This window comes from Curtobacterium sp. MCBA15_009 (genome assembly GCF_001864895.1).
Classification (GTDB): Bacteria; Actinomycetota; Actinomycetes; order Actinomycetales; family Microbacteriaceae; genus Curtobacterium.
On record NZ_MJGO01000041.1, the window covers coordinates 64401 to 122071 of the forward strand.

At 72.5% G+C, this 57671-nt stretch carries 45 protein-coding genes and 2 tRNA genes (1 of these 47 only partly in view); 26 read left to right on the forward strand and 21 right to left on the reverse strand.

Going from position 1 to position 57671, the window contains the following annotated elements; translation table 11 throughout:
* Nucleotides 1-31: 31 nt before the first annotated feature.
* From BIU97_RS16080 to BIU97_RS16095, 4 genes are all read right to left on the reverse strand, one after another.
* On the reverse strand, nucleotides 32-1336 hold the full coding sequence (locus tag BIU97_RS16080; protein WP_071298161.1) for a carbohydrate-binding protein: 1305 nt from the start codon (nucleotides 1334-1336) through the stop codon (nucleotides 32-34).
* A 201-nt stretch (nucleotides 1337-1537) separates the two neighbouring features.
* A complete protein-coding gene (locus tag BIU97_RS16085) occupies nucleotides 1538-2698 on the reverse strand; it encodes a P-loop NTPase (protein WP_071298162.1) in 1161 nt (386 codons plus the stop codon).
* The gene (locus tag BIU97_RS16090) at nucleotides 2691-3185 is read right to left on the reverse strand and encodes a DUF1003 domain-containing protein (protein ID WP_071263355.1); all 495 of its coding nucleotides are present in this window, start codon (nucleotides 3183-3185) and stop codon (nucleotides 2691-2693) included. The genes BIU97_RS16085 and BIU97_RS16090 overlap by 8 nt, the downstream gene beginning before the upstream one ends.
* A 52-nt stretch (nucleotides 3186-3237) precedes the next feature.
* Nucleotides 3238-4557, reverse strand: a complete 1320-nt coding sequence (locus BIU97_RS16095) for a magnesium transporter MgtE N-terminal domain-containing protein (protein ID WP_071263352.1) — start codon at nucleotides 4555-4557, stop codon at nucleotides 3238-3240.
* Between the two features lie 90 nt (nucleotides 4558-4647).
* Here BIU97_RS16095 and BIU97_RS16100 point away from each other — a divergent pair, with 90 nt between their 5' ends.
* The gene (locus BIU97_RS16100) at nucleotides 4648-5568 is read left to right on the forward strand and encodes a general stress protein (protein ID WP_071263350.1); all 921 of its coding nucleotides are present in this window, start codon (nucleotides 4648-4650) and stop codon (nucleotides 5566-5568) included.
* A 125-nt stretch (nucleotides 5569-5693) separates the two neighbouring features.
* Here BIU97_RS16100 and BIU97_RS16105 read toward each other — a convergent pair whose 3' ends face one another.
* A complete protein-coding gene (locus BIU97_RS16105; protein WP_083404940.1) occupies nucleotides 5694-6209 on the reverse strand; it encodes a GNAT family N-acetyltransferase in 516 nt (171 codons plus the stop codon).
* Between the two features lie 15 nt (nucleotides 6210-6224).
* Nucleotides 6225-7709, reverse strand: coding sequence for an aminopeptidase P family protein (locus tag BIU97_RS16110; RefSeq protein WP_071263347.1), 1485 nt, complete (start codon nucleotides 7707-7709; stop codon nucleotides 6225-6227).
* A gap of 60 nt (nucleotides 7710-7769) precedes the next feature.
* Here BIU97_RS16110 and BIU97_RS16115 point away from each other — a divergent pair, with 60 nt between their 5' ends.
* Nucleotides 7770-8651 (forward strand): PHP domain-containing protein, encoded by an 882-nt coding sequence (locus BIU97_RS16115; RefSeq protein ID WP_071298163.1) that lies wholly within the window; start codon nucleotides 7770-7772, stop codon nucleotides 8649-8651.
* A 191-nt stretch (nucleotides 8652-8842) separates the two neighbouring features.
* Here BIU97_RS16115 and BIU97_RS16120 read toward each other — a convergent pair whose 3' ends face one another.
* Nucleotides 8843-10342 carry a DEAD/DEAH box helicase gene (locus tag BIU97_RS16120; RefSeq protein ID WP_071263341.1) on the reverse strand — a complete coding sequence of 500 codons (1500 nt, stop codon included), beginning with the start codon at nucleotides 10340-10342 and terminating at the stop codon, nucleotides 8843-8845.
* 82 nt (nucleotides 10343-10424) lie between these two features.
* On the opposite strand from BIU97_RS16120, the gene BIU97_RS16125 reads away from it, so the two are divergent.
* On the forward strand, nucleotides 10425-11138 hold the full coding sequence (locus BIU97_RS16125; RefSeq protein ID WP_071263337.1) for a ferritin-like fold-containing protein: 714 nt from the start codon (nucleotides 10425-10427) through the stop codon (nucleotides 11136-11138).
* Between the two features lie 41 nt (nucleotides 11139-11179).
* Here the strand turns inward: BIU97_RS16125 and BIU97_RS16130 are convergent, their stop codons facing one another.
* Together BIU97_RS16130 and BIU97_RS16135 are read right to left on the reverse strand one after the other, a co-directional pair.
* Nucleotides 11180-11476, reverse strand: a complete 297-nt coding sequence (locus BIU97_RS16130; RefSeq protein WP_071263331.1) for a hypothetical protein — start codon at nucleotides 11474-11476, stop codon at nucleotides 11180-11182.
* 4 nt (nucleotides 11477-11480) lie between these two features.
* Nucleotides 11481-11705 (reverse strand): DUF3107 domain-containing protein, encoded by a 225-nt coding sequence (locus BIU97_RS16135; protein WP_071263329.1) that lies wholly within the window; start codon nucleotides 11703-11705, stop codon nucleotides 11481-11483.
* Between the two features lie 127 nt (nucleotides 11706-11832).
* Here BIU97_RS16135 and BIU97_RS16140 point away from each other — a divergent pair, with 127 nt between their 5' ends.
* Entirely contained in the window at nucleotides 11833-14991 is a 3159-nt protein-coding gene (locus tag BIU97_RS16140) for a UrvD/REP family ATP-dependent DNA helicase (RefSeq protein ID WP_175472469.1), read from the forward strand.
* Nucleotides 14992-15068: 77 nt separating this feature from the next.
* Nucleotides 15069-18266 (forward strand): UvrD-helicase domain-containing protein, encoded by a 3198-nt coding sequence (locus tag BIU97_RS16145; protein WP_441294402.1) that lies wholly within the window; start codon nucleotides 15069-15071, stop codon nucleotides 18264-18266.
* Nucleotides 18267-18593: 327 nt separating this feature from the next.
* On the opposite strand, the gene BIU97_RS16150 is transcribed toward BIU97_RS16145, so the two are convergent.
* Nucleotides 18594-19592: a phosphotransferase gene (locus BIU97_RS16150; protein ID WP_071263618.1), complete on the reverse strand. Its 999-nt coding sequence runs from the start codon at nucleotides 19590-19592 to the stop codon at nucleotides 18594-18596.
* Nucleotides 19593-19687: 95 nt separating this feature from the next.
* Here BIU97_RS16150 and nudC point away from each other — a divergent pair, with 95 nt between their 5' ends.
* Entirely contained in the window at nucleotides 19688-20623 is a 936-nt protein-coding gene (gene nudC / locus BIU97_RS16155; protein ID WP_071298164.1) for an NAD(+) diphosphatase, read from the forward strand.
* Nucleotides 20620-22473: an ATP-dependent helicase gene (locus BIU97_RS16160; protein WP_254783022.1), complete on the forward strand. Its 1854-nt coding sequence runs from the start codon at nucleotides 20620-20622 to the stop codon at nucleotides 22471-22473. Before nudC ends, BIU97_RS16160 begins: the two co-directional genes overlap by 4 nt.
* Here BIU97_RS16160 and BIU97_RS17410 read toward each other — a convergent pair.
* A complete protein-coding gene (locus BIU97_RS17410; RefSeq protein ID WP_071263325.1) occupies nucleotides 22364-23221 on the reverse strand; it encodes a TOMM precursor leader peptide-binding protein in 858 nt (285 codons plus the stop codon). The two genes, BIU97_RS16160 and BIU97_RS17410, sit on opposite strands and share 110 nt — an antisense overlap.
* Before the next feature lie 60 nt (nucleotides 23222-23281).
* Nucleotides 23282-24685, reverse strand: a complete 1404-nt coding sequence (locus tag BIU97_RS16170; protein ID WP_071263322.1) for a zinc-dependent metalloprotease — start codon at nucleotides 24683-24685, stop codon at nucleotides 23282-23284.
* Nucleotides 24686-24791: 106 nt separating this feature from the next.
* Between BIU97_RS16170 and BIU97_RS16175 the strand changes: the two genes are divergently transcribed.
* From BIU97_RS16175 to BIU97_RS16190, 4 genes are all read left to right on the forward strand, one after another.
* The gene (locus tag BIU97_RS16175; protein WP_071263319.1) at nucleotides 24792-25901 is read left to right on the forward strand and encodes a YlbL family protein; all 1110 of its coding nucleotides are present in this window, start codon (nucleotides 24792-24794) and stop codon (nucleotides 25899-25901) included.
* Nucleotides 25902-26067: 166 nt separating this feature from the next.
* Nucleotides 26068-29067: a UPF0182 family membrane protein gene (locus BIU97_RS16180; protein ID WP_175472153.1), complete on the forward strand. Its 3000-nt coding sequence runs from the start codon at nucleotides 26068-26070 to the stop codon at nucleotides 29065-29067.
* A 63-nt stretch (nucleotides 29068-29130) separates the two neighbouring features.
* Nucleotides 29131-29207, forward strand: a tRNA-Met gene (locus tag BIU97_RS16185).
* 125 nt (nucleotides 29208-29332) lie between these two features.
* Nucleotides 29333-30172 carry a carbon-nitrogen hydrolase family protein gene (locus tag BIU97_RS16190; protein ID WP_071263317.1) on the forward strand — a complete coding sequence of 280 codons (840 nt, stop codon included), beginning with the start codon at nucleotides 29333-29335 and terminating at the stop codon, nucleotides 30170-30172.
* A 628-nt stretch (nucleotides 30173-30800) separates the two neighbouring features.
* Here the strand turns inward: BIU97_RS16190 and BIU97_RS16195 are convergent.
* Nucleotides 30801-32003, reverse strand: a complete 1203-nt coding sequence (locus BIU97_RS16195) for an aminotransferase class I/II-fold pyridoxal phosphate-dependent enzyme (protein WP_071263315.1) — start codon at nucleotides 32001-32003, stop codon at nucleotides 30801-30803.
* Nucleotides 32004-32194: 191 nt separating this feature from the next.
* On the opposite strand from BIU97_RS16195, the gene BIU97_RS16200 reads away from it, so the two are divergent.
* From BIU97_RS16200 to BIU97_RS16220, 5 genes are all read left to right on the forward strand, one after another.
* Nucleotides 32195-34222, forward strand: a complete 2028-nt coding sequence (locus BIU97_RS16200; protein WP_071298165.1) for a S1C family serine protease — start codon at nucleotides 32195-32197, stop codon at nucleotides 34220-34222.
* A gap of 186 nt (nucleotides 34223-34408) precedes the next feature.
* Nucleotides 34409-35452 (forward strand): glycosyltransferase family 2 protein, encoded by a 1044-nt coding sequence (locus BIU97_RS16205; RefSeq protein ID WP_071263313.1) that lies wholly within the window; start codon nucleotides 34409-34411, stop codon nucleotides 35450-35452.
* 4 nt (nucleotides 35453-35456) lie between these two features.
* Complete coding sequence (locus BIU97_RS16210; RefSeq protein ID WP_071263311.1) at nucleotides 35457-36278, forward strand: CDP-alcohol phosphatidyltransferase family protein; 822 nt, start codon at nucleotides 35457-35459, stop codon at nucleotides 36276-36278.
* Nucleotides 36275-37183, forward strand: coding sequence for a glycosyltransferase family 2 protein (locus tag BIU97_RS16215; RefSeq protein WP_175472154.1), 909 nt, complete (start codon nucleotides 36275-36277; stop codon nucleotides 37181-37183). Before BIU97_RS16210 ends, BIU97_RS16215 begins: the two co-directional genes overlap by 4 nt.
* A gap of 42 nt (nucleotides 37184-37225) precedes the next feature.
* A complete protein-coding gene (locus BIU97_RS16220; RefSeq protein ID WP_071263609.1) occupies nucleotides 37226-38476 on the forward strand; it encodes a hypothetical protein in 1251 nt (416 codons plus the stop codon).
* A 35-nt stretch (nucleotides 38477-38511) separates the two neighbouring features.
* Here BIU97_RS16220 and BIU97_RS16225 read toward each other — a convergent pair whose 3' ends face one another.
* The 4 genes from BIU97_RS16225 to BIU97_RS16240 form a co-directional block, all read right to left on the reverse strand.
* Nucleotides 38512-38814 carry a hypothetical protein gene (locus BIU97_RS16225; protein WP_071263309.1) on the reverse strand — a complete coding sequence of 101 codons (303 nt, stop codon included), beginning with the start codon at nucleotides 38812-38814 and terminating at the stop codon, nucleotides 38512-38514.
* A 116-nt stretch (nucleotides 38815-38930) separates the two neighbouring features.
* Nucleotides 38931-39701 (reverse strand): ABC transporter ATP-binding protein, encoded by a 771-nt coding sequence (locus tag BIU97_RS16230; RefSeq protein ID WP_071263307.1) that lies wholly within the window; start codon nucleotides 39699-39701, stop codon nucleotides 38931-38933.
* The gene (locus tag BIU97_RS16235; protein ID WP_083404925.1) at nucleotides 39701-40525 is read right to left on the reverse strand and encodes an ABC transporter permease; all 825 of its coding nucleotides are present in this window, start codon (nucleotides 40523-40525) and stop codon (nucleotides 39701-39703) included. The genes BIU97_RS16230 and BIU97_RS16235 overlap by 1 nt, the downstream gene beginning before the upstream one ends.
* A gap of 44 nt (nucleotides 40526-40569) precedes the next feature.
* Nucleotides 40570-41265, reverse strand: coding sequence for a phosphocholine cytidylyltransferase family protein (locus tag BIU97_RS16240; protein WP_071263305.1), 696 nt, complete (start codon nucleotides 41263-41265; stop codon nucleotides 40570-40572).
* Nucleotides 41266-41565: 300 nt separating this feature from the next.
* Here BIU97_RS16240 and BIU97_RS16245 point away from each other — a divergent pair, with 300 nt between their 5' ends.
* Genes BIU97_RS16245 through BIU97_RS16255 form a run of 3 tightly spaced genes read left to right on the forward strand, consistent with a single transcriptional unit; the run spans nucleotide 41566 to nucleotide 44718 of the window.
* Nucleotides 41566-42864, forward strand: coding sequence for an ABC transporter ATP-binding protein (locus BIU97_RS16245; RefSeq protein WP_254783023.1), 1299 nt, complete (start codon nucleotides 41566-41568; stop codon nucleotides 42862-42864).
* The gene (locus BIU97_RS16250) at nucleotides 42840-44411 is read left to right on the forward strand and encodes a hypothetical protein (RefSeq protein ID WP_071263303.1); all 1572 of its coding nucleotides are present in this window, start codon (nucleotides 42840-42842) and stop codon (nucleotides 44409-44411) included. The genes BIU97_RS16245 and BIU97_RS16250 overlap by 25 nt, the downstream gene beginning before the upstream one ends.
* A 46-nt stretch (nucleotides 44412-44457) precedes the next feature.
* Complete coding sequence (locus BIU97_RS16255) at nucleotides 44458-44718, forward strand: DUF3039 domain-containing protein (protein WP_099051947.1); 261 nt, start codon at nucleotides 44458-44460, stop codon at nucleotides 44716-44718.
* Nucleotides 44719-44999: 281 nt separating this feature from the next.
* On the opposite strand, the gene BIU97_RS16260 is transcribed toward BIU97_RS16255, so the two are convergent.
* Nucleotides 45000-46250 carry a nicotinate phosphoribosyltransferase gene (locus tag BIU97_RS16260; protein ID WP_071263600.1) on the reverse strand — a complete coding sequence of 417 codons (1251 nt, stop codon included), beginning with the start codon at nucleotides 46248-46250 and terminating at the stop codon, nucleotides 45000-45002.
* 154 nt (nucleotides 46251-46404) lie between these two features.
* Between BIU97_RS16260 and murI the strand changes: the two genes are divergently transcribed.
* The 3 genes from murI (at nucleotide 46405) to rdgB (ending at nucleotide 48641) form a co-directional block, all read left to right on the forward strand.
* On the forward strand, nucleotides 46405-47244 hold the full coding sequence (gene murI, locus BIU97_RS16265) for a glutamate racemase (protein WP_071263301.1): 840 nt from the start codon (nucleotides 46405-46407) through the stop codon (nucleotides 47242-47244).
* 75 nt (nucleotides 47245-47319) lie between these two features.
* Nucleotides 47320-48051 carry a ribonuclease PH gene (gene rph / locus BIU97_RS16270; protein WP_071263298.1) on the forward strand — a complete coding sequence of 244 codons (732 nt, stop codon included), beginning with the start codon at nucleotides 47320-47322 and terminating at the stop codon, nucleotides 48049-48051.
* On the forward strand, nucleotides 48048-48641 hold the full coding sequence (gene rdgB / locus BIU97_RS16275) for an RdgB/HAM1 family non-canonical purine NTP pyrophosphatase (RefSeq protein ID WP_071263296.1): 594 nt from the start codon (nucleotides 48048-48050) through the stop codon (nucleotides 48639-48641). The genes rph and rdgB overlap by 4 nt, the downstream gene beginning before the upstream one ends.
* A 187-nt stretch (nucleotides 48642-48828) precedes the next feature.
* On the opposite strand, the gene BIU97_RS16280 is transcribed toward rdgB, so the two are convergent.
* The 3 genes from BIU97_RS16280 to BIU97_RS16290 all read right to left on the reverse strand — a co-directional run bounded on the left by BIU97_RS16280 (nucleotide 48829) and on the right by BIU97_RS16290 (nucleotide 51085).
* Entirely contained in the window at nucleotides 48829-49545 is a 717-nt protein-coding gene (locus BIU97_RS16280) for a DedA family protein (protein ID WP_071263294.1), read from the reverse strand.
* Between the two features lie 136 nt (nucleotides 49546-49681).
* A tRNA-Leu gene (locus BIU97_RS16285) sits at nucleotides 49682-49762 on the reverse strand.
* A 42-nt stretch (nucleotides 49763-49804) separates the two neighbouring features.
* A complete protein-coding gene (locus BIU97_RS16290) occupies nucleotides 49805-51085 on the reverse strand; it encodes an MFS transporter (RefSeq protein WP_071298166.1) in 1281 nt (426 codons plus the stop codon).
* A 56-nt stretch (nucleotides 51086-51141) separates the two neighbouring features.
* Here BIU97_RS16290 and mnmA point away from each other — a divergent pair, with 56 nt between their 5' ends.
* The 4 genes from mnmA to BIU97_RS16310 form a co-directional block, all read left to right on the forward strand.
* Nucleotides 51142-52248 (forward strand): tRNA 2-thiouridine(34) synthase MnmA, encoded by a 1107-nt coding sequence (gene mnmA, locus BIU97_RS16295; protein ID WP_083404923.1) that lies wholly within the window; start codon nucleotides 51142-51144, stop codon nucleotides 52246-52248.
* A gap of 66 nt (nucleotides 52249-52314) precedes the next feature.
* The gene (gene ligA / locus BIU97_RS16300) at nucleotides 52315-54693 is read left to right on the forward strand and encodes an NAD-dependent DNA ligase LigA (protein ID WP_083420993.1); all 2379 of its coding nucleotides are present in this window, start codon (nucleotides 52315-52317) and stop codon (nucleotides 54691-54693) included.
* A 149-nt stretch (nucleotides 54694-54842) separates the two neighbouring features.
* Entirely contained in the window at nucleotides 54843-56168 is a 1326-nt protein-coding gene (locus BIU97_RS16305; RefSeq protein WP_071298167.1) for an alpha/beta hydrolase, read from the forward strand.
* A gap of 232 nt (nucleotides 56169-56400) precedes the next feature.
* Nucleotides 56401-57671: the 5' portion of a transglycosylase domain-containing protein gene (locus BIU97_RS16310; RefSeq protein ID WP_071298168.1), read on the forward strand. 1072 nt of this gene lie beyond the right edge of the window; the window shows 1271 of its 2343 coding nt (coding positions 1-1271); the start codon lies at nucleotides 56401-56403; its stop codon lies off the right edge, out of view.

Sequence of the window (57671 nt, forward strand, 5' to 3'; positions counted from 1 at the left end):
GCACCGGGCCTCCTGTCCGAAGGGGGTCGCGCTACTTCAGCGCGGCCAGGAAGCGGTCCGTCCAGGCGAGCGCCGTCGACCCGGTGACCGAGTTGCAGGTCGGCGACGCCGTGCTCTGCGCCGAGGGGCACGGGGTGTCGCGGTCGAGCGACCAGGTGTGCACGCCGGCCAGGCCGTGCGACTTCGCGTACGCCGCGACGGTGTCGACGTCGGCGAGGGTGAAGACCTCGTCCTGGGTGTCGTTCACGCCGATCATCGGGGTGACCTCGATCTTCGACGACGCGATGCCGTAGGTGTGCTGCAGGTTGGTGACGGCCTGGATGGTCGACTGGCCCATCTGGCAGGTCGACCCGGAGAGCACGCAGTTCGCGGCGCTCGCCCGGCCGAAGTCCATCGTCATGAGGTTGATCGTGTAGTTCGTCAGGTTCGACGCCTTGATCGCCTTCACGGTGGCGTCACCGGTGCTGTTCAGCCCGCCGAACGAGCCGTCCGACGCGGCCAGGGTCGCGAGGGTGAACGAGAAGCGCAGGCCCGGGTACTTCGCCTGGGCGAGCGCTGCCGCGCTGACGAGGTTCTGCACGTCCGCGGCGGACTGCCCGCTCTCGATGTCGAAGTCGACGCCGATCATGTGCGGGGAGGCGTAGCGGGCGATGAACGACTGCAGCGCCGTGCCGGAACACTTGAACGATCCGGCCGCGCCACCGGTGCTGACGATGTAGTTCACGCCGGCGGCGTCGAGCTTCGCGATGTTGGCGCTGGCGAAGGCGTCGGCGGCGACCCCGCCCCAGTTCTCGCTGCCGCAGGTGCCGGTGGCGAAGGCGAGCGTGATCGCCTTGAGGCCGGGCTCCCGCGTCGACACGAGGCTGTTCGACGACCCGACCACGGGGATCCTGGTGCCCGTGACCGCGGTGTTCATCACGTTCGTGTTCCAGTCGAGGTTCACGGTGATGTCCTTGTACGGGCTGAAGACCAGCCCGCTCGCGGTCCCCGTGCTGCCGTTGCCCGGGGTGGTGGTGCCGCCGCCGGTGCCCGGGTTCGTGGTGCCGCCACCACCGGTGCTGCCGCCGGTGCACGCGCCCGTCGACGTCCAGGGCTGCCCGCTGCCCGTCGCACCGGAGTGCGTGGCGGGGTCGTCGCCCTGCGTCCACCAGTTGGCCTTGTAGTTCGAGCCGTTCTCGCTCACGGTCGCGCCGCCGTTGTAGGCGGTGCCGGCGTTCCAGGCGGACGCGCACGTGGCCGTCGCGGCGACCGCCGGTGCTGCGGCGATCGTCCCTCCCACGACGGCTGCGACGACGGCGGCCACCAGGCCGGTCCGCACTCGGGTGTTCCTGTTCACACGGTTCTCCTGTCCTCGGCCGGACGGCGTCGTCCGGCGGGTGGAGCTCCTGCGGCCCTATTCCGCAAGAGCATTGTGGAATGCCCTTGCATAATGCGCCCAGGTAGAACGACCTGTCCATGAACGAACGTACAGGAATGCGGAACGGGGACCGGGGGAGGCCGTTGCCCCGTCGGCATCGGTCCCGCCCGGCGAGCAGACCTAGGACAGGGACAGCCCGAGCTTCCGACCGGCGAGTCCGCGGCCCATCGTCGTGATCCGGTCGGCGATGCCCGCGAGAGCGGTCGCCGCCGGGTCCTCCGGCGCCCCGAGGACGACCGGCAGGCCGACGTCCCCGCCCTCGCGGAGCGGGACGGACAGCGGCACGCTGCCCAGGACGGGCACGGGGGCGTCCTGCCCGCGGGAGAGCCGCGCTGCGGTCTCCGCCCCACCGCCCTCGCCGAACAGGTGCAGGACCGAGCCGTCGGGCTGCACGAGCCCCGCCATGTTCTCGACGACCCCGATCACCCGCTGCCCGGTCTGCCGTGCGACGACACCGCTGCGTTCCGCGACGTCGGCGGCGGCGGCCTGCGGCGTCGTGACGACCAGGACCTCGGCGTGCGGCAGGAGCTGGCCGACCGAGATCGCGACGTCGCCGGTGCCCGGCGGCAGGTCGAGCAGCAGCACGTCGAGGTCGCCGAACCAGACGTCCGTCAGGAACTGCGACACCGTGCGGTGCAGCATCGGTCCGCGCCACGACACCGCGGTCGAGACGTCGTCGACGAACATGCCGATCGAGACGACCTTCACGTCGTGGGCCACCGGCGGCAGGATCATGCTGTCCACCCGGGTCGGGCGGGGAGCGACACCGTGCGCGTCGGTCAGGCCCATCAACCCCGGCACGCTGAACCCGTGCACGTCGACGTCGACCACGCCGACCCGCAGGCCGCGGCGCGCGAGGGCAACGGCGAGGTTCACGGTGACCGTGGACTTTCCGACGCCGCCCTTGCCGCTCGTGACGGCGATCACCCGGGTCAGCGAGTCCGGGGTGAACTGGACGCCCTTCGGTCGGCCGGCACGCAGGCGCTCGGTGAGCGCGGCCCGGGTGGCCGGGGCCATCACGGACACGTCGACGGCCACGCTCGACACCCCGTCCACGGAACCGGCAGCCGAGCGGATGTCGCGCTCGATCGTGTCGGCGGCCGGGCACCCGACGATCGTGAGCTGCAGGTCGACGCGCACCGAGCCTCCCGGCTGCACGTCGACACCCCGGATCATGTCGAGCTCGGTGACGGGCCGACGGATCTCGGGGTCGATGACGCGGCCGAGCGCGGCGAGGACCGCGGTGCCCAGCTGCTCGTCGGCGCCGGTGGCGTCAGCCACGGGCGGACGTGCTCTCGCCGTCCAACGCTGCCTGTTCGGCGTCGCGACGGTCGAGTTCCTCGAGCAGCGAGCGCAGCTCGGCGCGGATGAAGTCCTTCGAGGCCATGTCGCGCATCGCCAGGCGGAGCGCCACGACCTCCCTGGCGAGGTACTCGGTGTCGGCGAGGTTGCGCTCGGCTCGCTGGCGGTCCTGCTCGAACTGCACGCGGTCGCGGTCGTCCTGCCGGTTCTGGGCGAGCAGGATGAGCGGTGCGGCGTACGAGGCCTGCAGCGAGAGCACGAGCGTCAGGGCCGTGAAGCCGATGGCCGCCGAGTCGAACTGCCACGGCTTCGGCGCCAGGGTGTTGTAGCCCATCCACACCACGCAGAACAGCGTGAGGCCGATGAGGAACCACGGCGTGCCCATGCCGCGGGCGATGCCCTCGGTCGCGCGACCGAAGGTGTCCCCGCGACCACGGCGGCGGGTGGGGAGCACACGCGTGCGCATGCCCTTGGGGGAGTCGAGACGGACCTCTTGCCGGTCACGGTCGCGACGGTTCTCATCCGTTCGTGCCACGGGTGGTCCTCCTTCCCGTCGTCACGGGGGTCTTGCGCGGGCGTTGGCGGGGGAGCGGTGAGGGGACACCGTCGCCCTGACTCCGCCAGTCGTCCGGCAGGACGTGGTCGAGCACGTCGTCGATCGTCACCACCCCGACGAGACGGTGGGCGTCGTCGACCACGGGGACGGACAGCAGGTTGTAGGTCGCCATGATGCGGGTGACCTCGGCGGCGCTCGCATCGACCCGGACCGGTTCGGTCTGCTGGTCGATGAGCGTGCCGAGCCGCTCGTTCGGCGGGTAGCGCAGCATGCGCTGGAAGTGCACCAGCCCGAGGAACCGGCCGGTCGGCGGCTCGTACGGCGGCAGGGTGACGCACACGGCGGCGCCGAGCACCGGCGCGAGCTCGTGCCGACGCACCAGCGCGAGGCCCTCGGCGACGGTGGCGTCCGCCGAGACGATCACGGGCTCGGTGGTCATGAGCCCACCGGCCGTGTCCGGCTCGTACTCGAGGAGCATGCGGACGTCCTGCGCCTCCTCCGGCTCCATGAGCTGCAGCAGCGCCTCGCTCCGGTCGGCGGAGAACTGCGCGAGGACGTCGGCGGCGTCGTCCGGCTGCATCTGGTCGAGGACGTCGGCCGCGCGGGCGTCGGTGAGCCGGGTGAGGATCTCGATGCGCTCCTGGTCGGGCATCTCCTCGAGCACGTCGGCCAGGCGGTCGTCGGGCAGCTCCTCGGAGACCTCGAAGCGGCGCTCGGCCGGCAGGTCGAGCAGCGTCGACGCCAGGTCGGCGGGGAGCAGGTCGGAGTACGCGGCGATGACGTGTTCGGCGGACTGGGCCTCGCCGGGGAGCTCGTCCTCGGTGACCTCGTTCCAGGTCGTGAAGGTCGTCGGCCCCTTGCCGAACGGCGACGGCGTCGTCTTCGGCTTGCGGAGGAAGAGCTGCGCGACCTCCCAGTCGCCCTGCCCGCGGTCCTCGATCGCGACGTCCTCGATGGTGGCGCGGATCCGCTGGTTCTTGATGAGCACCTTGCGGCCGAGCATCTCGGCGATGACGCGGACCTCGCCGCCGCGCTGCTCGAAGCGGCGCATGTTCACGAGGCCGGTGGTGATGACCTGCCCGGCGCCGATCGACGTGATGCGCCCGATGCTGACGAAGATGCGGCGCTTGCCCGGCACCTCGACGATGAGCCCGACGACGTGCGGGGGATCAGCCCGACGGTAGACGACCAGGACGTCCCGGACCCTGCCGACGCGGTCGCCCGCGGGGTCGAAGACGGAGCACCCGGCGAGGCGGGCGACGAAGACCTTCGTGGCGCTCACCCGACCCAGCGTAGTCGCTCGGGTGCGCTGGTCGACGCCTTCCCCGTGCGCGCACGTGTGATCGCAAGGTGTGCGGTGGATGATGGCCGGGTGAGCAATCAGAGCCCCTTCGCCGGCCGGACCGCACAGGCCTTCCCGACGCTGCCCAAGGGCGACGTCCTCGGCACCTACGACAGCTACCCCGACGCGCAGCGCGTCGTGGCGAAGCTCGCCGAGTCGGACTTCCCGGTCAACCAGCTCTCGATCGTGGGCAACGACCTGAAGACCGTCGAGCGGGTCACCGGCAAGATGACCTACGGCCGTGCCGCCATCGCCGGCGCGCTCTCGGGTCTCTGGCTCGGGTTCTTCTTCGGCATCGTGCTGACGCTCTTCTCGCCGCAGGCGGGCGGGCTGTTCTTCGCCGCCGCCCTGATCGGCGCCGCGTTCGGCATGCTCTACGGCATCGTGTCGTTCGCGATCACGAAGCGGCAGCGGGACTTCACGAGCGTGCACCAGGTGCTCGCCACGAACTACCAGATCGTCGTCAACCCGCAGCTCACCGGGCAGGCGCAGAACATCCTCGGTCAGCACGGCGCGACCCCGTCGACGCACTGGAACGACGCCCCAGGCACCGGTGCCCCCGGTGCGCCGTTCCAGGGGCAGCAGCAGCCCTGGCGTCCGGCACCGCCGCAGCAGCCGCCGTACGGCGGACACGCCACGCCCCACCAGGAGCCCCAGCAGCCGCAGCAGCCCGACAGCCGCGCCACCGACGCACCGCGGTACGGCACGAACGACGGCCCGCGCTACGGCACGAACGACGCACCGCGGTACGGCACGAACGACGGCCCGCGCTACGGCGAGACGTCGGGGACCGCCGACGGCGGTTCCGCGCCGACCGCGCCGGCCGTGCCGCCGCGTCGGCCGCAGGACCCGCCGCAGTACGGCGAGCGGGTGCCCGGAGCGCAGTCGCCCGCACCGACACCGTCGCCGGAGTCGGCTCCGGAGCGTCCTGAGGACGACACCCGGCACTGACACGCCGCACCCCACGGTCAGATCGCACGCCGCCCCGGTTCAGGTCGACTGAACCGGGGCGCAGTGCGATCTGAGCGCCCACACGCGGCGCCGCGAGCACCGCGGGCGCCGCGCCCGCGTGTGGGCTAGAGCACCTTCGAGTAGCAGACCGACAACGGAGCGCCGACGTACTGCCCGAAGTTCGCGATCCGGGTGAAGCCCTCGCGCTCGTAGAACCCGACGGCGCGCTTCTGCTCCGTACCGGTTTCGAGCACGAGCGCCGGTGAGCCGAGGTCGAGCGCGGCCTCCTCGAGGCGACGCAGCACCAGCGCGGCGACCCCGGACCCCCGGGACTCCGGCCGGACGTACATCCGCTTCACCTCGGTGATGCCGTCCTCGACGAGGCGCAGCCCGCCGCAGGCGACCGGGGTGCCGGACTCGTCGCGTGCCACGAAGAACACCGCGATCGACTCGGCGGTCGGCTTCTCGCCCGGCTCGGTGTCGGTCCCGTACGCACGCAGGATCTCGAGTCGTTGGGCGGCACGCAGGCGCTGGGCGTCCGGCGAGTCGAAGTGCTCGACCTCGATCGTGAACGCTTCGGCAGGCGCAGCTGCACTCGGGGTCGCGGGCACCGTCGCACGCGGGGGAGAGGCTTCGGGCATCGTCACCCGTCCAGGCTAGCGGCCGGACCGGGCGATCCACCCCTCCACTTCCGAGGGGGTCCGGGGGATGCCGACCGACAGGTTCTCGGCGCCGTCCTCGGTGACGAGGATGTCGTCCTCGATGCGCACGCCGATGCCGCGGAACTCCTCCGGCACGGTCAGGTCGTCCTGCTGGAAGTACAGGCCGGGCTCGATCGTGAACACCATGCCGGCCTGCACGACGCCGTCGAGGTAGAGCTCGCGACGGGCCTTCGCGCAGTCGTGCACGTCGAGGCCGAGGTGGTGGCTGGTGCCGTGCACCATGTAGCGGCGGTGGAACTGGTTGTCCGGCTCGAGGGACTCCTCGGCGGAGACGGGCAGGAAGCCCCACTCGGCGGTCTTCCGCGCGATGACCTCCATCGCGGTGGCGTGCACCTGCCGGAAGGTGATGCCCGGCTTGACGATCGAGAACGCGGCGTCGGCTGCCTCGAGCACGGCCTCGTAGACCAGGCGCTGCACGGGCGAGAAGGTGCCGCTGACCGGCAGCGTGCGGGTGATGTCGGCGGTGTAGAACGAGTCGACCTCGACACCGGCGTCGATGAGGATGAGGTCGCCCGGCTGCACGGCGCCGTCGTTGCGGGTCCAGTGCAGGATGCAGGCGTGGTGGCCCGAGGCAGCGATGGTGTCGTAGCCGACCGTGTTGCCGTCGGCGCGGGCGCGGCGGTTGAACGTGCCCTCGACGATGCGCTCGCCGCGCGGGTGCGCGAGGACGGCGTCGAAGTCGGCGATGACGTCGTCGAAGCCGTGCTTCGTGGCCTCGACCGCCTTGCGGAGCTCGTTGACCTCGTACGGGTCCTTCACGAGACGCAGCTCGGAGAGGTCCCGCGCCAGGACGTCGTCGGTCGCCGGCGCCTCGGCGGTCTCGAGGGCGCCGCCGATCGCACTGCCGATGCGGGCGTCGAGCGAACGGGTCAGGTCGTCGTCGGCTTCCCGCACGAGGAGCGCCGAGCCGTCGAGCTCGTCGGCCACCGCGGTGAAGGCGCCGAGGTCGGCGGTGGCGAGGCCGAGGTCGGCGGCGACCGCGCCGAGCGAGGGACGGGGGCCGACCCAGAACTCGCCGATCTCCGGGTTGGCGTAGAACTCCTCGGAGTCGCGGCCGGCGGTGGCGCGGAAGTACAACGTGGCGTCGTGCCCGGAGCCGTTCGGCGTCATCACGAGCACGGAGCCGACGACGGTGTCGGTGCCCCAGCCGGTGAGGTGGGCGAAGGTCGAGTGCGGGCGGAACGGGTAGTCGCAGTCGTTCGAGCGGACCTTGGCCTGTCCGGCCGGGACGACGATGGTGCGGCCCGGGTGCAGCGCGGAGATGCGCGCACGGCGCTCGGCGGCGTGGGCGGCCTGCTCGCGCGGTTCGCCGAGCGGCTGCTCGCGGTCGGCCCACTGCGACCCGATGAAGTCCTTGAAGGTCGATGACCCGGGGGTCGTGGATCGGTTGCTCGTCGCGCGGGGAGTCGTGTCGGCCATGCCCCCATCATCGCACCGCCCGGCACCGGCGGCCGATCGGGGTGCCGACCTGTGGATAGCATGGACGACGTGCCCGATCCGTTCATCGACCTGCACGCCCACTCGAGCGTGTCCGACGGCACCGAGCGCCCGGCGGAACTCGTCCGGGCCGCCGCCGCCGCGGGCCTCGACGCGGTCGCGCTGACGGACCACGACACGACCGCGGGCTGGGACGACGCCGCCTCTGCCGCGCGCGAGCTGCCGCTGACGCTCGTGCCCGGTCTCGAGCTGAGCACCCGGGTCGGGTGGCGGAGCGTGCACGTCCTCGGCTACCTGGTCGACCCGCTGGACCCCGACCTGCTCGCCGAGACCGAGGGGATCCGCGACGGCCGCCGGTCGCGTGCCCGCCGCATGGTCGACCGCATCGGCGAGGACCACCCGATCACCTGGGACGACGTCATCGCCCAGGCCAGCCCCGGCGCCACCATCGGCCGCCCGCACATCGCGGACGCCCTCGTCGCGCGCGGCCTCGAACCCGACCGCAGTGCGGCGTTCCGCGGGATCCTGCACCCGGCGTCCGGCTACTACGAACCGCACGACGCACCGTCGCCCCTGCGTGGCGTCGAGCTCATCCGTCGCGCCGGCGGCGTCCCCGTCATCGCACACCCGGCGGCGTCGTCCCGCGGCATCGTCATCGACGAGCCGATGCTCCGCGACCTCGTCGACGCGGGGCTCGGCGGCCTCGAGGTCGACCACCGCGAGAACCTGTCCCACGGCAAGCGCACGTTGCTCGACTGGGCGACGCGCTACGGCCTGTTCGTGACCGGGTCGAGCGACTACCACGGCACCGGCAAGCCGAACCGCCTCGGGGAGCACCGCACGTCGCAGGCCGCCTTCGACACCATCCGGTCGCAGGGCACCGGCAGCAGCCCCGTGGTCGGCCCCGGCTCCCGCCTGTCCTGACCCGAGTCTCGTCACCGTCGCTCCGTCCCACCGAAGCGACAGATCTCGCACGGCGCGGCCTGACCGCTCCGCGGGAGCGACAGATCTCCGCCGACAGTTCGCGGCGTTCTGTCGCTTCCGCGGGCGCAGTCCGCGGGTGGGGACGACGAAGGGCCCGTCGCGTCAGCGACGGACCCTTCGGTCTGGAGGCGCTACTCGCCGTCCGACGTGCCCTGCGGCGCCGAGGCGGTCGCCGCGGCGTCACCGGAGCCGGCTCCGCGACGACGGCGGCGACGGCGGCGCTTCGCGGCGCCGTCCGTGGTCGCGCCCTCGGCCGACGTGCCCTCGGTGGGTGCGGACGTGGGAGCCGCGGACTCGGGTGCGGAGGCCTCGGCGGCGGGCTGCTCCGGGCCTCCTGACCGGGAACGGCTGCGCGAGCGCGAACGCGACGCGTCACGCGGACCGGAGGCCGGTCGGTCGCCGCCCCGCTTCTCGGCGGGACCGCCGGCGGACGCGGCGTGCGACGAGGCGCCGGGCAGGCGGCCCTTCGTGCCCTTCGGGATGTCGAGCTCCTCGAACAGGTGCGGCGACGACGAGTAGGTCTCGACGGGCTCGGGGATGCCGAACTCGAGGGCCTTGTCGATCAGGGTCCACTTGTGCAGGTCGTCCCAGTCGACGAACGTGACCGCGATGCCGGTCTTCCCGGCACGGCCGGTGCGTCCGGCACGGTGCAGGTAGGTGTCCGGGTCGTCCGGGATCGTGTGGTTGATGACGTGCGTGACGTCGTCGACGTCGATGCCGCGGGCCGCGACGTCGGTGGCGATGAGCACGTCGCGCTTGCCGGCCTTGAAGGCGGCCATCGCGCGCTCGCGCTGCTCCTGGTTGAGGTCACCGTGCACCGCTGCGGCGTTGAACCCGCGGTCCTTCAGCTCCTCGACCAGCTTCGCCGCGGCACGCTTCGTGCGGGTGAAGATCACGGTCTTGCCGCGGCCCTCGGCCTGCAGGATGCGGGCGATGACCTCGTCCTTGTCGAGCGAGTGCGCGCGGTAGATGACGTGCTTGATGTTGGCCTGCATGAGGCCCTCGTCCGGGTCCGTCGCGCGGATGTGCACCGGGCGGCTCATGAACCGGCGGGCGAGCGCCACGATCGGCGCGGGCATCGTGGCCGAGAACAGCATCGTGTGCCGGACCTCGGGGACGGCCTGGAAGATGCGCTCGATGTCCGACAGGAACCCGAGGTCGAGCATCCGGTCGGCCTCGTCGAGCACGACCTCCTGCACGTGGGAGAGGTCGAGGAGCCGCTGGCGCTGCAGGTCGATGAGACGGCCCGGCGTGCCGACGACGATCTGCGCGCCGGCCTTCAGCTGCTCGATCTGGCCCTCGTACGCCTTGCCGCCGTAGATCGCCGCGATGGTGGTCGGGCGGTTCGACGTGGCGACCTCGAGGTCCTCGGTGACCTGCACGGCGAGTTCGCGGGTCGGCACGACGACGAGTGCCTTCACGCCGGGCGCCGGGTCGGCACCGAGGCGCTGGATGAGGGGGAGGCCGAAGCCGAAGGTCTTGCCGGTACCCGTCTTGGCCTGGCCGATGATGTCCTGGCCGGTGAGGGCGAGCGGGATCGTCTGCTGCTGGATCGGGAAGGGCTCGAGGATGCCCTTGCCCGCGAGCGCGTCGACGATGTCCTGCTCGATGGAGAGGTCTGCGAAAGTCAATGGATCACCTTAGTCCTGGTGGAAGTCCCGGCCAGTCTACCGACGGGCGGGTGCGCCGGGGTCCGCCCCCTATGCTGGACGCGTGGTGTCGTGGTGGAACCGGAAGCGCGCGGCGCAGCTCGCAGCCGCGTGGTTGGCGTCGCGGAACCCGCGGAACGCCCAGGTGGAGCGGCTCGCGCTCGACGACGTCAGCCCCGAGCTCGACGTCTACCTGGGCCAGGCCGCCTACCTGCAGCTCTCCGTCTACGAGACGATGGGCCGCGCGGGTGCCTCGGCCCCGACGATGTCCGGACGCCTCGTGACCGGAGTCCTCGCGACGACGGCGCTCGAGCGGCACCGCACGATCGTCGCCGAGATCGAGCGCATCGGCGCCGAGCCCGCGGCCCTGATGGCCCCGCACCGCGAGGCGATCGACCTGTTCCTCGAGCGCACGAGCGGCGCCGACTGGTACGAGTCGATCCTGACCGGCTACGTCACGGCCGGCATCCTCAACGACCTGTTCGGCAACCTGCTCCGCTCGCTGCCGATCGACGTGCGGCAGCGGCTGCGCACCGTGTTCGACGCGCGTGAGGAAGCCGCCGTGGTCGAGGAGCTCACCGCACGCATCGCCGAGGACCCGGAGGTCGGGTCACGGCTGGCGATGTGGGGCCGCCGGCTCGTCGGGGACACCCTGCTCGTCGCACGATCGGCGCTCGCGTCGCACGCCCGCGAGGACCAGGAGCGGCTCGAGCCGGTCTGGACCGAACTCATCGCCGCGCACACCCGACGGATGGACGCGCTCGGCCTGACGGCCTGACGGCCGGTCCGCCTGCCGTTCGTCGGCTGCGGTCGCCCGGGTCAGGCGCCGCGGGTCTTCAGCCGGTCGTAGAACTCGGCGTCACGCCTGGTGCGCTGCCGGCCGAGCACGAACTCGACGACCAGCGCCGCCGCGGCGGCGCCGAGCAGCGCCACGACCCAGATCCAGGTGCCGTCGTACGGCCACCCGGCCCAGGTCAGGGCCTCCCAGAGGACGGCGGCGACGATGCCGCCGACCGCCGGGCCGACCAGGGTGCCGCGGGTCGCACGCCAGGGCAGCACCACGTGCGCGATCGCACCGAGGATGACGCCGCCGAGGACGGCGAAGAGCAGCTCCACGTCGTCAGGCGACGAAGCCGATGCGGCGTGCTTCCTCGGCGCCGACCTCGACGTAGGCGAGCGACGCGACCGGCACGATGAACCGGCGGCCCTTCTCGTCCTGCAGCGACAGGTGCGTCGCCTGCTCGGCGAGGGCCTGCGACACGGCCTTCTCGATCTCGTCGGCGGTCTGGGAGGTCTCGAACGCGATCTCGCGCGGGCTGTTGATGATGCCGATCTTGATGTCCACGACGACAGCGTATCCGAGCGGCCCCGGACGGTCCGGGCCGTTCGCCGCGGGCGCACTCGCCGTCCCCGCCCGCCGCTCCCGCGCGTCGGGGGCCTGCCCTGTCGGCGGCGGTCGGTACCGTACGAGCGTGCCGCAGACCACGCTGACGCCCGCCCCCGCCCCCGCACACGCCGGGCCCGCGCGTGCGCTGACCGACGACGCCGCACAGGCCGCGGTGCTCGCCCTGCCCGACGGCCGGCACGCCGCCGTGTTCGGCGCCCCGGGCACCGGCAAGACCACGACGCTCGCCCGCTTCGTCGCCGACCGGATGCACCGCGCGGACGCGATCAGCCCCGACGGCCACGCGACCGTCCTCGCGCTGACCTCGTCGCGCACCGCGGCGACGGCGCTCCGCGACCGGCTCGCGGCGGCCGTCGACCGGGTCGTCCCCGGCGCCCTCGCACGGACGGTCAACTCGCTGGCGTTCCAGGTCGTCGCGCACGCCGCGGCGGTGCAGGGGCAGGACGCGCCGACGCTCCTGACCGGCGGCGAACAGGACCGGATCATCGCCGACCTGCTCGCCGGGCACGAGGTCGACGGCACGGGTCCGGCGTGGCCCGACCCGATCACGAGTGTCGTGCGGGAGCGCGCCGGCTTCCGGACCGCGCTCCGCGACGTCATGATGCGGGCGGTCGCCGCCGGGGTGGAACCCGAGGACATGCGCGAGCTGGCCGACGAGCACGGTCGCCCCGAGTGGCGGGCGATCGGCGACTTCGTCGACGACTACCGGGCGTCGGTGACGGCGTTCCGCGCGACCAGCCTGGACTCCGGCGAACTCGTGGCCTTCGCCACGGCCGCGGTCCTGCGCGGCGAGCTCCCGGCCGACGTGGCCGCCCTGCGGGTGGTCGTCGTCGACGACACACAGGAGCTCGTCGAGGGCGAGATCGCGCTCCTCGGCGCCCTGGCCCGCTCCGGCGTGCAGGTCGTCGCGTTCGGCGACCCCGACATCGCCGCCTCGGCCTTCCGCGGCGCCGAGCCCGACGTGCTCGGCCGGCTCGCCGTGCGGCTCGGGGTCGACCGGGTCGACGACCTGTTCCTCGGCACGGTCCACCGGCACCCGGCCGCGATCCGCGCGCTCGTCTCCGGCGTGACCGCGCGCATCGGCACGGCGGCCGCCGGACGGCAGCGCGCCGCCACCGCCGGCCCGGACGACCGGCCCGACGCCGTCCTGCACCTCGAGGCGGCGAGCCGTTCCGCGCTCGTCGTCGCGATCGCCCGACGGCTCCGCGAACACCGGCTGCTCGACGGCGTCCCGTGGCACCGGATGGCCGTCGTCACCCGCAGCGGTGCGGCGATCCCGGAGCTCGTCCGCGCCCTGTCGGTGGCCGAGGTGCCCGCGACCGCCGGTGCCGCGCCCGTGCGGCCACGCGACGACTCCGCGGCGCGTGCCCTGCTCGACGCCGCTGCGGTCGCCCTCGGCGTCCTGCCGCTCGACGCCGCCCTCGCGACGGCCTTCGCGACCGGACCGCTCGGCGGGCTCGACACGCTGGCGATGCGCCGCCTGCGGTTGGCGCTGCGTCGCGAGGAACTCGCGGGCGGGGGCACCCGCACCGCCGACGAGCTCCTCGTCGACGCGCTCGGCGCCCCGGAACGCCTGGCCACGCTCGACGCCGGGTTCGCCCGCCGTGCGACGCGGCTCGCCCGCAGCCTGGTGCAGGCGCACATCGACGCCGACGCCGGCGCGAGCATCGAGGAGATCCTCTGGGGGCTCTGGGAACGCAGCGGCCTGGCCCGCACCTGGGGTGCGCAGTCCGCGGCCGGTGGCGTCGGCGCGGGCGAGGCCGACCGGCACCTCGACGCCGTGGTCGGGCTGTTCACCGCGGCGAAGCGGTTCGTCGAGCGCACCCCGGACGCCCCGGCGCGCGTCTTCGTCGACGACCTGCTCGGAGCCGACCTGCCCGAGGACTCCATCGGCCCGGACCGCACCGCCGGCCGCGTGCGGGTGCTCACCCCGTCGGCGACGGTCGGGCTCGAGTGCGACGTCGTCGTGGTGCTCGGGCTGCAGGACGGCGTCTGGCCGAACACCCGGGTGCGCGGCAGCCTGCTCGACCCGGACGGCCTGGTGCGCGCAGCAGCCGGCGTCGAGCGGTCGCCGATCGACGACCGCGCCGCCGTGGTCGCCGACGAGCTCCGGCTCTTCGCCCGCGCCGTCTCCCGCGCGACGACGCAGGTCGTGATCGGCACCGTCGCGAACGACGACGAGTCCCCGTCGCCCTTCGTCCGTCTCGTGCCCGTGCCGCCGGACCGCCAGCCGACCGTGCACCCGCTCTCGTTGCGCGGGCTCGCCGGGTCGCTGCGCCGTCGGGTCGTCGCCTCGGGCGACCACGAGGCGGCGTCGGCGCTCGCCCGCCTGGCCGAGGCCGAGGTGCCCGGTGCGTCGCCGGACGACTGGTACGGACTCGCCGAACCGACCACCGACGAGCCCCTGGTGGACCTCGACGCCGACCCGGTGCCCGAGGTCGAGGGCGGCGAACCGGTGGCACCCACCGTGTCGGTCTCGCCGTCGCGGATCGGCACCTTAGAGGAGTGCCCGGTGCACTGGTTCGTGCAGACCTTCGGCGGCGGGGCCCCGAGTCCGGCGATGGGCATCGGCACGATCGTGCACGAGGCGATGGAGCACGCCACCGCGATCGACGTCGAGTCGCTGTGGCAGCGGGTCGAGGCCCGGTGGGACGAGCTCACCTTCGAGTCCCCGTGGGTCGCCGACCGCGAGCGCGCCCGCACCCGGCGGATGATCGAGGGACTGAGCGACTACCTGCGCACCTTCGCCGGTGCCGGTCGTCGGGTGCTCGGCGCCGAGACCTCGTTCGCCCTGGTGACCGGGCCGGCCCGGATGCGCGGCAGCATCGACCGCATCGAGGTCGACCCCGAGGGGCGCGTGAGCGTCGTCGACCTGAAGACCGGCCGCTGGATGCCGAGCGAGAAGAACGACATGCCGGAGCACCCGCAGCTCGGCGCGTACCAGCTCGCGGTCGAGGACGGCGCGGTCGAGGGCGTGCCCGCCGGATCGCCGATGACGGACGCGCGCCTGGTGTTCGTGCAGAACCCGCGGTCCGGGCGGGCGTACTCGGAACGCACGCAGCACGCCTTCGACGCCGAGGCCCGCGACGCCTACCGCGAGCGGTTGCACGAGGTCGCGCGGGGGATGGCCGGCCGGACCTTCCTGGCGAACGTCGACGACCACTGCGAGAAGGCCCGCACCGGCGTCGAGTGCCGCATCCACGTGGTCGCGGAGGTGACTTGGTGACCGACACGACCGACACGACCGACGTGACCGATGTGACCGACACGGTGGACACAGCCGCGAGCGCGGAGCCCACCCCGGTGGTCCGGCACGGCGCCGATGCCGTCGCGGACGCGCTCGGCCGCCCCCGCCCCACAGCACAGCAGCGCGCCGTCATCGAGTCGCCGCTCGCCCCGGCGCTCGTCGTCGCCGGGGCCGGCAGCGGCAAGACCGAGACCATGGCCTCGCGCGTGGTCTGGCTCCTCGCCAACGGCCTGGTCCGTCCCGACGAGGTCCTCGGCCTGACGTTCACCCGCAAGGCCGCCGGTGAGCTGTCGGTCCGGATCAACGACCGGATCCGAGCGCTCGAGGACGTCGGCCTGGTCACCGCCGGCGACGCGTTCGAGGCGCCGACCGTGTCGACCTACAACGCGTTCGCCAACGCTGTCTTCCGCGAGAACGCCCTGCTCGTCGGGCGCGACGGGGAGTCGCAGGTGCTCACCGAACCGTCCGCGTGGCAGCTCGCGCGCCGGGTCGTCGTCGCCGCCCGCGACGACCGGCTGGCCGGCCTCGACCGCGACGTCGACACCCTGACGGCCGCCGTGGTGGCGCTCGCCGGTGCCACGTCGGAGCACCTCGTCGACCCTGACGACCTGCGCCGCTTCGCCATCGAGTTCTCCGAGCTGCTCGAGCTCCCCGGCAACCGCGGCAAGCCGTACAAGGCGATCACCGACGCCGTCGCCGCGATCGGGTCGCTCGAACCGCTGGCCGACCTGGTCGTCGAGTTCCGACGGCAGAAGGTCGACCGCGGCTTCGTCGAGTTCTCCGACCAGATCGCCCTGGCGCTGGCCGCCGCCGAGTCCGCGCCGCGCGTCGTGACCGAGCTCCGGCAGCGGTACCGGGTCGTGCTGCTCGACGAGTACCAGGACACCTCGGTCGTGCAGACCCGGTTCCTCGCACGGCTGTTCCGCGACCACCCGGTGATGGCCGTGGGGGACCCGCACCAGTCGATCTACGGGTTCCGCGGCGCGAGTGCGGCCAACCTCGCCCGGTTCCCGCGCGACTTCGGCGGGAGCGACGCCGGATCGCCCACCCCGGTCACGTTCGCGCTCTCGACGAGCTGGCGGAACCCGGTCGACGTCCTCGCTGCCGCGAACGCGGTCGTGGAACCGCTGTCAGCGGCGTCCGAGGTGGCGGTCGAGCGGCTGGCACCGCGACCCGGTGCGGACGCCGGTCGGGTGGACGTCGTGTTCCCGGAGACCCTGCCGGACGAGGCCGACGCCGTCGCGACCTGGTTCCGGGGCCACCGCGAGCGGGACCCCGGCGCGTCGATGGCCCTGCTGCTCCGCGCACGGAAGGACCTCGCCGCCTTCACGGCGGCGCTCGGTGCCCGCGGTGTGCCGTACCACGTGCTCGGTACCGGTGGGCTGCTCCAGCGCCCCGAGATCGTCGACCTCGTCGCCTGCCTGCGGGTGCTGCACGACCCGTCCGCCGGCAACGACCTCATCCGGCTGCTCGCCGGCTCCCGGTGGCGGGTCGGCGCGGCGGACGTCGTCGCCCTGCACCACCTGGCCCGGTGGCTGTTCCAGCGGGACCACTCGCAGCAGCGCCTCGACGACGAGCTCACCGCGGCCTTCCGGGCCTCCGTCGCCGCGGGTGAGCACGGGTCGATCGTCGACGCCCTCGACTTCGTCGCGACGGCCCCGGACGAGCACGGCGCGCTCGAGGGCATCACCGCGGCCGGACGTGCCCGGATGCGCGCCCTGGGCGGTCAGCTCGCGGCCCTGCGCTCCCGCGCCGGCGGCGACCTCGTCGACTTCGTGACGCTCGTCGTGCAGGAGATGCGCCTCGACATCGAGGTCGCGGCGCACGAGCAGGGCAGCGGCGCCTACCTCGACGCGTTCGTCGACGAGCTCGCCGGTTTCGTCGCGACCGACGACCGGGCGGACCTCGGGTCGTTCCTCGGCTGGATCGACGCCGCCGCCCGCCGCGACGACATGGGTCCGCGGTCCGAGGAACCCGAGGCCGGGACGGTCCAGATCCTGACGATCCACGGCTCGAAGGGCCTCGAGTGGGACGCCGTCGCCGTGCCCCGCATGGTCGAGGGCGGGCTGCCGGCACGACCCCAGGAGGGCTCGTCCGGGTGGCTCGGCTTCGGTCGGCTGCCGTACGAGTTCCGGGGCGACGCCGCCGAGCTCCCGGCCCTCGGCTGGCGCGGCCAGGAGACCCAGAAGGACGTCACCACCGCGATCGACGCCTTCAAGGAACAGGTCAAGGCCCGCAACGAGGACGAGGAACGCCGACTCACCTACGTCGCGCTGACCCGGGCCCGGCACGACCTGCTCGTCTCCGGGTCGTTCTGGGCAGGCGGGGTGAAGCCGACCGAGCCGAGCCGGTACCTGCGCGACCTCGTCGACGCGGGCGTGCTCGACGGTGCCGCGATCCCCGAGACGACCGTGCACGAGGAGAACCCCCTCGGGGCCGACGGCGCCACGCAGACCTGGCCGCACGTGCCCTTCGGGCAGCGCGCCCCGCGGGTGCTCGCGGCGGCCGAGCGCGTCCGGAACGCCAACCCCGGTGCCGCCGGCCGGTTCGCCGCCGACATCGACCTGCTGCTCGCGGAGCGCCGCGCCACCCGCGACGCGAAGCACGCGGTGGTCGTCCCGCACCGCGTGCCGGCCTCCGGCTTCAAGGACTACCTCTCCGAACCGGACGCGGTCGCCGAGCGACTCCGACGCCCGATGCCGGAACGGCCGTACCGCGCCACGCGGCTCGGCACGCTCTTCCACCAGTGGGTCGAGCAGCGCGCCCGGAGCGGCGGGTCCCTCGAGACCCTCGACGTCTGGGACGGCGAGTCGGACCTGGACACCGACGACCTTCCCGACGCGTCACCGGACGCCGTGGTCACCGACGACGACGCCCGTCGGCTCGCCGACTTCCAGGCCACCTTCGCCCGGTCACGCTGGGCCGGGCGGACCCCCGTCGAGGTCGAGCGGGAGATCCACATCCCGTTCCTCGGGCACAGTGTCGTCTGCAAGCTCGACGCCGTCTACGAGATCGACGGGCGTGCCGAGGTCGTCGACTGGAAGACCGGCAAGGCGCCGACGGGCGCCGACGACCTCGCGCGCCGCACCCTGCAGCTCGCGCTGTACCGCGTCGCGTACGCCGAGTTCACCGGCCGTCCGCTCGACGAGGTCGATGCGGTGTTCTACTTCGTCGCCGACGACTTCGAGGTGCGGCCGACGGAGCTGCTGGACCGTGCCGGACTCGAGCGTGCCTGGCGGCAGGCGATCGGCTGACCACCGGGGTCGTGCGTCCGACGCGCGCTGCGCCGGTCGAGCCCAGCGCCGGTCGAGCCCAGCGCCGGTCGGACCTCGTGCCGGTCCGGCCGCGCGCCCGTCGGGATCCGTGACGGTCCGGCCGCGCACCGGTCGGGCCGCGCACCGGTCGGGCCGCGCACCGGTCGGGACCTGCGCCGGTCACGCTGCGTGCCCGACGCGCTCCGCACTGGAGGCCCGGTGCCGGTCCGCCGGGCCGGCACCGGGCCTCCAGACGGTCACGTCCGGTGACCCGGCGCGACGGTCGACGCGGCGACGGTCGACGCGGCGACGGAGCAGGCCGTGCGGTCAGCCGTGCCGACGCTCGGTCGACGACAGCAGCTGCTCGACCTCGCCGATCTCCATCGTGTCGGGGGAGACGGACTGCAGCGGCTCGGCGCTCGGTGCGTGCACCGCGTCGACCAACCGGTGCATCATCGCGACCGCGTCGTCCACGATCTCGGTGCTCTTCGCCTGCACGCCGTGCAGCAGCCAGTGCGCCGTCTCGAGCTCGTGGTGCACCCGCGCGCGCTGCGCGAGCTGGCGGTCCCGGCCGCCGCCGTTCGCCTCGTAGGCGCTGAGGACGGTGTCGAAGGCGTCGCGACTGCCGGCGAGGACCCACGCCAGGTCCTTCGCGGGGTCACCGAGGCGCAGCTCGCCCCAGTCGAGGACTCCGCTGACGGCGTCGCCGTCGACGAGCAACGCACCCGTGCCGAGCGAGCCGTGCACGACGGTCGGGGTGAACTGCCAGAGCTGCTGGTCGCGGGCCGCGCCCTCCCAGCGCTCGACGAGGGCGGCGGGGACGAGCTTCGTCGCCACCGCGCGGTCCATCACCGAGACGGCGGACCGCAGCACCTCGAACGGCGTCAGCGACGGCAGGCCGGCGTCCGAGACGAAGCTCGTCGGCAGCTGGTGCACGGCCGCGACGGCGCGGCCGACGCTCGTCGCGAGGTCCGGCTGCTCCGCGAGCGAGCGCAGGGTCGGGTGCGTGCCCGGCAGGCTGGTGGTGACGATGGCGCGGGTCGACCCGATCGGGGCCTGGCCGCGGTACTCGACCACGCCGAACGGCAGCCGCGTGCGGATCCCGGCGCTCAACGCCCGGATCGCGACGAGGTCCGCCGACTGCCGTGCCTCGGCCCGCTGGTTCCGCGGGCGGCGGATGACCAGCTCGACGCCGTCGGCGTCGCGGAGGAGGGCGGACTCGTAGTCGCCGGCCGCGGCCGAGCCGAGCGTGCGCGTGCCCGTGACGACGAGACCGGGCACGGCCGTCGTCGCCAACGCGGCTAGAGTGAACTGGGATCCCGCCATGCCCATCAGGGTAGGTCCGTGTCGTCGCCTTCGGGGCGCGCCACGCTGACCCGGGCGCTCCCGGCCGAAGCCGCTGATCTGAGGAGCCCTCTGCCGTGACCGTCGAGTTCGCCTCCCGGCTCCCGCTGTCCCGCAACGAACTCGACCGCGACGCCGAGTTCCGCACCACCCCCGACCTCGAGCGCGTCCTGCGCGAGGACGGGCAGACCCGGTTCCTGCCGGTGCACGGCGCCGAGGTGCTGCGGAACGCCGACGGCGCCCTGCGCTTCGTGACCGCATCCGACGTGCCGGAGGGCACCGTCGTCCTGTACCTCGGCCGGGCCGTGTCCGACGCCGACGACGCCCCCGCCGGCACCCGCTTCGTCGCCGCACTGGTGGACGACGACACCGCGGCCGCGATCGAGCCCTCCGCCGACGCGTGGGAGAGCCTGCGCATGTTCGGCACCGAGCTCTCGGCACGCGACCAGGGGCTGGCGGTCGAGGCGGTCGCGATGGCGAACTGGCACGCCGTCCACGGGTTCTCGCCCCGCACCGGCTCGGCCACCGACGTCGTCACCGGCGGCTGGGTGCGCCGCGACCCGCAGGGCCACGAGCACTTCCCGCGCACCGACGCCGCGATCATCGTCGGCGTGGTCGACGCCGACGACCGGATCCTGCTCGGCTCGAACGCCGCCTGGGACGCGAACCGGTACTCGCTGCTCGCCGGGTTCGTCGAGCCGGGCGAGTCCCTGGAGGACGCGGTCCGCCGCGAGGTCTGGGAGGAGTCCGGCGTCCGCGTCGAGGAGCCCGAGTACCTCGGCTCGCAGCCCTGGCCGTTCCCGGCGTCCCTGATGGTGGGCTTCCGCGCACGCGCGCTCGACGGCGACCCGTCGACGGCGCGGCCGGACGGTGTGGAGATCCTCGACGTCCGCTGGTTCTCGCGCGACGAGATCCGGGAGCGCGCGGGGGACACCCTGCTGCTGCCCGGACGCACCTCGATCGCCCGCGCCATCATCGAGGAGTGGTACGGCGGGCCGCTGGACACACCGTGAGCGGTCCGGGGTGGGGCGCGGCCGGTCCTCCGGGTGCTGGTGCCGGTGCTCCGGGTGCTCGTGCCGGTACCGGTTCTCCGCGTGCCGGTGCCGGTTCGCCGGGTGCTCGGGCTGGTGCCGGGGCGCCCGAGGTCCGTCCGCCGTCGCCCGACGAGCTGCTCGCCGCGCTCGACGCCGAGCAGCGCACCGTCGCGAGGACGCTGCTCGGCCCGGTCGCGGTCCTCGCCGGTGCCGGCACCGGCAAGACCCGCGCCATCACGCACCGCATCGCCTACGGCGTGGCGACGGGCACCTACGCCCCGAACCACGTCCTCGCCCTGACGTTCACGACCCGCGCAGCCGGTGAGCTGCGCTCCCGACTGCGCTCGCTCGGGGCCGGCACGGTCCAGGCGCGCACCTTCCACGCGGCAGCGATGGCGCAGCTCAGCTACTTCTGGCCGGACACGGTCGGCGGGCACGCGCCGAAGATCGTCGAGTCGAAGGGCCGGATGATCGCCCACGCCGCGGACACCGTCGGCATGTCCGTGGACACGCCCGTGCTCCGCGACCTGGCCGCCGAGGTCGAGTGGCGCAAGGTGCAGATGCTCTCGCTCGAGGAGTACGAGGCCGCCGCCGCCGACCGCGTCATGCCGCGCGACACCTCGCCCCGGCGGGTCATCGACCTCATGAAGGCGTACGAGCGGCTCAAGGACGACCGTCGGCAGCTCGACTTCGAGGACGTCCTGCTCACGACGCTCGGCATGGTCGAGTCCGAGCCGCGGGTGGCGTCGTACGTGCGGCAGCAGTACCGGTTCTTCGTCGTCGACGAGTACCAGGACGTCTCGCCCGTGCAGCACGACCTGCTCCGGGCGTGGCTCGGTGGCCGCGACGACCTGTGCGTCGTCGGTGACGCCAGCCAGACCATCTACTCGTTCGCGGGCGCCTCGAGCGACTACCTGCTCGGCTTCGGTTCGGAGTTCCCCCGCGGCTCGGTGCTGCGACTCGAGCGGAACTACCGCTCCACCCGGCAGGTGGTGCACGCCGCGAACGCCCTGATGCGCGGCCAGCCGGGCGCGCTCGACCTCGTCGCGCAGTCCACGGAACCCGGACCGGAACCCGTGGTGGTGCCGTGCGTCCACGACGGCGACGAGGCCCAGACCATCGCCCGCCGCATCGCGGAGCTCGTCGACGGCGGCGCGTCCTACGGTGACTGCGCCGTCCTGTTCCGCGTCGGGGCGCAGTCCGCCGCCCTCGAGTCCGCTCTCGGGCGCAACGGCATCCCGTTCCGGGTGCAGGGCGGCACCCGGTTCTTCAACCGGCCGGAGGTCAAGCTCGCGGTGCACCACATGCGCGGCGAGGCGATCCGGCAGACGGACGACGAGCTGACCCGTCGGGTGCGCCTCGTGCTGCAGGTGAGCGGCTGGACGCCCACCGCCCCCGAGGGCACCGGCGCCGTCCGCGAGCAGTGGGAGGCCCTGCAGGCGATCATGGGCCTCGCCGAGGACGCACCAGCCGGCACCACCATGCAGCAGTTCACGCAGGACCTCGTCGACCGCGCCGCGACGCACCACGAACCCGACGTGGACGCCGTCACCCTCGCGACCCTGCACTCCTCCAAGGGTCTGGAGTGGCCGCACGTCGTCATCGCCGGCGCCGCCGAGGGGCTGCTCCCGATCTCGCACGCCACCACCGACACCGAGGTCGACGAGGAGCGGCGGCTCTTCTACGTCGGATTGACCCGCGCTCGTCACTCGATCACCATCACGTGGTCGAGACAGGGGTCCACGCGTGGGGGAGCCCGGACCCCGAGCCGGTTCCTGGCAGCGCTCGGCACGCGCAGCGTGGATGGGGCCGCACCGGCGTCCGGTTGACCGACAGGTCGTCGCGGTCGAAGACGAGTTGGTCCGGGTCGGCGCGCTGCGTCCGCAGCGGCAGGCGTTCGACGAGCGCGCGGGTGGCAGCGGCCGCCACCGCGGCGACCCGCCACGGCGACAGCGGTGCCGCCGGGCGTCCCCACAGCTGGGAGGCGATGGTCGGCCAGGCCGGGTCGGCGTCGGTCCGCCCGAGCTCCGCGCACTGGAGGCACGGCCCACCACCCGGCACGACGAACGGCCCGAGGCGGATGCGTCCGTCGCCCACCACCACCGGCAGGTGCGGCACGCCCCTGCGGGTCCAGGCGGCGCGCAGCGCCGGGTCGACGACGTGGTCGGCGACCACGACGGCGAGCCGTGGGTCGTGCCCCGGCAGGTGGACCGGGCCGCCCCTGGGCGCGGTCGTCCGGACGACGGTGACGCCCTCGCCGCTCAGGAACCCTGCGATCGCGTCGGCGAGGGGACCCCGCCCGTGCACCTCGACCCGCTCGAGCGGCTCGGGGAGCACGTCGACCACCGCCGGTGACGCCGCTCCGAGGACCCGAGCGGCGACGTCCGGCGGGCAACCGGACGCCGTCGCCACCCCGGACAGCGCGTCGCGCCCGGTCTCGCGGCGGAGCGCGCACAGGAAGCGTTCCTCGGCCGTGCTCGGCACGTCGACGAGGGCGCGCGGCGGGTCCACGCCGAGCTGCACGGTGGCGGGGTCACGCCAGACGAACTCGAGCGCCGGATCGATGCGGATGCCCATGACCCCACGCTGCCCGTTCGACGGGGCGGCGTGGGGTCGTGTGGTCGATCTGTGGAGAACTCAGCGGCGGTCGGTGTCGTCCGTGCCGTCGGTGTCACCGGGCTCCTCGGCGACGTGCCCGGACTCGTCCTCCTGGGGGCGGGCGCCGGTGGCGTCGTTGAGCAGGTCCTCGAGGGCCTTGTCGAAGGCGTCGTCCTCCACGGTCTGCTCCGGGTTGCGCAGGCGGGCGACGAGCGCCTCCGGCGCGTCGACGTCCTCGGACGTCGGCACGAGGTCGAAGTGCGACCAGAGGGCGTCCCGCTGCTCGGCGCCGAGCTCGTCGGTCACCCGCTGCCACATCGCGGCGGCCTCGCGCAGGCGGCGCGGTCGCAGTTCGAGTCCGACGAGGGTCGCGAACGCGGACTCGGCGGGGCCGCCCGCGGCACGGCGGCGGCGGACCATCTCGGCGATGGCGCCGGCCTTCGGCAGCCGGCTCGTCGCCGCGGCCGTCACCGTGTCCACCCAGCCCTCGACCAGGGCGAGCATGGTCTCGAGCCGGGCGAGTGCGGCGTCCTGCTCCGGCGTGCGGGGCGGGATGAGGGCACCCGAGGCGAGTGCGTCGCGCAGCTGCTCCTGGTTCGTCGGGTCGATGTCCGCCGCGAGTTCCTCCACGCGGTCGAACGGGATGTGGATGCCGCGTGCGTACTCGGTGATCGACGAGATGATGTGCAGGCGCAGCCACCGCGCGGAGCGGAACAGCCGGGCGTGCGCGAGCTCGCGGACGGCCAGGTAGATGCGGACCTCGTCCTCGGGCACGTCGAGCCCCTCGGCGAACTCGGACACGTTCTGCGGCACGAGCGCTGCGACCTGCTCGTCGAGCAGCGGCACGCCGACGTCGCCACCCGACACGACCTCCTTCGCGAGCTGGCCGACGACCTGACCGAGCTGGATCGCGAACAGTGCGCCGCCGACGCCGCGCATCGCCTTCGAGACGTCGCCGAGCATGGCCTTGAGCTCTTCCGGGGCGCGCTGGTCGATCGCCTCGGTCAGGGCGTCCGCGATGCTGAACGCGACCGGCTCCGCGATCTGGGTCCACACCGGCGTCGTCGCCCGTGCCCACTGCTCGCGGGTGTACAGGCTCGGTGCGGCGGTGAGCTCCGCGACGGTCGTGACCTCGTCGAGCCAGAGCGCGGCGACCTGGAACGCCTGGTCGGCGGCCTGCGAGGTCGCCGGGTCGACCGGGTGACCGCCGTCGCGGGCGATCGCGGTCGCACGGTCCGCCGTGGCGGAGAAGTCGATGCCGTCGCCGCCCGACTGCGCCGCGTGCTGCAGCTGGCTCATCAGGTTCGCCACGAAGGCCGGGTCGTTCGGCAGGCCGGCGGCTCCGGCGAGCTGCGACGGGTCGATCTGGCCCTCGCCCGAGAGCAGCTTGCGCAGCATCTCCTGGAAGTCGTCGTCCGGCCCAGGCTGGGGTTCATCAGGCATGCCGACTACGCTAATCGCTGCTCACGGGCACGGACCTGGGACGCCCCCGTGGGAACGCCCGAACCGCTGCGCCGAGGGCGAACACCCCACTCCGGAAGGATCCTGCGTGACCCTCTTCGCCCCCGCGCCCCGTCGTCGATCCCGCGCCAGGACGGTCGGGTGGTCGTTCGTGGTCGGTGCCGTGGTCCTCGGCATCGTCGCGAGCCTGCTCCCGAGCCCGTACCTGATCGAGGTGCCCGGCCCGGTCTACAACACCATCGGCACGCAGCAGCAGGGGACGGGCAAGGACGCGAAGGACGTCAAGCTCATCCAGATCTCCGGGCACGAGACGTACCCGACCTCCGGCGCGCTCGACATGCTCACCGTCGGCATCCAGGGCGACGCGACGAACCGACCGTCCTGGACGAGCGTGGTCCGCGCGGTCTTCACCCGGTCGCAGGCGGTGATCCCGGTCGAGGCCGTCTACCCGAGCGGCACCACCACCGAGCAGGTCAACAAGCAGGACTCCGCCGACATGCAGGCGTCGCAGCAGTCCGCCGTCGCAGCGGCCCTCGTGCAGCAGGGCTACGACCTGCCCACCGAGCTGCAGGTCGGCACCGTGCAGGAGGGGTCCGCTGCCGACGGCACGATCCGGCAGGGCGACGTCATCACCGCCTTCGACGGCACGTCCCTGACCACGAACGCCGACGCCACCTCGTTGCGCGAGGCCGTCGCGGAGCACGGCACGAGCAGTCCCGCGACGATCACCCTGCGACGCGACGGCGCGACGAAGCAGGTCCGCGTCACCCCGCGCGACGAGCAGGGCACCGCGCTCCTCGGCGTCGGGGTGACCGAGCGCTACGACTTCCCGTTCCGGGTGTCGATCACGCTGCAGGACGTCGGCGGCCCCTCGGCCGGCATGATGTTCGCGCTCGGGATCATCGACGAGATCACGCCCGGCGAGCTGAACGGCGGCGAGCACGTCGCGGGCACCGGCACGATCACGGCCGACGGCGAGGTCGGCGCCATCGGCGGCATCCGCCAGAAGCTCTACGGCGCGAAGCAGGCCGGGGCCACCGTGTTCCTCGCGCCCGCGGCCAACTGCGACGAGGTCGTCGGCCACGTGCCCGACGGACTCGACGTGTACAAGGTCTCGACGCTCGACCAGGCCGTGACGGACCTGCAGACGATCGCCGACGGCGGGAGCACCGCGAAGCTGGCCCGCTGCGGGTCCTGACGCGCATCCTGAGTCCCCGTACAGTTTCACCATCGGTCCGGTCCCATAGGATCGGTGGCACTGACGGCCCGCCACGTGCCGGGCCCGCCGGTCCGACACGTCTGGAGCACATCAAGTGACGACAACCTCGTCCACCTCGGGGCGGCGTTCGCCGCGGGTCCCGATCGTGGTCACGATCATCGTGCTGGCCGCACTGGTGATCGGCTTCTTCATCTTCGCCAGCCTGTACACCGACTACGCGTGGTTCGCGCAGCTCGGCTTCCAGCAGGTCCTCACCACGCGCTGGACCGCCAGTGCGCTCATGTTCGTCGCCGGGTTCCTCGGCATGGCGATCCCGGTGTACGCGAGCATCGCGCTCGCGTTCCGGTTCCGCCCCGTCTACGCGAAGCTGAACTCGCAGCTCGACCGCTACCAGCAGGTCATCGAGCCGCTCCGCCGTGCCGTCATGATCGGCATCCCCGTCGTGCTCGGCATCTTCGCCGGGCTGTCGACCGCCGGCCGCTGGAGCATGGTGCTCGAGTACTTCAACCGGACGCCCTTCGGCAAGAAGGACCCGCAGTTCGGCCTCGACATCGGCTTCTACGTCTTCGAGCTGCCGTTCTGGCGCTCGGTCGTCGCGTACTCGTCGGCCGTCGTGCTCATCGCCGGCCTCGCCGCGCTCGCCGCCTGCTACCTCTACGGCGCCCTGCGCTTCGGACAGCGCGAGGTCCGGGTCTCCCGGGCCGCACGCGTGCAGCTGGCCGTGACCGCTGCGGTCTACGTCGCCCTGCAGGCCGTCAGCCTCTGGCTCGACCAGTACGCGACCCTCATCAAGGACAACCCGCGGATCACGGGTGCGCAGTACACCGACGTCAACGCGGTCATCCCGGGCCGCGAGATCCTGGCCGGCATCGCCGCGATCGTGGCGATCCTCTTCATCCTCACGGCGGTCATCGGTCGCTGGCGCATCTCGATCGTCGGCACCGGGCTGCTGCTCGTCGCGGCGATCGTCGTCGGCGGCATCTACCCGTGGATCGTCCAGCGACTGCAGGTGAAGCCCTCGGAGCGAACCTACGAGTCCGCCTACATCGAGCGGAACATCAAGGCGACCAGGGACGCGTACGGCGTCTCCGGGGTCGAGGAACAGAACTACGACGCCACCACCGAGGCGAGCTCCGGCGCCCTGGCAGAGGACGTGCAGACGACGGCGAACATCCGCCTCATCGACCCGAAGATCGTCTCCGACACCTTCAGCCAGCTGCAGCAGTACCGGCAGTACTACCAGTTCCCGAAGCAGCTCGACGTCGACCGGTACGACGTCAAGGGCAAGACCGAGGACACCGTCATCGCGGTGCGTGACATCGACCTCGGCGGCCTGAGCAACGCGGCGAACACGCAGTACAACCGGGCCTTCGTCTACACGCACGGCTACGGCGTGACCGCGGCGTACGGCAACCAGCGCGCCTCCGACGGCAAGCCGGTGTTCCTCGAGTCGGGCATCCCGTCGAACGGTGCGCTGGGCGAGTTCCAGCAGCGCGTCTACTTCGGCGAGACCTCGCCGCCGTACTCGATCGTGGGTGCGCCGGAAGGCTCGAAGGACGTCGAGCTCGACTACCCGTCCGGCTCCGACGACGACACCGACAACGGCGGCAACGCGACCACGACCTACGCAGGCCAGGGCGGGCCGAGCATCGGCAACTTCTTCAACCGCCTGGTCTACGCGGCGAAGTTCCAGTCGGAGCAGATCCTGCTCTCGGACGCCGTCAACCAGAAGTCACAGATCCTCTACGACCGTGACCCGCTCACCCGTGTGAAGAAGGTCGCGCCGTACCTGACGGTCGACAGCGACGCCTACCCGGCGATCGTCGACCACCGCATCCAGTGGGTCGTCGACGGCTACACCACGAGCGACGCCTACCCGTACTCGCAGAGCCAGAGCCTGTCGGACAGCATCGCGGGGGCCGAGAGCTCGGCGTACCGCACCGACCAGGTGAACTACATCCGCAACTCGGTGAAGGCCACCGTCGACGCGTACACGGGCAAGGTGACCCTCTACGCATGGGACACCGAGGACCCGGTGCTCAAGACGTGGCAGAAGATCTTCCCGACCGCGATGCAGCCGGTCTCGAGCATGAGCGCGGAGCTCCTCGACCACGTCCGGTACCCCACGGACCTGTTCAAGGTGCAGCGTTCGATCCTCGGCACGTACCACGTCACGAACGCGAACTCGTTCTACTCGGGTGACGACGCGTGGAACACCCCGCAGGAGCCGACGACCACCACGGCGGCGAACACGGACACCGACACGGACACGACGGGCACGGGTTCGAACTCGAACTCGCAGGTGCAGAACAACGCACTGAACGCCCAGTCGTCGTCGACGAGTGCGAGCAACCTGCAGGACCCGTACTACCTCACGATGAAGGTCCCAGGGCAGGGGACGGCGTACTCGCTCTACACGACGTACATCCCGCAGCAGACGGCCGGCGACAACAACCGCAACGTGCTGACCGGCTACCTCGCCGCGAACTCCGACGCCGGCGGTGCCGGCAAGGGGAAGAAGGGTTCCGGCTACGGCACCCTCACCCTGCTGACGATGCCGAAGACCGACAACATCCCCGGTCCGGTGCAGGTGCAGGGTCTCTTCAATGGTGACTCGCGGGTCTCGCAGCAGCTGAACATCCTGAAGCGCGGCAACTCGACCGTGAAGCAGGGCAACCTGTTGACCCTCCCGGTCGGCGGCGGCTTCCTGTACGTGCAGCCCGTGTACGTCCAGTCGACGTCGAGCGGCTCGTACCCGCTGCTGCAGAAGGTCCTCGTGGCCTTCGGCGACCGGGTCGAGTTCGAGAACACCCTCGACGAGGCCCTCGACGCCCTGTTCGACGGCGACTCCGGCGCGACCGCCGGTGACTCCGGCACCGGGGGCTCGGGCAGCGGCTCGACCGACGAGGGATCCGACTCCGGTTCGGGCTCGGACGCCGGGTCGGGCTCCGGTTCGACCGGTGGCTCGACGGGTTCCGGCACGGTCGACAACGACGCGCTGCAGAAGGCGCTGTCGGACGCGAACGACGCGCTGCAGGACCGCCAGCAGGCCTACGCGGACAACGACCTGGTCGCCGCGGCCGAGGCCGACCAGCGCCTGCAGGACGCCATCGAAGCCGCCACCGCGGCCGAGAACGGCGAGTGACACACCGTGGCGGGGCACTCGATTTGTGCCCCGCCACGGGCCCGTGTAGGCTGTTCAACGTGCCGCGGGGTGGAGCAGTTCGGTAGCTCGCTGGGCTCATAACCCAGAGGTCGTAGGTTCAAATCCTGCCCCCGCAACCAAGCGTCACAGCAAAGGCCCCGGTCCACTCGGACCGGGGCCTTTCGCATGTCCGGGACATCGCCGAGCACGATCGATGCGGAGCCGCACGGCCCGTTCCCGCACACCGCCCGGCTACGCTCAGCGGATGGGCATCCTCACGATCGCGGCCGCGCAGTTCGCGCCGGTGGACGACACGAACGCCAACCTCGAGACCGTCCGCACCGCCGCCACCGAGGCAGCCGCACGCGGAGCCGACCTGTTGGTGACGCCGGAGTACACCTCGTACTTCACGGCCGACATCGACGACCGCTTCGTCGCCGCAGCCGAACCGCTCGACGGCCCCTTCGTCACCGGGCTCCGCCGAATCGCGCGCTCGACCGGCATCGCCCTCGTGGTCGGCGTCGCCGAGACCGCCGACACCCCGGAACGCTTCCGGAACACCCTGGTCGCCGTGCTGCCCGACGGGACCATCGCCGCGACCTACCGCAAGGTCCACCTCTACGACGCGTTCGGGGCACGGGAGTCCGACCGCATCGAGCCCGGCGACCCCGAACAGCTGCCCGTCTTCGAGCTCGAGGGCGTGCGCGTCGGCCTCGAGACCTGCTACGACCTGCGGTTCCCCGAGGTCACCCGTCGGCTCGCCGCCCCCGAGGTCGGCGCCGCAGACGTCGTCGTCCTGCCCGCCGAGTGGGTCAAGGGGCCGGGCAAGGAACACCACTGGCGCACCCTGCTCACCGCCCGCGCGATCGAGAACACGATCTGGGTCGTCGGCGTCGGGCAGACCCCGCCGATCGGCATCGGCGGCTCCGTGGTGCTCGACCCTTCCGGCGTCGCCGTCGCGTCCGCCGGAGCGACCCCGGGCACGCTCGTCGCCACGGTGGACACGGCCGTCACCGCTTCCGTCCGTCAGGTCAACCCGTCACTGTCGCTCCGTCGGTACGACGTCGCGCTGCGCGTCCGGCCAGGAGGCCCGTCCCACCTCTGACACGCACGTTCCGTCCCATGGCGCGCGCTGTGGGAAGCGGGTCCGCGCGTGAGAGGGCGGAACGTCGGGCCGCCTCCGCGCGGTTCGTCCACCGCCGCGGGGAACCGTTGCGGAGGTCGTCCCATCGCCTCCCGGGCGCGCACGTTCCGTCCCATCGCGCGCGCTGTGGGAAGCAGGATCGCGCGTGGGCGGGCGGAACGTCGGGCCTCCTAAGCGCGGATCCTCCTTCCACGCGCGGAACGACCACCCACGCGCGGAACTGTCTTGAAGTGTGTCTCTGCCAGGAGGCCCGCCCCGCCTCCGCCACGCACGTTCCGTCCCATCGCGCGTGCTGTGGGAAGCGGATCCGCGCGTAGGAGGCCGGAACGTCGGGCCTCCTACGCGCGGATCCGCCTTCCACGCGCGGAACGTCCGCCCACGCGCGGAACTGTCTTGAAGTGTGTCTCTGCCAGGAGACCCGCCCCGCCTCCGCCGCGGACGTTCCGTCCCATCGCGCGTGCTGTGGGAAGCAGGATCGCGCGTGGGAGGTCGGACCGTCGGGCCTCCTACGCGCGGATCCGCCTTCCACGCGCGGAACGACCACCGACGCGCGGAACAGCGCCCCGGCGTTCCCACGGGCCGGGACGGGTCAGGACGCGGGACGGAGGGCGGTCAGGCGCTCGGCGGCCTCGGCGAGCACGGAGCGGCGCTTGCAGAACGCGAACCGCACGAGCGAGCGGTACCCCGCGGCGTGCTCCGGCCGGACGAACGCCGACACCGGCACCCCGACGACCCCGGTCAGCTCCGGCGCCCGCAGGCAGAACTCCCGGGCGTCCTCGTAGCCGAGCGGGGCCGTGTCCGCGAGGACGAAGTACCCGCCGTCCGGTCGGAGCACGTCGAACCCCGCTGTCCGGAGCCCGGCGGCGAGCAGGTCGTGCTTCACGGACAGGTCGGCGGCGATCCCGGTGAACACCGCGTCCGGCAGGCGCAGGCCAGCGGCGATCGCCGGTTGGAAGGGCGCGCCGTTCACGAACGTCAGGTACTGCTTGACGGTCGTGATCGCTTCGACGAGCAGCGGGGGAGCGGTCAGCCAGCCGATCTTCCACCCGGTGGTGCTGAAGGTCTTGCCCGCGCTCGAGACGGACACGGTGCGCTCGGCGGCACCGGGCAGCGTCGCGACGGGCGTGTGCGGGACCGTGAACGTGAGGTGCTCGTAGACCTCGTCGGTGACGATCACCGCGTCGTACTGCGTGGCGAGGTCGACGATCGTCCGCAGCACCTCGACGGGCATGACGCGACCGGTCGGGTTGTGCGGCGTGTTCACCAGGACCACCCGTGTCCGGTGCGAGAAGGCGGCGCGCAGGGTGTCCTCGTCCGGCAGGAAGTCCGGCGCGGTCAGCGGCACCGTGACGTGGACACCGCCGGCGAGGCGGATGAGCGCGCCGTAGGCGTCGTAGAACGGCTCGAAGGTGACGACCTCGTCGCCGGGTTCGACGAGGGCCAGGAGCGTCGCGGCCAGGGCCTCGGTGGCGCCGGCCGTGACGAGCACCTCGCGGTCGGGGTCGACCTCGAGACCGTACCAGTGCTGTTGGTGGCCGGCGACGGCCGCGCGGAGGTCCGGCGTGCCCCGGCCCGGCGGGTACTGGTTGGCGCCGTCCCGGATGGCCTGCACCGCGGCTTCGAGCACCTCGGCCGGACCGTCCTCGTCGGGGAAGCCCTGGCCGAGGTTGATCGCACCGGTGCGCGCCGCGAGGGCGCTCATCTCGGCGAAGACGGTGGGCGCGGGGACGCCGTCGGGTCCGAGGAGCATCGCGCCCTCGGCCGCTCGCAACCAGGGTCCTTGCTGTCGCATCTCGTCTCCTGCCCTGCCGGCGACGACGTGTCGCGCTGAACGGACCCCAACCTAGCTGGCCGTCCGCCGCGGACCGGGGACCCGCTGCACAGCGCACGCATAAGATCGGCAGAGGTTGCTCGCAGCCTCGCCAGAAGCATCGTTCAGGTGGCTGGGACAGACTGCACGAGCTTGAAAGGAGCACGTCCAGCATGACCGACACCACGCCCAACGGGCAGGGCGACGACCTCCGTCCGGACGATGCGGCATCGCCTGCCGCCAGTGAGGACGCCGCACAGGCGGCCACGAAGGGGAACACGTCGATGCAGAACGACTCCGACCAGCCGGACGACGCGGGCCGAGCACGACCCGACGCCGCGTCGACGCCCGACCACACCGATGTGATCCCATCGTCGACGGAGCACCCGACCGACCGCTTCACCGCGCCCTACCCGCGGGTCGACCAGGCCCCGTCGTCGCAGGGCGGCTACGGCCAGCAGGCGACGCCCTACGGCCAGCAGCACGGCGAGCAGCAGTCCCAGCAGTCCCAGTACGGTCAGCCGGCCCAGCAGCAGTACGGGCAGCAGCACCAGGGCCAGCAGCCCCGCTACGGCGAGCAGAGCCAGCAGGCGCAGTACGGCCAGCAGCAGTACGGCCAGCAGCCCCAGCAGCCCCAGCAGCCCCAGCAGCCGCAGTACGGGCAGTCGCAGTACGGCCAGCAGCCCCGGCAGCAGTACGGCCAGCAGCCGTCGCAGTACGGCCAGCAGCCGTCGCAGTACGGCCAGCAGCCGTCGCAGTACGGTCAGCAGGGCCAGCAGTCGCAGTACGGCCAGCCCACGGCCGCCCAGCCCCGCTACGGCGAGTACGCCCAGCCGGCGTCCGCCACCGCCCCGGCCTCGTCGTCCGAGTACACCGCAGCGTCGGCCCAGGCGCCGCAGTCCGCCACGAGCGCCTTCGGCGACGTGGACGGCTCCGACCGCCGCAACGGCCACTACTTCACCGAGGGCTCGACGGCCGCCAGCACCTCCGACCGACGGACGGGTCGCAACCGCCTCGTGCTGCCGATCGTCGCCGGTCTGGTCCTCGCGGGGCTCGTCGGCGGCGGCGCCGGGTGGGCCGCGAGCGCCGCGAACGACGGCGGCGGCATCGTGTCCTCCGGTTCGTCGCAGGGCGGCAACCTCACGGTGAACGACTACGACTCCGCGACGGTCGTCACCGCCGTCGCCGCGCAGGCGACCCCGTCGGTCGTGACGATCAACGTGTCGTCGAGCAACGAGGCCGGCACCGGTTCCGGCGTCGTGATGACGAAGGACGGCTACATCGTCACGAACACGCACGTCGTCACCCTCGACGGCGACAGCGCGAACGGGTCGATCACGGTCACGACCTCCGACGGCAAGATCTACCCCGGCAAGCTCATCGGCACCGACCCGACGGTCGACCTCGCGGTCATCAAGATCGATGCCTCCGGCCTCAAGCCGATGGCGTTCGCCGACTCGACGAAACTCAACGTGGGCGACACCGCGGTCGCGATCGGTGCCCCGCTCGGCCTGTCGAACACCGTCACCGACGGCATCGTCTCGACGCTCGACCGCAGCATCCAGGTCACCTCGAGCGCCCCCAGTCAGGGCGGCGACTCGAACGAGGGCGGCAACGGCGGCAGCGGTCCGTTCGACTTCTGGGGCAACGGCGACAACGGCAGCAGCTCCTCGGCGAACACGACGGTGTCGCTGCCGGTGATCCAGACCGACGCGTCGATCAACCCCGGCAACTCGGGCGGTGCGCTGCTCGACTCGAAGGGCCGCCTCATCGGCATCAACGTCGCCATCGCGTCGGCCGGCAGCTCGTCGTCGTCCGAGTCGGCGGCCGGCAGCATCGGTGTCGGCTTCTCGATCCCGTCGAACCTGGTGAAGCGGGTCGCGAACGAGATCAAGGACAACGGCTCGGCCACGCACGGACTCCTCGGTGCGACCGTCGGCGACGCCTCCGACGACCGGAGCGCCACGCAGATGGGCGCGCTCATCAAGTCGGTGTCGTCCGGCGGAGCGGCCGCGAAGGCCGGCCTGCAGAAGGGCGACGTCGTCACGAAGATCGGGTCGGCGAACGTCTCGGACGCAACCGACCTGACCGCGCAGGTCCGGTACTTCGCCGGCGGCGCCTCAACGACGATCTCGTACCTGCGGAACGGCCAGTCCCGCCAGGCCGACGTGACCCTGGGGACGTACGACAGCAAGGGCTGACGCGACCAGCCGACGAACAGGAGGCCCGGTGCACGACGTGCGCCGGGCCTCCCGTCCGTCCCGGGGCGGCGTCCGCAGCCGCACCGCAGGGAGCCGGTTCGGCTCCTTGATAGGCTCATGGTCGCTCTGCGGGGCGGCACCGGCCCCGGTGCGTCCCGTGCTCCCAGCCAGCACCCCGAGGTACGCATGCAGACAGACGGACAGCCCCTGCCGGGCGTCTCGTACGTGATGCCCGTGCTCAACGAGGTCACGGAGGTCCGCGCCGCCGTGGGCAGCCTGCTCGACCAGGACTACGACGGCCCCTTCGAGGTCATCCTCGCCCTGGGGCCCTCGATCGACGGCACGAACGAACTCGTCGCCGAGATGAGCGCGGCCGATCCCCGCATCCGCGCGATCGAGAACCCGGTCGGCTCGACCCCCGCGGGCCTCAACGTCGCGATCCGCGCGTCCGTGCACCCCGTCGTCGTCCGGGTCGACGCGCACTCCGTGCTGCCGACGGACTACACCCGGATCGCCGTGCGCACGCTGCTCGAGTCCGGCGCCGACAACGTCGGCGGCATCATGCGGGCCGAGGGGCGCACGCCCTTCGAACGGGCGGTGGCCCTGGCCTACGGCAGCCGGGTCGGGCTCGGCGGCACGCCCCACCACGTCGGCGGCACCGCCGGACCGGCAGAGACGGCGTACCTCGGGGTCTTCAAGCGGGACCGCCTGTTCGCGGTCGGCCTGTTCGACGAGGGCATCAAGCGCGGGCAGGACTGGGAACTCAACCGGCGCCTGCGCCAGACCGGCGGCACCGTGTGGTTCACGCCGGAGCTCGTCGTGACCTACCGCCCGCGGCCGAGCCTGAAGCGCCTGGTCCGGCAGTTCGTCGCGACCGGTCTGTGGCGTGGCGAGCTCGCCCGACGGTTCCCGGCGAACAACGGCCTGCGCTACTTCGTGCCCCCGGCGATGGTCGCCGCGATGGCGCTCGGGATCGTCGTGGGGCTCGTCGGCGTCGTCGGTGCTGCGCTGGGCACACCGCTCGCCTGGGCGCTGATCGGCTTCGTCGTCCCCGCGGTGTACCTGCTCTTCGTCGTGCTCGGATCGGTCGCCGTCGCGCGTCGGTCCGGGGTCGCGACCCTCGCCTGGCTGCTCGTGGTGCTGCCGTGCATCCACGTCGGGTGGGGGATCGGTTTCATCATCGGGTTCCTCACCCGGACCTCCGAGCTGACCACCCACACCGGACGGTGACCGCATGACCGACCACGCTCTTCCCCACCAGGGCGCCGCACGGCCGTCCTCGATCGCCGAACTGCGTGCCGTGGGCCAACCGGACGAGGTCCGCGCCCGCGCCAACGCGGAGCACTGGACCGCCTCGCTGTACCTGCGTGACGTGTCGCCGTACCTGACCTGGGTGCTCCTCAAGACCCGGGTCAGCGCCAACCAGGTGACGGGCCTCATGATCCTGGTCGGCTGGAGCGTCGCCGCTGCTCTGCTCATCCCCGGCATCTGGGGTGCCCTGCTCGCGCTGGTGCTCGGGCAGCTGCAGATGCTCGTCGACTGCAGCGACGGCGAGGTGGCCCGTTGGCGCGGCACGCACTCGCCCGCTGGGGTGTTCCTGGACAAGGTCGGCCACTACACGACGGAGGGGCTGATCCCCGTCGCCCTCGGCATCCGTGCCGCGACCTGGCCCGTGCACGACGCCGACTGGATGTGGACGACGATCGGGTGCGCACTCGGTCTCGTCATCGTCCTCAACAAGGCGCTCAACGACATGGTGCACGTCGCCCGCGCGAACGCCGGCCTGGACAAGCTCGTCGACCGCCGCGACGCGTCGACCGCCCCGTCCGGACGGAAGCTCGCATCGCTCCGTCGGCTCGCCCGGTTCCTGCCCTTCCACCGCCTGTACCACTCTGTCGAACTGAGCATGCTCGCCTTCGTGTTCGCCCTGCTCGGACTGGTCATCGGCGACCCGCTCGCCAGCCGGATCCTCGTCGGCGCGCTGCTGCCGCTCGCGGTGCTCGCCACGATCGGGCACTTCCTGGCGATCATCGCGTCGAAGCGGGTCCGCGCGTGACACCCGGCACCGTGCGGCGTCACGCCGTCGTCCACCGGGCGCACCCCCGCGTGGCGGTCGTGAGCCTGTCGCAGGGCACCCGCCCGGACGACCTGCACCGCGGCCTCGAGAGCGTCCTGGCACAGCGGGACGTCGAGCTCGACGTCGTCTGCGTCGGCAACGGCTGGGAGCCGACCGGCCTGCCCGACGGGGTGCGGGCCCTGGCCCTGCCGGAGAACGTCGGGATCCCCGCCGGGCGCAACGCCGGAGCCGCAGTCGTGGACGGCGACTACGTGTTCTTCCTGGACGACGACGCGTCGGTGCCGTCGGACACGTTCCTGCGCGACGCGATCGACCGGTTCGAGCACGACCCGTCGCTCGGGCTCCTGCAGCCCCGCGTCGTCGACCCGACCGGGGCCGCGAACCCCCGCCGCTGGGTCCCGCGCATCCGCAAGGGCGAGCCGGACCACTCGTCGCCCGTCTTCTCGGTCTGGGAGGGCGCGGTCGTCCTGCCCACGGACGTCTACCGGGCTGTCGGCGGCTGGGGTGCCGAGTACTTCTACGCGCACGAGGGCATCGAGCTCGCCTGGCGGGTGTGGGACGCCGGCCGCCGTGCGTTCTACGCGGGGGACCTCGTGGCGCACCACCCGGCGATCGACCCGGCACGGCACACCGAGTACTACCGGCTGAACGCCCGCAACCGGGTGTTCCTGGCACGCCGCAACCTGCCGGCGGTCCTGCGCCCGGTGTACGTCGGCACCTGGGCCGGGATCCAGGTGCTGCGCTGGTGGCGGCACCCGCGTCGACTCGCGACCTGGTTCGGTGGGATCCGCGAGGGGTGGACGGCCGACTGCGGTCCCACCCGCCCGATCGGCTGGCTCACCGTCGCGCGGATGACCCTGGCCGGTCGCCCGCCGGTCGTCTGAGCCGTCCGGACCAGAACAGCAGACCCCTGCGGGAGGATGACCATGCCCATCACGAGCGACCTGCGCACCGCCGTCCGGCTCGCGAGCCGACTGCTCGCGTCGCGTCGGAGCCGTCGTGCGCTGGCCCGTCGGCTGCCGTCGGTGGAGACTCCCGCACCGGGATCCATCGAGGTCGCCGTGTACTTCGCCGACGGCCCGGTGAACATGTACCAGGTGCGCCAGTGGTACGCGCCCCTCGCCGAGCTCGCCCGCACCCACCCGGTGGCGATCGTCTCGCGCAGCCCGGGCACGATGCTCCAGCTGCTCGAGGAGTCGCCGGTCCCGGTCGTGTACGCGCGGCAGGTGATCGACCTGGAGCACTTCGTCGAGACCCAGGCGCCGAAGCTCGTGCTGTACGTCAACCAGAACGCCCGCAACTTCCAGATGATGCGGTACGGGCGCATGTGGCACGTCTTCGTCAACCACGGCGAGAGCGACAAGATGTACATGACGACGAACCAGTTCAAGGCGTACGACCACGCGCTCATCGCGGGCGACGCCGCGCGCGACCGGCTGGCCGAGGCGCTGTGGGACTACGACCTCGACACGCGCACCACCGCGATCGGCCGGCCGCAAGCGGACCACTTCGCCGGCACCGTGCCGTACCCGCACGACGAGCGCACCGTGGTGCTCTACGCACCGACGTGGGAGGGCGACCGGCCTGCGGCGGCGTACGGGTCGATCGCGTCGCACGGCACGACCATCGCGGAGCAGGTCCTCGCCTCGCCGCGGCACCGGCTCGTGTACCGGCCGCACCCCCGGAGCGGGGTGCTGGACCCTGCGTACAAGGCGGCACACGAGCGCATCCTGGCGGCCATCGCCGCGGCGAACGCGGCGGACCCGTCGGCGCACCACGTGCACGACGACGGCCCGACGCTCGGCTGGCAGCTCGCCGACGCCGACGTCGCGATCACCGACATCAGTGCGATGATCTACGACCGGCTCGCCGTGGGCAAGCCGCTCATCGTGGCGCGTCCGGTCTCGCCGGAGGCCGAGGTCGACGAGCGCGGGTACCTCGGTGACGCGAACTGGCTGACGGCGGAGGACGCACCCCGCGTGCTCGAACGGGTGGACGCGGCGGCGGGCGACGCCGACGAGCTCGCCCGTCTGCAGCACTGGGTCGTCCGCTACTTCGGCGACACCACGCCCGGCGCCGCGACCGCGCGGTTCCACGCCGCCGTCGAACAGTTGCTCGCGCGGTGGCGGGACGTCGCGGCTGCCCGCGGCGAGGGCGGCCCCCGAGCGGAGCGCTGAGCCCGGGCGGATCGCTGCCGGTTGCTCGTGCCCCGTCACGCGACCGGCCCGCCACCGACGAGCGACATGCGCCAGAGGTACTCGGAGCGGTCCGGGCGCCGCCACCGCACGACGACGACCCCCGTGCGCTCGGGATCGGCTCCGAAGACCGCGATGGACAACGCGCGGCCCGGTTCGAGGCGTCGCACGGCGAGCGGCGGGCAGTACCCGTCGCCGAGGTGGGTGAGGGTCAGGCCGTCGAGTGGCTCGTCCCCGGTGTTGACGAGGTCGTAGCGGCGCGGGGCGTGGGTGCGGTCGACGGAGAACGGGACGGGGTAGGCGGTCGGTGGGTGGTGCATGCCCGGAACGTTAGGGGGAGGGTCCGACGGTGGGGGCCGCCGGAACCCCGGGGACGCGCGGGCTGTGGAGGGAGCACCCGGAGGCGGTGACCGTGCAGGGGGAGTACCCCGGTCGGTCAGGACCCGTAGTCGGCCGAGTAGCGGGCCAGCGCGGCCTCGATCGTGTCGTCGAGCTGCAGCCGTCCCTTGTCCAGGTACAGCCCGCGGTCGCAGAACCGGCGCAGGTCCTTGTCGCTGTGCGAGACGAAGAAGAGCGTGCGGCCGCCGGCGAGCAGCTCCTCGATCCGCTTGTAGCACTTCTCGCGGAAGGCCTTGTCGCCGACCGCCAGGACCTCGTCGACCAGGATGACCGGCTCGTCGAGGCGCGAGATGACCGCGAAGGCGATGCGCACCTTCATGCCGCTGGACAGGTGCTTGTACGGGGTGTCGACGAAGTCGCCGATCTCGGCGAACGCGATGATCTCGTCGAACGCCTCGCGGATCTCGGAGCGCGTCATGCCGTGCAGCCCCGCGGTCAGGTACACGTTGTCCCGGACGGACAGGTCGCCGACGAACCCGCCGGTGATCTCGATGAGCGGGGCCACCCCGGCGCCGACGTCCACGCGGCCCTCGTCCGGCAGCATGACCTGCGCCACGAGCTTGAGGAGCGTGGACTTGCCCTGGCCGTTGCGTCCGACGACGCCGATCGCCTCGCCGGGGCGCACGTCGAAGGAGACGTCGCGGAGCGCCCAGAACTCGTCCGCGCGCTTCCGGCGTCCCCGGCCGGCGAAGAGGTCCTTGAAGTTGCGGCTCGCGCGGCGGTTCCGCTTGAAGCAGATGCCGGCGCCGCGCACGGAGATCACCGGGGCGACGGTCTCGGTGCGGGTGGTCTGGTCGGTGGCGGTCATCACAGCTCCTTGAGCACGCGGTGCTCGCTCCGACGGAACACGGCGAAGCCGACGACCAGGACCACGGCGGTGGTGAGCACCGACGCGCCGACCTCGAACCAGTCGAGCTGCGCGGGGAAGAACGCCGACCGGTACAGACCGAAGATCCCGGTGAGCGGGTTGATCGCGGCGATCCCGCGCAGCGCGTCCGGCAGCGCGGTGGTGCCGTAGATGATCGGCGACGCGTAGAAGAGGAAGCGCAGCACGAGCTTGGTCGCGCGCTCGAGGTCACGGAAGAACACGACGAGCGGCGCCACGATGAGGCCCAGGCCGTAGACCAGGGCGCACTGCAGGACGATCCCGAGCGGGAAGAACACCGCCTGCCAGTGCAGGTGCGCGCCCGTCGCGACGACGAACACCGCGAGCACCGGGATGCTCAGCAGGAACTCGATGCCCTTCGACGCGACGATCCGTGCGACCCAGATCGAGCGCGGGATCGTCGTCGACCGGATGAGCTTCGACTCCTTGATGAAGGCCCGGGTCGAGTCGGAGACTCCCCCCGTGAACCACATCCAGGGGAGCAGTGCCACGAGCAGGAAGACGATGTACGGGTCCTCGCCCACCGAGCCGCGGTGGAACACCTTGGTGAAGACGAACCAGTAGATCGCCGACATCACCAACGGGTCGAGGATCGACCAGAGGTACCCGAGCGCCGACGTCGAGTAGCGGACGCGCAGGTCGCGGACCGTCAGCAGCCACAGGGCATGACGGTAGCGCCGACCGGCACTCCGTGTCGCTGCGGGAGCGGTCGGCACGGTCGCGGTCGGCGCACTCGCTGTCGTCACGGCTTCCCTCCGGGCGGAACCGCCGAGGGGGTCCTGATCAGCGCTCAGGCGAACAGGTCGTTCGCGCGCTCGAGGTCCTCGGCGAAGTCGATCTCGACCGCGTACAGGTCGGAGATGTCGATCGGCGTCCAGCGTAGCCCGTCCTCGGCGATGGCAGCCTCGATGCCGCCCTCGAAGTACTCCTGGTCGTCGACGCGACCGAGCTGGCGGATCAGGGCCTGCTTGTCACCGGCGGACACGTAGTTGATGCCGACGGCCTCGCCGAGGCCACCGACGACCTGCTTGGACAGCTTGTGGATGAAGCCCTCCGCGTCGACCGTGTACTTGACCTCTTCGTCGGAGACCTTCTCGGTGTTGACGCTGACGAACGAGCGGTCCTCGTCGATCATGTCGGCTGCACGGACGAGCGCCATCGGGTCGAAGACGACGTCGCCGTTCATCCAGAGGACACCGCTCTTGCCCGTGGCCTTGAGCGCACGGAGCAGGCTCTTCGAGGTGTTCGTGGAGTCGTAGGACTCGTTGTAGACGAAGTTCGCCTCGGGGAAGGCCTCGACGATGTGCTCCGACTTGTAGCCGACGACGATGGTCACCCGGGCGCTCGAACCGAACGCCGCACGGATGTTGTCGAACTGCTGCTGCATGATGGTGCGGCCGTCGCTGAGCTCGGTGAGCGGCTTCGGCAGGCTGCGGCCGAGACGGCTCCCCATCCCCGCTGCGAGGATCACGATCTGCGTGGTCATGCTTGTCCCTTCTGGTGTCCGCCCGCGCGCCGTTGGGCACGGGCGGGCCTCGTCGAGTCTGCTCGCGGAACGTCCGAGTTCCCCGAGAACCCGGCGGTACCGACGCGGTGGCCGGCTGGTTCGTGGAGCCCGGGTGGTGCCGTTTCGGCGGGTTTCCCGGGGGTGAACACTCCGTCGTGTCCCGGTGAATGATACGGAAACCCGTCCGCGCGGGGTACAGCCCGAGGCCCTTCGTGCCCAATTCGTGACACTGCACAGGCCCGTCCACCGGTGTCGGTACAGCATTGGTACGGTTGGGCGATGGCAGCCGGAGCAGCAGATGACGAGGACGTGTACGCCACGACCGATGCTGCCTGGATGACCGAGGCGAGCGACACCGACGAGGCAGACGCCGCCGCGGACGAACGTGCCGACGACGACGACATGGGGGACCCGGATGCGCCTGACGCACCCGACCGGGACGCGCTCGACGCACCCGGTGATGACGCGATGACCGACGACGCACCGGGCAGCGCGACGGACACCACGACGGCCGCGGACGCACCGGAGGACGCCACCGCGACCGGTGTCGTGGCGGCAGCCGCCACGCCGACGACCACCGGGCCGCGGCCGGCGAAGACGAAGGCGCGCGGCGGCAAGGGACGGGCCAAGCGCCCGGCGGGGGCCGGCGGGACCGCCGGCACCGTGCCTCCCGGCCGGAGCGCTGCGACCGACGCGACCGCCACGACGGACGCTGCCGACGCGGGCCGCGCCGTGACGGAGGCGGGTACCGCCGACGAGGCGCCGGCGCCCGTCGCGAAGAAGCGCGCGCCGCGCGCCGGAGCCGCACAGCCGCAGCAGCCGGTCGTGCTCCGGGCCAGTGGACTGGTCAAGCGCTACGGCCAGACGCTCGCCGCGGACGAGGTCGACCTCGAGATCCGCCAGGGCTCGATCTTCGGCGTCGTCGGCCCCAACGGTGCCGGCAAGACCACGACGTTGTCGATGGTCACCGGTCTGCTGCGTCCGGACGCCGGCTCGGTCACCGTCCTCGACCACGACGTCTGGGCCGACCCGACCGCCGCCAAGCGCAGCCTCGGCGTGCTGCCGGACCGGCTCCGGCTGTTCGACCGGCTCACCGGCGCACAGCTCCTCTACTACTCGGCGACGCTGCGGGGACTCGACGGCGCGACCGCCCGGGCACGCAGCGCCGACCTCGCCGACGCCTTCGGGCTCGGCGACGCGCTCGGCCGCCAGGTCGCCGACTACTCGGTCGGCATGGCGAAGAAGATCGCCCTCGCCGCCACCCTCATCCACTCGCCGCGGGTCCTCGTGCTCGACGAGCCCTTCGAGTCGGTGGACCCGGTGAGTGCCGCGACCATCACCGACATCCTGCGCCGGTACACCCGGGGCGGCGGGACCGTCGTGCTCTCGAGTCACTCGATGGAACTCGTGCAGCGCACGTGCGACTCGGTCGCCATCATCGTCGGCGGTCGCGTCCTGGCCTCCGGCACGATGGCGCAGGTGCGCGGGCGCAAGAGCCTCGAGGACAAGTTCGTCGAACTCGCCGGCGGCCGCGTCGTCGCAGAGAGCATGGAATGGTTGCACAGCTTCTCCGGCTGAGGGTCGACCTGCTCGCGGGCGAGGTCCGCGGCAGCGCCCGCCGGTCGGTGTTCGTCGTGCTCGGCAGTCTGGTCGGGCTCCTCGCCGCGGTCTGGGCCGCGGCGCAGCTGATCGACCTCCGCCCGGCCGACGCCGAGACGGCACGGGCGGTCGTCGTGCCGGTCGGTGCCCTCGTCGCGTTCGCGTTCACCGTGGTGCCGCTCGTGGTCGGCCGGGGCGACCAGCTCGACCCGAGGCGCTTCACGGTCTTCGGTATCGGCCGTCGCCGGCTCGCGGTGGGCCTCGGTGTCGCCGGGCTCGTCGGCGTCCCGGTGCTCGGGGTCGTCGTCCTCGCGGTCGGCCAGGTCGCCGTCTGGGCCCGCGACGCGGGGACCGGGTTCCTCGCGGTCGTCGCCGGGCTGCTCGCCGTGGCGACCTGCGCCCTGCTCGTCCGGGTCGGCAGCGCCGTCGGCTCGCGCGTCATCGGGCCCCAGCGGTCGCGGGACGCCGGGTGGCTCGTCGCCCTCGTCGTCGTCGCGCTGACGATCCCGGCCGTGTCCCTGCTGCTGCGCGTCGACTGGCTCGACACCCGGGGCGCGGAACTGCAGCGCGTCGCGGACGTCGCCGGCTGGACCCCCTGGGGCGCCGCGTGGGCCGTGCCGGCGGACGTCGCCAGCGGGCACGTCGGAGCCGGCATCCTCAAGCTGCTCGTCGCCGTCGTCGTGGTCGCCCTGCTCGCCTGGGCCTGGTGGGCGCTCGTCGGCCGGGCGCTCGAGACCGTCGACGGTCGCCCCCGTGCCCGTCGCTACCGCGGGCTCGGCTGGTTCGCCCGTCTCGGGTCCACGCCCGTGGCCGCGGTCGCCGCCCGTGCCCTGACGTACTGGGTGCGGGACCCGCGCTACCGCGCCTCGTACCTCGTCATCGTGTTCGTGCCGGTCGTGGTGCTGCCGCTCGGCGTCGCCGGAGTGCCGTGGCACTGGACGGCCCTCGTGCCGCTGCCGCTCATGGCCCTGATCGCCGGGTTCCTGCCGCACAACGACGTCTCCTACGACAACACGGCGGTCTGGCTGCACGTGGCGTCCGGCGCACCGGGGTGGAGCGACCGGCTCGGCCGCGTCGTGCCGCTGCTCGTCGTCGGTACGCCCCTGATCGTGGCCGGTGCATGGGTGTCCGCGCGCCTCTACGGCGACCTCTCGGTGTTCCCGCTGCTCGTCGGCGTGAGCGCGAGCGCCCTGCTCTCCGGCCTCGGGCTGTCGAGCGTGGTCTCGGTCCTCATGCCGTACCCGACGGTGCGGCCCGGTGACCACCCGTTCCAGCAGCCGCAGGCCGCCGGCGTCGCCGCGACCGTGGCGCAGGCGACGATGGTCATCGCGATCGTGGTGTGCACGGTGCCCGCCGCGGTGCTCGCGGCCCTCGCCCTGACGCAGGGCAGCGAGCCGTGGTCGATGCTGACGCTCGGCGTGGGCATCGGGGTCGGCGTCGTCGTCCTCGCGATCGGTGTGGCAGCGGGCGGGGCACTGTTCGACCGCCGTGGCCCGGACCTGCTCGCCGCGGCGCAGCGCAACTGACCGCAGGCACGCTGCGCGTCCGGCTCGACCGTCGTACCCTGGGTCCATGAGCATGACGGAACCCGGCGGCGGCCTCGACGTGATGGACCGGGAGCTCGAGAAGCTCCTCGAAGACGAAGCGATCGAGCCCGGCGACCACGAGCGGTTCTCGCACTACGTCAAGAAGGACAAGATCCTGCAGTCCGCCCTGTCCGGCAAGCCGGTCAAGGCACTGTGCGGCAAGAAGTGGATCCCGGGCCGCGACCCGGAGAAGTTCCCGGTCTGCCCGGACTGCAAGGCCATCTACGAGAAGATGAAGGCCGAGTAGACGCGAGTACGGAACGGACGGGAGGCCCGTGGCGACGCCGCCACGAGCCTCCCGTCCGCCGTCTGGGTCGGCAGCCTGCGCATCGTGAGCAGAAGAGGTCGGGTCGCGTTCCGGGACTCGACCTCTTGTGCTCACTGGACGCGTGCGCTCTGCGCCGCCGTCGGCCCGGCCCCGGGCGGCTGCGCTGAGTGAGCAGAAGATGTCGGGTCGCCGTCCGCGACCCGACGTCTTCTGCTCACTGGACGACGCGGCCTGCGCCCCGCAGCGCTCCGCGCCCGCGCTCAGATCACCAGCGTCGGGATCGCGGGGTCGCCGCGGCCGATGCGCGCGGCATCCGCGGGCAGCTCGGCCTTCGACCGCTTGTGGTGCGCCCGGGCTGCCTCGACGCCGTCGACCCCGAGGAAGGCCTGGTCGACCTCGCCGCCGGTGACCACCGGCACGAGCAGGGGGCGCTCGTCCGGGCCGACCTGGCCCTGGGTGAGCACGACCTCGGCCGTCGCGACCCCGTTGCGCAAGCGTCGGCCGGCCTCCTTGCGGCCGCCCGCCGAGGCCTTGTCGGCGGACTTCTTCGCGACCGGCACCCACGAGTCGCCGTCGGCGGACTCGTGCGCGACGAGCTTGAAGACCATGCCGGCGGCGGGGTGGCCGGAGCCGGAGACGACCGAGGTGCCGACCCCGTACGAGTCGACCGGCGCCGCGCGGAGGGCCGCGATCGTGTACTCGTCGAGGTCGTTCGTGACGGTGATCTTCGTGCCGGTCGCGCCGAGCCGGTCGAGCTGCGCCCGCACCGACGCCACGACCGAGGGCAGGTCCCCGCTGTCGATGCGGACGGCGCCGAGCGCACCGTCGGTGAGCCGGACGGCGGTGTCGACGGCCGCCTCGATGTCGTAGGTGTCCACGAGCAGCGTCGTGCCGCTGCCGAGGGCGTCGAGCTGGGAGCGGAACGCGGCCTCTTCCGAGTCGTGCAGCAGCGTGAAGGCGTGCGCCGCGGTGCCCATCGTCGGGATGCCCCAGGTGCGCCCGGCCTCGAGGTTGCTCGTCGCGCCGAACCCGGCGATGTACGCGGCCCGAGCGGCGGCGACGGCGTTCCACTCGCCCGTGCGGCGCGAGCCCATCTCGGCCAGGGGGCGTCCGTCGGCTGCGGAGACCATGCGTGCCGCGGCGGACGCGATGGCGGAGTCCGCGTTGAAGATGCTCAGCGCGAGCGTCTCGAGAATGACTGCCTCGGCGAAGGTGCCCTCGACCTGCAGGATCGGGGAGTTCGGGAAGTAGACCTCGCCCTCCCGGTAGGCGCGGACGTCACCGGTGAAGCGGTAGTCGGCGAGCCAGGCAGCGGTCCCCGCGTCGATGACGCCGCGGTCGCGCAGGAAGCCGATCTCGTCGTCGCCGAAGCGGAACTCGCCGAGTGCGGTGAGGAAGCGTCCGAGCCCGGCGGCGACGCCGTACCGGCGTCCGTCCGGCAGTCGGCGGGCGAAGACCTCGAAGACGCACCGGCGGTCGGCGGTCCCGTCCTTGAGGGCCGCGTCGACCATGGTGAGTTCGTACTGGTCGGTCAGGAGCGCGCTGGTCACCCCTCCGACACTAGTGACGCGACGGTCGGGAGGCCCGGATTGCGTCGGGCGCGCAGCCGCGGCACGCAGGTGGTCGGTCCAGACGTCCGCCGCCCGCGTCGGTACGCTGGTCACCGTGACGGATGCACCGATCGGAGTCTTCGACAGCGGGGTCGGCGGGCTCACGGTGGCCCGCGCCATCATCGACCAGCTGCCGCGCGAGAGCATCCGGTACGTCGGTGACACCGTGCACTCGCCGTACGGCCCGAAGCCCATCGCGGACGTCCGCCGCTACGCGCTCGAGGTGATGGACGACCTGGTCGAGCAGGGCGTGAAGGCGCTCGTGATCGCCTGCAACACGGCCTCGTCGGCGGTGCTCCGCGATGCCCGTGAACGCTACGAGCAGGCCTACGGCATCCCGGTGGTCGAGGTCATCCAGCCCGCGGCCCGCGCCGCCGTGAAGCAGACCCGGACCGGCCGGGTCGGCGTCATCGGCACCGTCGGCACGATCGCGTCCCGCGCGTACGAGGACGCCTTCGCCGTGGCCGCCGACGTCACGCTGACCACCGCGGCGTGCCCGCGGTTCGTGGAGTTCGTCGAGGCGGGGGACACCTCGTCGGCGGCGCTCCGCGAGGTCGCGGCCGGCTACCTCGACCCGGTGCGGGCGGCGGACGTCGACACCCTCGTGCTCGGCTGCACGCACTACCCGCTCATGTCCGCCGCGATCCAGTTCGTCATGGGTCCGGACGTCACCCTGGTGTCGAGCGCCGAGGAGACCGCGAACGACGTCTACCGACGGCTCGTCGAACACGGCCTCGAACGCACCGCGACGACCGCGCCGACGTACTCGTTCGAGTCGACCGGCGACGACGAGGACGGCTTCCTCCGGCTCGCCCGACGGTTCCTCGGCCCCGAGATCGTGCGCGTCGGCCACCTCGAGACCGGCGCCATCACCCTGCCCCGCGAGCGGGCCTGAGCGGCGACCAGCCGCCCACCGCAGCCCGCTCCGCACGACCCGCACCGTGCCTCCCGGCCGGACCGAAAGGACACCATGACCACCCGCATCGACGGCCGCCAGGCCGAGGACCACCGCCCCGTCACCATCGAGCGGGGGTGGAGCACGCAGGCCGAGGGCAGCGCGCTCATCTCGTTCGGCGACACGAGGGTGCTCTGCACCGCCTCGTTCACGAACGGCGTGCCGCGCTGGCTCGCCGGCAAGGGCACCGGCTGGGTCACCGCCGAGTACTCGATGCTGCCGCGCTCGACGAACGAACGCATGCAGCGCGAGTCGATCAAGGGGAAGGTCGGCGGGCGCACGCACGAGATCTCCCGGCTCATCGGGCGTTCGCTCCGCGCCGTGGTCGACACGAAGGCCCTCGGCGAGAACACCCTCGTCATCGACTGCGACGTGCTGCAGGCCGACGGCGGCACCCGCACGGCGTCGATCACCGGCGCCTACGTGGCGATGGCCGACGCGATCGAGTGGGGCCGCGACAAGGGCTTCATCGGCAAGAAGGCCACCCCGCTCACCGACAGCGTGCAGGCGATCTCCGTCGGCATCGTCAAGGGCGAGCCGATGCTCGACCTGGCGTACACCGAGGACTCCGCCGCCGACACCGACATGAACATCGTCACCACGGGTTCGGGCAAGTTCATCGAGGTGCAGGGCACCGCCGAGCACGCGCCGTTCGACCGCGACGAACTGAACGTGCTGCTCGACCTGGGCCTGGCCGGCAACCAGTCGCTCGCGGCGATCCAGCGTTCGGTCCTGGGTCTGGCGTGACGCCCCGCGAGGTGGTCCTGGCCACCCACAACCAGGGCAAGGTCGTCGAGCTGCGCGAGATCCTCGGGTCGGCGCTGGGCGAGGGCGTCGAGCTCGTCGGCTACGACGGCCCCGAGCCCGTCGAGGACGGCGACAGCTACGCCGCGAACGCCCTCATCAAGGCCCGGGCCGCGGTCGCGCACACGGGGCTGCCGGCGCTCGCCGACGACTCGGGCATCGCCGTCGACGCACTCGACGGGGCGCCGGGCATCCACTCGGCCCGGTACGCCGGCACCCGGTCGGACGCCGACAACATCGCGCTGTTGCTGCGGAACCTGGAGGGCGTCGTGGAGCGCACCGCCGCCTTCGTGTGCGCGGCCGCGTTCGTGACGCCCGACGGGGCCGAGCACGTCGTCGAGGCGGTGTGGAACGGCGAGGTCACCACCGAGCCGATCGGTGACGGCGGCCACGGCTACGACCCCGTGTTCCGGCCGGACGACGCCGACCGCTCGTCGGCGGAGCTCACCCGCGAGGAGAAGAACGCGCTCTCGCACCGCAGCAAGGCGTTCCGCGGCATCGCCCCGATCGTGCGGGAGCACTTCGGGGTGTAGCGGTGCGCGGGCCGCGGGCTGTGGGCTCGGGCTGTCGGCTGCGGCCCGGGCGGCCGGTGCGAGTGCGGTTCGCACAACCGAAGTGCATCGGAACCACGCGGTGACGTGGTGCCGATGCACTCCGGTTGTGCGCCGCCGCGGCGTTGCCTTGGGTGCGCCGCCGCCGCGCCGCGGCGCGCAGCCGCCGCTACGGCTTCGGGTCGACCGCCGGCTGGGCGGGCGGGGCCGCCGCCTCGGCATCGGCCTCGTGCTTGGCCTTCCGCGCGTTCCGCAGGTAGGTGAGCGCCATCGGCACGACGGTCACGACGACCGCGGCCAGCAGGATGATGTCGATGTACTCCCGGACGATGTGCGCCACGAACGGGATGTAGCCGAGGACGTACCCGAGGAACGTCACGCCGACGCCCCAGATCACGGCGCCGATCGCGTTGTACAGCGAGTACTTCTTGTAGTTCATGCGGCCGACGCCCGCGGCGATCGGCGCGAAGGTGCGCACGACCGGCACGAAGCGGGCCAGGATGACGGCGGCGGGGCCGAAGCGGTGGAAGAACGCGTTGGTGCGGTCGACGTTCTCCTTCGAGAACAGCCCGCTCTCCTTGCGTTCGAAGATCGGTGGCCCGGCCTTCTTGCCGATGTAGTACCCGAGCTCGCCGCCGAGGAACGCCGAGGCGCCGATCATCAGCGCCGCGACCCAGACGGGGATGCCGCCGATCTCGCCGCCCCGGTCGAAGGCGAAGAGGCCGGTGATGACGAGGAGGCTGTCCCCGGGGAAGATGAAGCCGATGAGCAGCCCGGTCTCGGCGAACACGATCGCGCACACGACGAGCACGGCGATGGCCCCGAAGTGGTCGAGGATGTACTGCGGATCGAGCCACGGGATCAGGGCGAGTGCGACGGAGTGCATGGTTCTTCCGGTCGAGCGAGCGGGACACGGGGGAGTGTCCCGCAGGACGAGGGTACCGTCCGCGGGTGTCGCGACCATCCGCCGTCGGTATGACATCCGTCGGACGCCGTGACGCCAGGGGCGGGGGCTGGGCCGGTGCGGAAGGAGGGACTCGAACCCTCACGCCTGGGGCACAGGAACCTAAATCCTGCGTGTCTACCGATTCCACCACTCCCGCGAGCGACGGCAGTCTACCGACAGCGGCCGCCCGACCGCGGTGTCAGCGCAGCTGCCGGGGCAGGTACCGCGGCACGTACCGGAGCAGCACGCCGGCGCCGATCAGGCCGAGCACGCCCATCACCCCGCTGGCGACCGCGATCGACGCCACCGCCGTCACGCCGGAGATGAGGAGCGGCGCCGCGGCCGAGCCGAAGTCGCCGGTGAACCGCCACGCGCCGAGGAACGGCGCCGGGTCGTCGCGCGGGGCGAGGTCGGCGCCGAGGGTCATGAGGATGCCCGACCCGACGCCGTTCGCGAGCGACATGGCCATCGCGATCGCGACGAACCAGCCGACGCGGGCGTCGAGGTGACCGCTCCAGGCGAGCAGGAAGTAGCTGATGCTCAGCCCGAGCATGCAGGGCAGCGCGCTCGCCAGCCGCCCCCAGCGGTCCATGATCTGCCCGCTCGTGTAGAACAGCGCGAAGTCGACGGCGCCCGCGATGCCGATGACGAGTGCGGCCGTCGAGTCGTCGAGCCCGACGCTCACCGCCCAGAGCGGCAGGATCACCTGGCGTCCGGCCCGCATCGCGCCGATCAGTCCGGCGCCGCTGCCGAGGCGCAGCAGGACGGCCCGGTTCGCGCGGATGGTGCGGAAGAGGCCGTGCGCCTCCTTCTCGACGAAGACCGCACCGGTGTCGGTGGACGGCTCGGTCGCGTCGGTCGGCCGGGAGGCCCGTGCCGGCAACCGCAGACCGCGCGCGCCCGTCGCCGGGTCGCGCAGCACCAGGAGCACGGTCGCCGCCGCCAGGCAGCACACGACGTGGATCCAGAACGCGCTGCGGGTCGCGCCGGTCACGTGGATCACGCCGGCGGCGACGAAGGGGCCGACGAAGTACCCGAAGCGGAACACGCCGCCCAGGCTGGACAGGGCCCGCGCGCGGATCCGCACCGGGATCGCGGTCGTCATGTAGGCGTGCCGGGCCAGGGCGAAGACGGCGGTGGAGACGCCGACCAGGAACACGCCGAGCGCGAGGACCCAGGCGTTCCCGGCCGTCGTGCAGACGACGAGGCCGCCGACCGACACCAGGGCGGCGCCGATCATCGCGTTCCGCTCGCCGATGCGGGCGACGACGATGCCGGAGGGGACGTCGCCGATGAGCTCGCCGACCAGGATGAGCGACGCGACGAAGCCGGCGAAGGCCAGGCCGGCGCCGAGCGAGTCGGCCGCGATCGGGATGATCGGGATGATCGCGCCCTCGCCGATCGCGAACAGCGCCGCGGGCAGGAAGCCCGACAAGAGCACGGACCGGAAGTCGAATGAGTCGTTCGGGGTCGTGGCCATCGCCCGACCAACGGTACGCCAGCGGTACCGGTCCGGCCGCGGGTTACCCTTGGTGCATGCGTGTTCTGGCGGCGATGAGCGGTGGGGTCGACTCGGCGGTGGCAGCCGCCCGTGCGGTCGACGCCGGGCACGACGTGGTGGGCGTGCACCTCGCGCTGAGCCGGATGCCGGGCACCCTGCGCACCGGCAGTCGCGGGTGCTGCACCATCGAGGACTCGATGGACGCCCAGCGTGCGGCGTCCGCCCTCGGTATCCCGTACTACGTCTGGGACTTCTCGGCCCGGTTCAAGGAGGACGTCGTCGACGACTTCGTCGCCGAGTACCAGGCCGGCCGCACACCGAACCCCTGCATGCGGTGCAACGAGCGCATCAAGTTCGCCGCGCTGCTCGAGAAGGCCCTCGCGCTCGGCTTCGACGCCGTCGCGACCGGGCACTACGCCTCGATCGTCACCGGTCCCGACGGCTCGCGCGAGCTGCACCGGTCAGCCGCGTGGGCGAAGGACCAGTCCTACGTGCTCGGGGTCCTGACCGCCGAGCAGCTGCAGCACGCGATGTTCCCGCTCGGGGCGACTCCCTCGAAGGACGAGGTCCGTGCCGAGGCCGCCGCCCGTGGGCTGACGGTCGCGCAGAAGCCCGACTCGTACGACATCTGCTTCATCCCGGACGGGGACACCCGCGGGTGGCTCGCCGACCGCGTCGGCAGCGAGACGGGCGACGTCGTCGAGCGCGACGGCACCGTCGTCGGTTCGCACGACGGCGCGCACGGCTACACGGTCGGCCAGCGGCGCGGCCTGTCGCTCGGGCGCCCGGCCGCCGACGGCAAGCCCCGCTTCGTGCTCGAGATCCGCCCGAAGGACAACACCGTCGTGGTCGGACCGAAGGAGGCACTGGCCGTCGCGTCGATGTCGGGCTCGCGGTTCACGTGGGCGGGCACGGCCCCGGCCGACCCGGCGACGCCGTTCGCCTGCGACGTGCAGATCCGCGCGCACGCCGACCCGGTGCCCGCGACCGCGCGGGTGCAGGACGACGTGCTCGTCATCGACGTCGACGAGCCGCTGCACGGGGTCGCCCCCGGCCAGACCGCGGTGGTCTACGTCGGCACGCGGGTGCTCGGCCAGTGCACCATCGACAGCACGGTGAGCGCCGTCCCCGTCGACGCCTGACCCCGCCGCTCCCGGGGCACACGTCCGCTGCACGTCACGTCGGTGGCGCACGGTAGAACTGATGCCATGAGCGAGACCGACGCGACGTTCGAGACCATCGACCCCGACGGGCTCGACGCCGCCCAGGCCGCGCGCGAGGTCGACCGGCTGCGGGCACGCATCAACGAACTGCGCGAGGCGTACTACCAGGGCGAGAACGGGTCACCGGCCGCGGATGCCGACTACGACGCCCTGGTGCACCGGCTCGACGCGATCGAGCAGCGGTTCCCGGAGCTCCTGACCGAGGACAGCCCGACCCAGACCGTGGGCGGGCAGGCGCAGACGACGCAGTTCGCACCGGTCGAGCACGCCGAGCGCATGCTCTCGCTCGACAACGTCTTCAGCCCCGACGAGCTGACCGACTGGGCCGTCAAGGTGCAGCGCGACGCCGGTGCCGAGCGTGTGCGGTTCCTGACCGAGCTGAAGATCGACGGCCTCGCGATCAACCTGCGGTACGAGCACGGGCGGCTCGTCTCGGCGGCGACCCGCGGCGACGGGGTCGTGGGCGAGGACGTCACCGGCAACGTGCGGACGATGGGCACGATCCCGGACCGTCTGTCGGGCACCGGCCACCCGCCCCTGGTCGAGGTCCGCGGCGAGATCTTCTTCCCGGTCGCCGAGTTCGACGAGCTCAACGCGAACCAGCGCGAGGCGGGGGAGCGCGTGTTCGCGAACCCGCGCAACGCCGCCGCCGGCTCCCTCCGCCAGAAGGAAGAGGGCAAGTCCGAGGCGAAGCGCGCGCTCATGGTCGACCGGCTGCGGCGGCTGCGGATGCTCGTGCACGGCATCGGCGCGTGGCCGGTCCGCGAGCTCGAGCAGCAGACCGACGTCCGGAGCCAGTCCGAGGTGTACGAGCTGCTCGACACGTGGGGGCTGCCGACGAGCAGCCACTACCGGGTGTTCGACACCATCGACGAGGTCAACGGCTTCGTCCGGACCACCGGCGAGCGTCGCTCCGCCGTGGAGCACCAGATCGACGGCGTCGTGGTGAAGGTCGACGACCTCGCCCTGCACGAGGAACTCGGCTCGACGTCCCGGGCGCCGCGGTGGGCGATCGCGTACAAGTACCCGCCGGAAGAGGTCCACACGAAGCTCCTCGACGTCGTGGTGAGCGTCGGTCGCACCGGCCGTGCCACGCCGTTCGCGGTGATGGCCCCGGCCGAGGTCGCGGGGTCCGTGGTGCGCCAGGCCACCCTGCACAACCAGCAGGTCGTCAAGGCCAAGGGCGTGCTCATCGGCGACACGGTCGTGCTGCGGAAGGCGGGCGACGTCATCCCCGAGGTCCTCGGCCCGGTGGTCGAGCTCCGCGACGGCTCCGAGCGCGAGTTCGTCATGCCGACCCACTGCCCGGAGTGCGGCACCGAGCTCGCCCCCGCGAAGGAGGGCGACATCGACCTCCGCTGCCCGAACGCCGAGAGCTGCCCGGCGCAGGTGCGCGGCCGGGTCGAGCACATCGCGTCGCGCGGGTCGCTCGACATCGAGGGACTCGGCGAGGTCGCCGCCGCGGCGCTCACGCAGCCGCTCCGCCCGGAGACCCCGCCGCTCGTCACCGAGGCCGGGCTGTTCGACCTGACGATGCAGGACATCGTCCCGATCGAGGTCATCGTCCGCGACGCCGAGACCGGCATGCAGAAGACCGACGACGACGGCACGCCGAAGCGGGTCACCCCGTTCAGCCGTGCGCGCAAGAAGACCGACCCGCCGTTCGACCCCGAGGCCCGCGGTGCGGACTACACCGGCGAGCCGAGCCGGTACCCGTCGAAGAACGCGTTCGAGATGCTCGCGAACATCGACGCCGCCCGGACGAAGCCGCTGTGGCGGATCCTGGTCGGCCTGAGCATCCGGCACGTCGGACCGGTCGCGGCGCGTGCCCTCGCGAACCACTTCGGGTCCCTCGACGCGATCCGGTCGGCCTCGCGCGAGGACCTCGCGGCCGTGGACGGCGTCGGCGGCATCATCGCGGACGCCCTGCTCGACTGGTTCGATGTCGACTGGCACCGCGAGGTCATCGACCGGTGGACCGCGGCCGGCGTGCAGTTCACCACCCCGGACCACCCGGGCCCCGGCGGCGCGGTCGCCGAGGGCGGCGTGCTCAGCGGCGTGACGGTCGTCGCGACCGGCTCGCTCGAGGGCTACACGCGCGAGGGCGCGCTCGAGGCGATCATGACCGCCGGCGGCAAGGCGGCGTCGAGCGTGAGCAAGAAGACCGACTTCGTCGCCGCAGGTCCCGGGGCGGGGTCGAAGCTCACCAAGGCCGAGCAGCTCGGGCTCCGGATCATCGACGCGGCGCAGTTCCACCTGCTCGTGACCGAGGGGCCGGGCGCCCTGCCGGAACCGGAACCGGAGCCGGAACCGGAGTCGGGCCAGGAGCCGACCGAGGAGGGCACGACCGCGCCGGACGCCTGACACGCGCCCGTCCGCAGGCCGAGCCTCCCCACTTCGGGGGACAAGTTGCATCTGGCACGAGCGTTCGTCAGCATCCTCCGTAGACTCGACAGGGCATCACCCGTCGTCTGCAGGGAGCCGGCGGGAAGGCCTTCCCGGGGGAGACCCGAATGCTGCTCGTCGCCGCTGCGCTGTTGACCGCCTCGATGCACTCGCTCGGAGTGGTCGAGGCACCGAACGTGCCTCCGACCCCGCCACCGACAGCGGTCGTGGCGGTCGCGCCCGTCGCCGCGGTCACCGCCGACGACGCCGCGACCGCCCACGGCCGCCGGCTGCTCGACGACCTCGTCGCGCTCGCGCCGGCCGATCTCCGGCACGCACAGGACGACGCGCGCCTGGCGGCGACCGTGCAGGACGACCCGCCGTCGGCCGTCGACGTGATCCGGTGGTGGGCCGGCCTCGGCGACGGTGAGCGACAGTACGTCGAGCAGACCGCGCCGGCGGTGGTGGGCAACCTCGAGGGCGTGCCGTACGCCGTGCGCGACCGGGCGAACCGGACCACGTTGGACCGCGCGCTCGCGGCGGCCGACGGGGACGACGGGTCCGCCACGGCCCGGATGCTCGACCGGGTCCGGGAGTCGCTCGTGACGCAGCCGGGCGATCCGCAGCGCTTCCTCGTCACCCTCGACACCCGTGGTCCGGGCCGCGCGGCGATCGCGATCGGCGACCTCGACACCGCGACGGACGTGACGCTGGTGGTGCCGGGCATGTTCTTCACGGTGTCCGGGCAGATGGTCGACTTCACCGCCACCGCGAACGACCTGGCCGCCGAGCAGGCGTCGCTGGCCCCGCTCGCGGTGCGCGGCGACCGTTCGAGTGTCGCGGTCGTCGCGTGGATGGGGTACCGCACGCCGGACCTGTCGAACATCCTGTCGCTGCAGCTCGCCGAGACCGGGGCGGACCGCCTCGAGCGCGCCGTCGACGGCCTGCGCCACGTGCGGGACGGCGACCAGCCGCGGCTCAACCTCGTGGCGCACTCGTACGGGTCGACGACGGCGATGATGGCGCTCACCTCGGGGCGCATGAGCGCCGACACCCTGACCGTGCTCGGCTCGCCGGGCAGCGACGTCCGGTCCGCGTCCGACCTCGCCGTGCCGCACGGGCAGGTCTTCGTCGGCAGCGCGCACAGCGACCCGATCGCCGGTTCCGGGTACTTCGGCACCGATCCCGGCGAGGCGTCCTTCGGTGCGACGGTCCTCGACCTCCGCGCCGCGACGCACGGGCAGGGCACGACGGCGGTGTTCCGACGACCGGTCGGCCACAACGACTACCTGAAGCCGGGAACGGCCTCGCTGCACGACGTCGCGCTCATCGGGGTCGGGCGCGGGGACGTCGTGCGCGACCAGGCGCAGGGCGGATCGTCCCGCGGCGACGGCGTCACGGTCTCGCCGGACGTGTTCCTCGTCCGTCCGCAGGACCTGCAACCCCGCGACTGACGGACCGCACCGGTGCGCGGGCCGGCACCGGGCCCGCGGGCTCCCGCGACGTGACCGGATCGTGACCCGCGGCCGACGTGCCGGGGCCGCGCCGGGCCTCCCGACCGGATCGGCGAGCCCGCGCGGATCGCGGGCCGCTCGGACCGGTGGCTGGACGGCAACCTGTGCGCCGCCGCAGCCTGCACTCGTTCCACGGCAGAACGGTTCCAGCCCGCCTGCCTACCGTGCACCCATGCGAGTGGTGCGTTGGCCTGGGGCCCTGTTGGTCTTCGTGGTGATGTCCGTGCTGGCGGGCATGCTCGTCACGGTCGCGTTGACGCCCGCGGTCGCCGTCGCCGGCGAGAGCGCGTCGGGCGCGGCTGCGTTCTTCGAGGACCTGCCGAGCTACCTCGACGTGCAGACCCCGCAGCAGGTCTCGTCGGTCTACGCGACGAAGGACGGCAAGCAGGTCAAGATCGCGTCCTTCTACGCCGAGAACCGCACGAACGTGACGTCCCACCAGATGGCCGACTCGCTCAAGCAGGCGGCCATCGACACCGAGGACCCCCGGTTCTACGACGAGGGCGGCATCGACCTGCTCGGCACGGTCCGCGGTGCCGCGGCCACCGTCGTCGGCGGGGACGTGCAGGGCGGGTCGAGCATCACGCAGCAGTACGTCAAGAACGTGCTCGTGCAGCAGTGCGAGCAGCTGACCGGCACCGACCAGGCCGCCACCGAGGCGAAGGTGGCCGCGTGCTACCAGGACGCCGCCGGCGTCACCCCGCAGCGGAAGCTGCAGGAGATGCGGTACGCGATCGCGGTGAACAAGAAGTACACGAAGGACCAGATCCTGACCGGGTACCTCAACATCGTCGGGCTCGGCGGGCGGGTCTACGGCGCCGAGGCCGGTGCCGAGTACTACTTCGGCGTGCATGCGGCGGACCTGTCGCTCGTGCAGTCGGCCACGCTCGTGGCGATCCTCAACAACCCGTCGAACCTGCGCATCGACCGGCCCGGTGACCGGGACAACGGGCAGGCGGACGGGTACGCGGCGACGAAGGAACGCCGCGACTACGTGCTCCGCCGGATGCAGGCGCACGGGTCGATCACCACGGCACAGATGAGGACAGCGATCGCGACGCCCGTCACGCCGAGGATCACCGAGACCGCGAACGGCTGCTCGACCGCCGCGACGAACTTCGACGCGGGCTACTTCTGCGACTACGTCCGCGACCAGGTGCTCCGGGACCCCGCCTTCGGCAAGACCGCGGCCGCACGCATCGCCACCCTCGACACGAAGGGCCTGCAGATCCACACCTCGCTCGACCTCGACGTGCAGGCGCAGGCGCAGAACGCCCTGTCGACCTACGTCCCGGCGACGATGGCGGGGGTCGACCTCGGCGGGTCGAACGTCACCGTCGAGCCGGGGACCGGTCGGATCATGTCGATGGTGCAGAACACCGCCTACACGCAGGCCGACACGACCACGCCCGGCACGACGGCCGTGAACTACAGCGCCGACGC

What these genes read in the sequence shown, in the direction of transcription:
- BIU97_RS16090 (WP_071263355.1), bottom strand. Translation starts at nt 3,185, where the DNA reads ATGCGCACGCGTGTGCTCCCCACCCGCCGCCGTGGTCGCGGGGACACC.
- BIU97_RS16105 (WP_083404940.1), bottom strand. Translation starts at nt 6,209, where the DNA reads ATGCCCGAAGCCTCTCCCCCGCGTGCGACGGTGCCCGCGACCCCGAGT.
- BIU97_RS16110 (WP_071263347.1), bottom strand. Translation starts at nt 7,709, where the DNA reads ATGGCCGACACGACTCCCCGCGCGACGAGCAACCGATCCACGACCCCC.
- BIU97_RS16115 (WP_071298163.1), top strand. Translation starts at nt 7,770, where the DNA reads ATGGACGACGTGCCCGATCCGTTCATCGACCTGCACGCCCACTCGAGC.
- BIU97_RS16150 (WP_071263618.1), bottom strand. Translation starts at nt 19,592, where the DNA reads ATGGCGGGATCCCAGTTCACTCTAGCCGCGTTGGCGACGACGGCCGTG.
- BIU97_RS17410 (WP_071263325.1), bottom strand. Translation starts at nt 23,221, where the DNA reads ATGGGCATCCGCATCGATCCGGCGCTCGAGTTCGTCTGGCGTGACCCC.
- BIU97_RS16170 (WP_071263322.1), bottom strand. Translation starts at nt 24,685, where the DNA reads ATGCCTGATGAACCCCAGCCTGGGCCGGACGACGACTTCCAGGAGATG.
- BIU97_RS16190 (WP_071263317.1), top strand. Translation starts at nt 29,333, where the DNA reads ATGGGCATCCTCACGATCGCGGCCGCGCAGTTCGCGCCGGTGGACGAC.
- BIU97_RS16195 (WP_071263315.1), bottom strand. Translation starts at nt 32,003, where the DNA reads ATGCGACAGCAAGGACCCTGGTTGCGAGCGGCCGAGGGCGCGATGCTC.
- BIU97_RS16200 (WP_071298165.1), top strand. Translation starts at nt 32,195, where the DNA reads ATGACCGACACCACGCCCAACGGGCAGGGCGACGACCTCCGTCCGGAC.
- BIU97_RS16205 (WP_071263313.1), top strand. Translation starts at nt 34,409, where the DNA reads ATGCAGACAGACGGACAGCCCCTGCCGGGCGTCTCGTACGTGATGCCC.
- BIU97_RS16210 (WP_071263311.1), top strand. Translation starts at nt 35,457, where the DNA reads ATGACCGACCACGCTCTTCCCCACCAGGGCGCCGCACGGCCGTCCTCG.
- BIU97_RS16220 (WP_071263609.1), top strand. Translation starts at nt 37,226, where the DNA reads ATGCCCATCACGAGCGACCTGCGCACCGCCGTCCGGCTCGCGAGCCGA.
- BIU97_RS16225 (WP_071263309.1), bottom strand. Translation starts at nt 38,814, where the DNA reads ATGCACCACCCACCGACCGCCTACCCCGTCCCGTTCTCCGTCGACCGC.
- BIU97_RS16230 (WP_071263307.1), bottom strand. Translation starts at nt 39,701, where the DNA reads ATGACCGCCACCGACCAGACCACCCGCACCGAGACCGTCGCCCCGGTG.
- BIU97_RS16240 (WP_071263305.1), bottom strand. Translation starts at nt 41,265, where the DNA reads ATGACCACGCAGATCGTGATCCTCGCAGCGGGGATGGGGAGCCGTCTC.
- BIU97_RS16245 (WP_254783023.1), top strand. Translation starts at nt 41,566, where the DNA reads ATGGCAGCCGGAGCAGCAGATGACGAGGACGTGTACGCCACGACCGAT.
- BIU97_RS16250 (WP_071263303.1), top strand. Translation starts at nt 42,840, where the DNA reads ATGGTTGCACAGCTTCTCCGGCTGAGGGTCGACCTGCTCGCGGGCGAG.
- BIU97_RS16255 (WP_099051947.1), top strand. Translation starts at nt 44,458, where the DNA reads ATGAGCATGACGGAACCCGGCGGCGGCCTCGACGTGATGGACCGGGAG.
- BIU97_RS16260 (WP_071263600.1), bottom strand. Translation starts at nt 46,250, where the DNA reads ATGGTCGACGCGGCCCTCAAGGACGGGACCGCCGACCGCCGGTGCGTC.
- rph (WP_071263298.1), top strand. Translation starts at nt 47,320, where the DNA reads ATGACCACCCGCATCGACGGCCGCCAGGCCGAGGACCACCGCCCCGTC.
- BIU97_RS16280 (WP_071263294.1), bottom strand. Translation starts at nt 49,545, where the DNA reads ATGCACTCCGTCGCACTCGCCCTGATCCCGTGGCTCGATCCGCAGTAC.
- BIU97_RS16290 (WP_071298166.1), bottom strand. Translation starts at nt 51,085, where the DNA reads ATGGCCACGACCCCGAACGACTCATTCGACTTCCGGTCCGTGCTCTTG.
- mnmA (WP_083404923.1), top strand. Translation starts at nt 51,142, where the DNA reads ATGCGTGTTCTGGCGGCGATGAGCGGTGGGGTCGACTCGGCGGTGGCA.
- ligA (WP_083420993.1), top strand. Translation starts at nt 52,315, where the DNA reads ATGAGCGAGACCGACGCGACGTTCGAGACCATCGACCCCGACGGGCTC.
- BIU97_RS16305 (WP_071298167.1), top strand. Translation starts at nt 54,843, where the DNA reads ATGCTGCTCGTCGCCGCTGCGCTGTTGACCGCCTCGATGCACTCGCTC.